The following is a 55,011-nucleotide window of genomic DNA, read 5'->3' as shown; positions in this document are numbered from 1 at the left end:
GATCGTCAACTTCGTACTTCGCGCGCGGGCTGGCAACGCAGGGCGCAACCCGGCGTGGACCAGCTACGAAAAACTGCGCTCGGTGATCGAGAAGAAGATGTTCTCCAACACCGAGGAGCTTCTGCCGGTGATCAGCTTCAACACCAAGAGCAGCGCCGACGAGCAGAAGAAGCACGAAGACTTCGTGACCCGCATGGTCGAGAAGGGCTATACGGCCAAGCAGGTCCGCCTGCTCTGCGAGTGGTACCTGCGGGTGCGCAAGAGTTCATAACGACGACCCTTCGTTCGTCCTCTTTTTGCAAGGAGCTCTGAAACCATCGTGGCCATCCTGCAGCAGATCATCGACCGCCGGCTATCGGGCAAGAACAAGTCCATTGGCAACCGCGAGCGCTTCCTCCGGCGCTACAAGGGGCAGATCCAGGAAGCGGTGAGGCGCGCCGTCAGCGGCCGCAACATCCGCGAACTGGAGCAAGGCGAAGATGTGACCCTGCCGCGCCACGACGTGTCCGAACCGGTGTTCGGGCATGCGCGCGGCGGCGACCGCGAATACGTGCATCCGGGCAACCAGGAGTACCTGAAGGGCGACCGCATCAAGCGCCCCGAAGGAGGAAGCAGCAGCGGCTCCGGCAGCGGCGAGGCCGGCGACAGCGGCGAAGGCGAGGACGACTTCGTCTTCCGCCTGACGCGCGAAGAGTTCATGCGCGTGTTCTTCGACGACCTCGCACTGCCGCACCTCATCCGCACGCAGATCGCCGACGTGCCCGAGTGGAAGAGCCACCGGGCCGGCTTCACGAGCGACGGCTCGCCCAACAACCTGCACGTGGTGCGCTCGATGCGCGGCGCGCTCGCCCGCCGCATCGCGCTGGGCGGCGAGCCTCGCAAGGAGCTCAAGCGCCTCGAAGCGCACCTCGAACACCTGAAGCAGCACCCGCAGGCCGACCAGGCGCTCATCCAGAAGGAAATACGCGAGACCGAAGAGCAGATTGCCGAACTGCGCCGCACCATGCGGCACGTGCCCTACATCGATCCCATCGACCTGCGCTACCGCAACCGCGTGAAGACGCCCGTGCCCAGCGCCAAGGCCGTGATGTTCTGCCTGATGGACGTGTCGGGCTCGATGGACGAGGCGCGCAAGGACATGGCCAAGCGCTTCTTCATGCTGCTCTACATGTTTCTCACGCGGCACTACGAGACCATCGACCTGGTGTTCCTGCGTCATCACACGCAGGCGCAAGAGGTGACGGAAGAAGAGTTCTTCCACGCCACGGAAACCGGCGGCACCGTGGTGTCGAGCGCACTGGTGCTGATGGACGAGATCATCAAGGCACGCTATCCGAGTGGCGAGTGGAACGTGTACGGCGCGCAGGCCAGCGACGGCGACAACTGGCACCAGGACAGCGGCCGCTGCCGCGAGCTGCTGGTCAACGACATCCTGCCCGTGGTGCGCTATTACGCCTACGTGCAGGTGGCCGAGACCGAGCAGAACCTGTGGCAGGAATACCAGCAGCTCGAGGGCGTCGAGCCCAACTTTGCGATGCGCAAGGTGTCGGACGCGCAAGACATCTACCCTGTGTTCCGCGACCTGTTCAAGAAGGAAGGGGTGGCATCATGATCACCGAACGAGCGCTCGACCGCCTGCCCAGCCCTTCCGACTGGACCTTCGAACTCATCGAGACCTACCACACCGAGATCGCCCTTACCGCCAAGGGCTACGGCCTCGACGTGTACCCGAACCAGCTCGAAGTCATCACCGCCGAGCAGATGATGGACGCCTACGCCAGCGTGGGCATGCCCATGATCTACCGCCACTGGTCGTACGGCAAACAGTTCATCTCGACCGAGAAGAACTACAAGCGCGGCCACATGGGGTTGGCCTACGAGATCGTCATCAACTCCGATCCGTGCATCGCCTACCTGATGGAAGAGAACACCATGGCCATGCAGGCCCTGGTGATCGCGCATGCGGCCTACGGCCACAACAGCTTCTTCAAGGGCAACTACCTGTTCCGGATGTGGACCGACGCCTCATCCATCATCGATTACCTGGTCTATGCGCGGCACTACATCGCCGAGTGCGAGGAGCGCCACGGTCTCGATGCGGTGGAAGAACTGCTCGACTCCTGCCATGCGCTGATGAACTACGGCGTCGACCGCTATCGCCGTCCGCAGAAGCGTTCGCTGGCGCAGGAAAGCATCCAGCGCGCCGACCGCGAACGCCACATGCAGCAGCAGGTGAACGACCTCTGGCGCACGCTGCCCCGGCGGGCCGAGCAAGCGGCCGAGTCCGATGCAGCGCGGCGCTTTCCGTCGGAGCCGCAGGAGAACCTGCTCTACTTCATCGAGAAGAACGCCGCGCTGCTCGAACCCTGGCAGCGCGAGGTGGTGCGCATCGTGCGCAAGATCGCACAGTACTTCTATCCGCAGCGCCAGACGCAGGTCATGAACGAAGGCTGGGCCACTTTCTGGCACTACACGCTGCTCAACACCATGTACGACCGCGGCCAGCTGGCGGACGGCTTCATGATGGAGTGGCTCAGCTCGCACACGGGCGTGATCTTCCAGCCGCCGGTGGGCCACCGCGCCTACAGCGGCATCAACCCCTATGCCCTCGGCTTCGCGATGATGACCGACCTGCGCCGCGTGTGCGAGAAGCCGACCGAGGAAGACCGCCGCTGGTTCCCCGATTTCGCGGGCACCGACTGGGTCAAGACGCTCGACTACGCGATGCGCAACTTCAAGGACGAGAGCTTCATCGGCCAGTTCCTGAGCCCGAAGACGATGCGCGACTTCCGCCTGTTCTCGATCCGCGACTACCAGAGCGAGGCCGAGCTCGAGGTGTCCGCCATCCACGACGACAGCGGCTACCACGCGTTGCGCGAATCGCTCTCACGCCAGTACGACATCAGCAGCCGCGAGCCCGACATCCAGGTGTGGAGCGTGGCCACGCGCGGCGACCGCTCGCTGACGCTGCGCCACACGCAGCGCAACAACCTGCCTCTGCACGACGGGGCGGAAGAAGTGCTGAAGCACGTCGCCCGGCTCTGGGGTTTCGACGTGCACCTGGAAAGCATCGACAGCGCCGGGCGCATCAGCCGCAGCTGGAAGGCCGCGGCGCCCAAGCAGCAGTATTGAGCCCCCCTTGCAGGGGGCAGCACCAGCGGCCCGGCAAAGCCGGTTCCGCGGTGTTCCGCGAAAACTCCCCTCAGGGAACCAAGGCCGCGATGGCAAGCGTGTAGCCCTTCACGCCCAGCCCCACGATGATCCCGCGCGCCGCAGGCGAGATGTACGACTTGTGGCGAAACTCCTCGCGCGCATGCACGTTCGAGATGTGCAGTTCGATCAGCGGCACGCTCGCGCCCTTGATCGCATCGTGCAGCGCGATCGAGGTGTGGGTGTAGGCACCGGGGTTCATCACCACGCCGAGCATGTTGCCGGCAGCAACTTCACGGCCGGCTTCCTGGATCCAGTCGACCAGCACGCCTTCGTGGTTCGACTGGCGGCATTCGATCTCGACGCCGAGCTTCGCGCCCGTGTCCTTGCACAGGCGCTCGACATCGGCCAGCGTGTCGCGTCCGTACTGTTCGGGCTCGCGAGTGCCGAGCAGGTTGAGATTGGGGCCGTTGAGGACGAGTATTTTCTTCATGATGGATGAGGCGTCAGGCGACCTCCATTATGGTCTCGCTACCGCCCGGGGCGGCCTGGCCGCGGACGAGCCGACGTAGTAGTTGTACGAATCGATGTCGACCACGCAGCGCGCCATGAGATCGACGAACGCCCGCAGCTTCTGTCCCATGTAGCGCTGCCGCTGGAAGGCGCAGTAGATGCGCCGCGGCTCCGGCTGCCATTGCGGCAGCACCGGCACCAGCACGCCCTGCGCCACTTCGGGCCGGGCGAAAAAGGCTGGCAGCAACGCGATGCCGAAGCCGTCGATGCAGAAGGTCTTCATCACCCAGTGGTCGTTGGTCTCGAAAGCCGGCTCCGGGCGAAACGCATAGCTGTCCGACGCGCCAGACACCAGCAGCACCTGCGACGGCCCCGAGCCCTCCTTCATCACGATCGACCGATGACGCAGCAGCTCGTCGGGCGCCTGTGGCATGCCTTGGCGCTCAAGATACTGCGGGCTTGCATAGAGGCCGTAGTTCAGGCGCCCAAGCAGCTTGGCAACAAGGTTCGGCACATCAGGCGGCTCCGAGCAGACATAGCAGTCCACCTCGCCGATCTGCGGCGCGTTCAGGCGACTCGCCACGTCGAGATGGCAGCGTACGTTGGGGTGCGATTCGAGGAACAGCTTCACCACATGGCAGACGAAGGAGGTGCTGAACTGGGTATCGGACAGCAGCGACAGGCTGCCCGAGACGCCGGCCGTGATCTCCTGGATTTCGGTGCACGCCGTTTCCAGCCGGCCCGTCACCTCGTCGAGCAGGCCTTCGCAGCGCGCGAAGAACGCGCGCCCCGCCTCGGTCGGCGTGACGCTGCGCGAACTGCGCATCAGCAGTTGCGCACCCAGCAGTTCCTCCAGCCGCGTGAGCTGCCGGCTCAGCGTGGCCTTGGACACACCCGACAGGCTCTCGGCCTTCGTCAGGCTGCCGCTCTGCACGACGAGCACGAAGGCTTCGATCAGCGCGAGATCGATGCGGCTCATGCGGGCCAGCGTTTCAGGAATGAAAAGTAGCGTCTCGGCATTTGGCTTTCATCAAGGGAACAGAAACGGTAGGTTCGGTGCTTGCTGGCGGCACACCGAATGCTATGCCATCCCCACCGAGCCCCGAGCTCCCACGACCGGAGAAAACCCCATGCGCAGCTCCACCCGACGTACCCTGCTTTCAACCGGGGCAGCATGACGAATCCACACGCTTTCACCTGGCATCCAGTGGCGCCCTCCGCCGGCGTGCGCCCCGGCGCCAACATCGTCGCCGGCTTCGCGGAGGGCCAGGAACTCGCGCTCTGGCGCTCGGCCGACGGCGCCGCCCAGGCGTGGGAAAACCGGTGCCCGCACCGAAGCGTGCGCTTCACGCTCGGCCAGGTGATCGAAAACCGCCTCTCCTGCGCTTACCACGGCTGGCAGTACGCCGCGGGCAGCGGACAGTGCACCCACATTCCGGCCCACCCGGCCATGCAGGCGCCGCGCAACGTCTGCGCCAAGGTGTTCGCCGCGGTGGATGCCGCGGGCATGCTGTGGGTCAACCTTGCGCAAGATATTTCCGCCGCACCGCCGTCGCTGGCCGGCGCCGTACCGGCCGGCTGGCACTTCTGCCGTACGCTGACCGTCCGCGCCGGCACGCAGGCCGCGCGCGAAGCCCTCGCACGGCAGGGCTTCGCAACCGACGCTGGGTCGGGTGCCTGGCAAGGCACGCTCAGCGAGGTGAAGACCGTCTCGCTGCTGCTCGAAGCGCAGCCCCGGCTCACCTTCGTCCACCTGTGGACGGAGGCCGCCCCCGGCTCCAGCGCGATGAAGACGCTGCACGCAGCCGCGCGGAATCTGCGCTCCGAGATCGAAGCACAACCACAAGGCTGAAGGAACCACCATGCCCTTCGTCACAGACGATTCCAACATGCTCGACGACTGGCTGGTCGTCGGGCCTGCCGCGCCCATGCCCCGGACGACCCGCCTGCTGGGCGAAACCGTGCAACTCCGCACTGATGCCGATGGCGCGCCTCACTGCTGCCTTGGCGACCGGCCGCTCGCCGTGCAGTCGCGCTACGGCTATCTCTGGGTCTGCCCGAGCGGCCGCCCCGCGCGTCCCCTCTTCGAGTTTCCGGAATACGCCGAGCCCGGCCGCCGCATCGTCGACTGCGGCGGCATCGGCGTGGCGGTGTCGGGCCTGCGCGTGATCGAGAACTTTCTCGACATGGCGCACTTTCCCTTCGTGCACGCCGACTACCTCGGCAAGGTGCCACACACCGAGGTGGCGCAATACGAGGTGCAGGTCGATCCCGGCAGCGGTGAGATCTGGGCCACCGACTGCCGCTTCTGGCAGCCGCGCGCCTCTGCCGCGCACGATTCGGGCAGCGAGGTGCTCTACAAGTACCGTGTGATGCAGCCCTTCTCGGCCATGCTCTACAAATCGAGCTTTCGCGCGGGCGAACTCGACGCCATCGGCCTCTTCCTGCAGCCCATCGACGACGAACACGTGATCGCCCACACCGTCCTCGCCTGCTACGACGAAGACTCCACCAATGCCGAGCTCATCGCCTTCCAGCACACCATCTTCGGCCAGGACAAGCCGATCCTCGAGAACCACGCCTTCAAGCGCATGCCGCTCGAAGGCCGCGCCGAGACACCGACGCGCGGCGACACCTCCTCCGTCACCTACCGGCGCTGGCTGCGCGAGCGCGGCATGCGCTTCGGCGTGAGGGCTGCGGCATGACGACAACGATCAAGCTCTACGACTACCCGCTGTCGGGCAACTGCTTCAAGGTGCGGCAGATGCTGGCTTGGCTGGGCATCGCGTACGACACGGTGCCAGTCGATTTCTTTCCGGGACGCGAGCACAAATCCGCCGCGTTCATTGCAAACGTCAACCCGCTCGGCCAGCTCCCGGTGCTCGATGACGACGGCTTCCTGCTGCGCGATGCGCAAGCCATCCTGGTGTACCTCGCAAGCTTCTACGACACGCAAGGCCGGTGGTATCCCGGCGACGCGAAGCTGCGCGGCCAGATCGCGATGTGGCTCGCCACCGCCGACGAGATCACGCGCACGGCATCGGCCGCGCGGCTGCACGATGCGCTCGGCTACCACAACCTCGACATCGAGGCCTGCCGCAGCGGCGCGCGCGCGGTGTTCCGCGTGCTCGACGACCATCTCGCCGAACAGGCGAGCGCCGGCCTGCACTGGCTGGCCTCGGCGCCCGGTCCGACCATTGCCGACCTTGCCTGCTTCCCGTATGTCGCGCTCGCTGGCGAGGGCGGCATTTCGCTCGACGAATTCCCCGCGCTGAGAGACTGGGTCTGGAATGTTCGCCACCTGCCCGGGTTTATCGGCATGTCGGGTATCTTCCCTGCCGGCCCTGCCTGAGTATCCTTAACGTTTTTTGCTTCTCCCCCGAAACCCGCCATGAAAACCAAAGCCGCCGTCGCCTGGAAATCCGCAGCCCCGCTCACCATCGAAACCGTGGACCTCGAGGGCCCGAAGTTCGGCGAGGTGCTGGTCGAGATCAAAGCCACCGGCATCTGCCACACCGACTACTACACGCTCTCGGGCGCCGACCCCGAAGGCATCTTCCCGGCCATCCTCGGCCATGAAGGCGCGGGCATCGTGGTCGACGTGGGCCCCGGCGTCACCACACTCAAAAAGGGTGACCACGTCATTCCGCTCTACACGCCCGAGTGCCGGCAGTGCAAGTTCTGCCTGAGCCGCAAGACCAATCTGTGCCAGCTGATCCGCGGCACGCAGGGCAAGGGCCTGATGCCCGATGCCACCTCGCGCTTCAGCCTCGACGGCGAGCCCATCTTCCACTACATGGGCACCTCGACCTTCAGCAACTACACGGTCGCGCCCGAGATCTCGCTGGCCAAGATCCGCGAGGATGCGCCCTTCGACAAGGTCTGCTACATCGGCTGCGGCGTCACCACCGGCATCGGCGCGGTGATCTTCACGGCCAAGGTGGAAGCCGGCGCGAACGTGGTGGTGTTCGGCCTCGGCGGCATCGGGCTGAACGTGATCCAGGGCGCGAAGATGGTGGGCGCCGACAAGATCATCGGCGTCGACCTGAACCCCGAGCGCGAGGCCATGGCGCGCAAGTTCGGCATGACGCACTTCATCAACCCGAAGGACACCGAGAACGTCGTCGACGCCATCGTGCAGCTGACCGACGGCGGCGCGGACTACAGCTTCGAATGCATCGGCAACACCAAGGTGATGCGCCAGGCGCTCGAGTGCACGCACAAGGGCTGGGGCCGCAGCATCATCATCGGCGTGGCCGAGGCGGGTGCGGAGATCAGCACGCGCCCGTTCCAGCTGGTCACCGGCCGCAAGTGGGAAGGCTCGGCCTTCGGCGGTGCACGCGGACGCACCGACGTGCCGAAGATCGTCGACTGGTACATGGAAGGCAAGATCGACATCGACAGCCTCATCACGCACACGATGCCGCTGGAAGACATCAACAAGGGCTTCGATCTGATGAAGCGCGGCGAGTCCATCCGCGGCGTCGTCCTTTACTAAGACCACTGCAGGCACCGGCCATGACCCGCATGGAGCCCCTGCACAAGATCGAGGCCGGTGTGCTCGAAGTTGCGTACTTCGAAGCCGGCCCCGCCGATGGCCCGCCAGTGCTGCTGATGCACGGCTTTCCGTACGACATCCACACGTATGCCGAAGTCGCGCCGATGCTGGCCGACCAGGGCTGCCGCGCGATCGTGCCGTACCTGCGCGGCTACGGCGCCACGCGCTTCCTGAGCGAGGCCACGCCGCGCTCGGGCGAGCAGGCCGCGCTGGGCGCCGACCTGCTCGCGCTGCTCGATGCGCTGAAGATCGAGCGCGCGGTGCTGGCTGGCTACGACTGGGGCGGCCGCGCCGCCTGCGTGGTCGCGGCGCTGTGGCCCGAACGCGTCGCGGGGCTGGTGTCCTTCAACAGCTACAACATCCAGGACATCGCCAAGGCGATGGAGCCGGACACGCCGGCCAACGAGCACAGCCTCTGGTACCAGTACTACTTCCACAGCGACCGCGGCTGCGCCGGCCTCGGGAAAGACCGCAAGGCGCTCACGAAGCTGCTGTGGAAGCTGTGGTCGCCCACGTGGAAATTCGACGACGCCACTTTCGAGCGCAGCGCCGCCGCCTTCGACCATCCCGACTTCGTGGACGTGGTGATCCAGTCGTACCGCCATCGCTTCGGCCTCGTGTCGGGCGACCCGGCCTATGCGTACATCGAACGCCGCCTGTCGGCCCAGCCCACGATCACAGTGCCCACCATCACCTTCGACGGCCTCGACGACGGCGTGCGCCCGCCCGCCGACGCATCGGCGCACGCGCACCGCTTCAGCGGGCCGCGTTCGCACCGCCTTGTGCCCGGCGTGGGCCACAACATGCCGCAGGAAGCGCCGCGCGTCTTTGCCGATGCCGTGCTCGAACTCGTACCCGCCCTGCGCAGCCAAAACCCGCAATGACCGACAACAGCCCCAAGACTCTTTCCGAACACCACGCCTTCGGCGGCGTGCAAAGCTTCCACGAGCACCGCTCGCATGAAATCGGCTTGCCGATGCGCTTCTCGGTGTACCTGCCGCCGCAGGTCGCGCACGAGCGCGTGCCCGCCCTGCTCTACCTCGCGGGCCTGACCTGCAACGAGGAAACCTTCGCGGTGAAGGCCGGCGCACAGCGCATGGCCACGAGCCTGGGCATCGCGCTGATCGCGCCCGACACCAGCCCGCGCGGCCCCGCCGCCGAGTGCGTGCCTGGCGCGAAGGACGACTGGGACTTCGGCATCGGCGCCGGCTTCTACCTCGACGCCACGCGCGAGCCGTGGGCCACGCACTGGCGCATGGAAAGCTGGATCGTGCACGAGCTGCTGCCGCTTGTGGCCCGGCACTTCGCCATCGACGGCGAGCGCATCGGCATCTCCGGCCACTCGATGGGCGGCCACGGTGCGCTGACGCTGGCGCTGCGGCATCCGGGGCGCTTCAAATCGCTCTCGGCCTTTGCGCCGATCTGCGCACCCACGCAGTGCCCATGGGGCGAGAAGGCGTTCGGCGGCTACCTGGGCCATCCCGGCGCCGACCGCGCGCAGTGGCTGGCGCACGACGCGAGCGCGCTCATGAAATCGCAGGTCGCGGCGCCCTACCCGCAAGGCATCCTCGTCGACCAGGGCCTGGCCGACAAGTTCCTCGCCGAGCAGTTGCACCCCGAGGCGTTCGAGGCCGCCTGCTTCGCAGCCGGCCAGCCGCTCACGCTGCGCCGCCACGCGGGCTACGACCACGGCTACTACTTCATCCAGAGCTTCATGGCCGACCACATTGCGCACCACGCGCAAACGCTGCGCGCGTAAAGTCTCATCGACCGCGGCGGCCTCGCGCCGTATCATGAAACACATGTCCGCCGCCCAAATTCCCGCCTTCCATCTGCGGTCGCGCGAAGGCACTGCCGAAGAGAACATGGTGCTGGCCGGCATCTGGCGCCGCGCGTGGATCGCGGCCAACCGGGGCCTCCCCCATATCGAGCCGATCGCTCACTGGCTGCGCCGCGTGCAGACCGAATTCGGGGCGCCTGCCGACGTGGTGCTGGCGGAGCGCGACGGGCAGGTGCTGGCGTTCATGGTGCTGCTGGAGCGGCGCGAGTACGTGGCGCAACTCTTCGTCGAGCCCCACCTGCGCAACCAGGGCTTGGGCAAGGCCCTGCTCGACGAGGCCTGCGTGCGCCTTCCGACCGGCTGGTGGCTGCACGTGGCCGCCACCAACACGCCGGCGCAGCGCTTCTACGAGCGCTATGGCCTCCAGCGCGGTGCGGTCGACCGCCATCCGACGAGCGGCCGCGAACGCATCGCCTACCATTGGTCGCCCGCGCGCCCGCCATGGCGCATCGGCTGAACCCGTTCCAATTTTTCCCCGCTCCATGCGCATCGACCACATCGCACTCTGGACCACCGATCTCGAGCGCTGCAAGCGCTTCTATGTCGACTATTTCGGCGCCACCGCCGGCGCGGGCTACGTCAATCCGGCCAAGGGCTTTGCCTCGTGCTTCCTGGGCCTTGGCGACGGCGCACGCATCGAGGCCATGACGACGAGCACGCTCTCTCCCGTGACGGCGGAGGCCGGCGCACAGCGCATGGGCTGGACGCACCTCGCGATCAGCGTGGGCTCCGACGCAGCAGTCGACGAACTCACGCAACGCCTGAAGGCCGACGGCCATCCGCTGCTCGACGGCCCGCGCCGCACCGGCGACGGCTACTACGAAAGCGTGGTGCTGGACCCGGACGGCAACCGCATCGAGATCACGGCATGAGCGATTTCGTCGATAGCCTGCACGAAACCTTCGAGCGCCTGGGCCGCATCCGCACGCGCCGCATGTTCGGCGGCCATGGCGTGTGGCACGAGGACCGCATGATCGCCCTCGTGGCCAACGACACGCTCTACCTCAAGTCGGATGCCGAGAGCGCGCCGTACTTCGACGCGCTCGACCTGCCGCCGTTCACCTACGTGCGCCAGGGCCAGTCGATGCCGATGTCGTACCGGCAAGCCCCGGCGGACCTGTTCGAGGACCGGCACGAAGCCGCACTCTGGGGCCGCCGGGCCTACGAGGCGGCGCTGCGCTCGGGCCAGCCGCCGAAGCCGAAGAAAACACCCGCCAAGAAAGCCGCAGTGAAGAAAAAGACAAGCAAGGCAGCCTCCCGGTGAGCGCCCACAACCCGACGCTCCCGCCCCTTCCCGAACGCGAACAGATCGCGCTGCTCGAACCCTTCGAAGGCCTCGGTCCCAAGGACATCGTCGTCGTCACCACGCTGCAGGAGGCCGAGCGCGCGGCCGCCACGCTGCTGGCAGCCGGCATCGCCGGCTTCGACACCGAATCGAAGCCCACCTTCGCGAAGAACGAGGTGTCGGGCGGCCCGCACGTGGTGCAGTTCTCGACGCGCGACACGGCGTGGCTGTTCCAGCTGCACCGCACCGAGTGCAACCCGGTGGTGGCCGCGCTGATCGCCTCGGCCGAGCTGCGCAAGGTCGGCTTCGGGCTCTCGGGCGATCTCACGCTGATCCGTCTGCGGCTCGGCATCGAGCCGAAGGCGGTGTTCGACATCGACACCGAATTCCGCAACCGCGGCTACCGCAAGTCGGTTGGCGTGAAGGCGGCCGTGGCACTGGTGTTCAACCGCCGCTTCATCAAGTCGCGCAAGGCGACCACGTCAAACTGGGCCAACCGGCAGCTCACCGAGGCGCAGATCCGCTACGCGGCCAACGACGCCTATGCATCCATCCGCGTGTACGACGCGCTCTTCGGCGGCAGCTGACCGGTCAGTCCCGCCCCGCCTCCAGGATCGCCTGCGCGAGCCGCCCGGGGTTCGAGAAGAACATCTCGTGGCTGCCGGGGCACTCCACCAGGCGGAACAGGCCCAGCCGCTCCGACAGGCGCGGATGCCACGGCATGCCGTGCGGCATCGCGGTGTCCTGCTGGCAGTTGACGTACGACTTGCCCAGCGCCAGCGCGGCCAGCGGCTGCCGCAGCCTGATCTTGTCGGTGAAGGTGCGGTACGGATGCGGGTTGAGCTTTTCGTAGGCCGCCTGCGCGGTCGCCAGGTCGGCGTCGTTGATGAAGGCTTCGCGCCAGATCTCGAAAGGCAGGGTCACCGCGTTGGCGTTGGCCGCCGCCACGGCGTCGAACATCGCGACGTATGGCGGCGGCACCATGTCGTTGAGCGACTCGCCATCGAGCGGCACGAAGGCGTTGATGTACACCAGCCGCTTCAGGCGTGGCGCGATGCGGTCCGCCACGCCCGAGATCACCATGCCGCCGTAGCTGTGGCCCGCGAGGCGGACCTCGGTGAGATTCTTCTCCTCGATGTAGCGCACGGCCGAGGCGATCGCGTCCTCCAGCGTGGTGCTGGCGCGGTCGTCGCCGGGGTTGTTGCCGGCAAGCGTGGGGCAGTACGCAGTGTGGCCGGCTGCGCGCAGGCCGTCGGCCACGGCTTCGATCTCGGCGCCGGTATGCCACGCGCCGTGGACTAGAACGTAGGTGTCGGACATGGGGGCTTGTCTCCTTCGTTGTGAGGGGAATGACTGTAGGGGCAATGGTGTACTGCGGGTGGCCGTTGTGCGCCAGCGCGATGACCGGCCCGTGCCGGATCGACGCTGCTATGATTCAATAATTCAACGATATTTGAAATATGAAAGAAGATGACGTCGTCCACGCCCTGGCCGCACTGGCGCAGCCCGTTCGCCTGCGGGTGTTCCGTGCGCTGGTGGAGGCAGGCCCGGCCGGCCTCACGCCCGGCGCGCTGACCGAAGCGCTCGAGGTGCCGGCAACGGGGCTGTCGTTCCACCTCAAGGAACTCATGCATTCGGGGCTCGTCTCCCAGGAGCGGCAGGGCCGCAACCTCATCTACCGTGCGGCGTTCGACCGGATGAACGGCCTGCTTGCCTACCTCACGCAGAACTGCTGCCAGGGCGAACCCTGCACCACCGGGTGCCCGCCGGCATGCTGAGCGCCGTCGCAATCTTCATCTTCACGCTCGTGCTTGTGATCTGGCAGCCGCGCGGGCTGGGCATCGGCTGGAGCGCTTCGCTCGGGGCGGCGGTCGCGCTGTTGCTCGGCGTGGTCCAGCTGTCCGACATCCCCGTCGTCTGGGGCATCGTATGGAACGCGACCGGCACTTTCATTGCCGTGATCGTCATCAGCCTGCTGCTCGACGAAGCGGGCTTCTTCGAATGGGCCGCGCTGCACGTGGCGCGCTGGGGCGGCGGACGCGGGCGGCTGCTGTTCGCGTTCATCGTGCTGCTGGGCGCCGCCGTGTCCGCGCTGTTCGCCAACGACGGCGCGGCACTGATCCTCACGCCCATCGTGATGGCGATGCTCGTCGCGCTGGGTTTCTCGCCGGCGGCCACGCTCGCCTTCGTGATGGCGGCGGGCTTCATCGCCGATACGGCCAGCCTGCCGCTGATCGTGTCGAACCTGGTGAACATCGTCTCGGCGGACTTCTTCAAGATCGGCTTCGGCGAATACGCCTCGGTCATGATTCCCGTGAACATCGCGGCGGTGCTCGCGAGCCTGCTGGTGCTGCTGCTTCGCTTTGGACGCGGCGTTCCGACAAGCTACGACGTCGGCCAACTCCAGCCGCCGGCCGCTGCGATCCGCGACCCCGCGACCTTCCGCGCGGGCTGGGTCGTGCTGTTGCTGCTGCTCGTAGGCTTCTTCGGACTGGAGCCCCTGGGTGTGCCGGTCAGCGCGGTGGCGGCCTTTAGCGCGGTCGTGCTGCTGGCGGTCGCGGGACGCGGCCCGGTGATCAGCATCAGGAAGGTGCTGCATGGCGCGCCCTGGCAGATCGTGGTCTTCTCGCTGGGCATGTACCTCGTGGTCTACGGGCTGCGCAACGCGGGGCTGACGGGCCACATCGCCGCACTGCTGAATGTCTTTGTGCAAGGCGGCGTCTGGGGCGCGGCGATGGGCACGGGCTTTCTCGCGGCGGGGCTCTCGTCGGTCATGAACAACATGCCGACGGTGCTGGTGGGCGCGCTGTCCATCGACGCATCGAACGCGAGCGGCGCGGTGAAGGAAGCGATGGTCTACGCCAACGTGATCGGCTGCGACCTCGGCCCCAAGATCACGCCCATCGGCAGCCTTGCCACCCTGCTCTGGCTGCACGTGCTCGCCAGGAAGGGCACGGCCATCGGCTGGGGGTATTACTTCAAGATCGGCATCGTGCTGACGCTGCCTGTGCTGTTCGTGACCCTTGCGGCATTGGCACTTCGATTGAGCATTCCACTTCCATGAACGACATCACGATCTATCACAACCCCGCCTGCGGCACGTCCCGCAACGTGCTCGCGCTGATCCGCAACACGGGCGACGAGCCCAGGGTCATCGAGTACCTCCAGCACCCGCCCGACCGCGCCACGCTGAAGCAGCTCATTGCCGCGATGGGCATTCCGGTGCGCGAGGTGCTGCGCCGCAAGGGCACGCCGTACGACGAACTCGGCCTCGACGACCCGAAGTGGACCGACGAACAGCTGATCGACTTCATGCTGCAGCACCCGATCCTCATCAACCGGCCGATAGTGACGACGCCGCTCGGCACGCGGCTGTGCCGGCCTTCGGAAGCTGTGCTCGACATCCTGCCGCATCCGCAGCAAGGCGCTTTCCTGAAGGAAGACGGCGAGGTGGTCATCGACGCGAAGGGCCAGCGCGCCGCCAAGCCCTGAGCTGCCCAGGCTCGACGCGGGGCACTTCGCAGACCGCGCCCACACCCCAAGCCATGCCCGCTTGCCAAGCGGGAATAAAACGCGCCCATCTCTGTCCCAGGCCCGACACCGGCAAAATGTTCCGCGAATCAAACCGGTGCGCTGGCATTCCGGCGCACGCACATGAAAGAACAGGCCATGAGCAACAAAAGCGATTTCGGATTGATCGGCCTGGCCGTGATGGGCCAGAACCTCGTGCTGAACGTGGAAAGCCGCGGCTTCCAGGTCAGCGTGTACAACCGCACCGAGGCGACCACCGAAGCCTTCATCGCGGCCAACCCCGGCAAGAAGCTGGTCGGCGCGAAGACGCTCGAGGAGTTCGTTCAGAGCCTGGCCAGGCCCCGCAAGATCCAGATCATGGTGAAGGCCGGCGCGCCGGTCGACCAGGTGATCGAACAGCTCATCCCGCTGCTCGACAAGGACGACATCGTCATCGACGGCGGCAACAGCCTCTACACCGACACCGAGCGCCGCGACGCCTACCTTGCAGCCAAGGGCCTGCGTTTCATCGGCGCGGGCGTGTCGGGCGGCGAGGAAGGCGCGCGCAAGGGCCCGTCGATCATGCCGGGCGGCCCGCTTTCCACCTGGGAGGTGATGAAGCCTATCTTCGAGAGCATCGCGGCCAAGGTGGACGGCGAGCCCTGCGTGATCCATATCGGCCCCGGCGGAGCCGGCCACTACGTGAAGATGGTGCACAACGGCATCGAGTACGGCGACATGCAGCTGATCTGCGAGGCCTACAGCCTGTTCAAGGCGGCCGGTTTCAGCACGGACGAGATGGCAGCGATCTTCAACGAATGGAACAACGGCGAGCTGCAGAGCTATCTGATCCAGATCACCGCCAAGGCGCTCGAACAGAAGGACCCGGAAACGGGCAAGCCCATCGTCGACCTCATCCTCGACAAGGCGGGCCAGAAAGGCACGGGCCAATGGACGCTGATCAACGCGGCCGAGAACGCGGTGGTCATCAGCACCATCAACGCCGCGGTCGAGGCGCGTGTGCTGTCGTCGCAGAAGAAGGCGCGCGTGGCGGCGAGCAAGGTGCTGCAGGGCCCGAAGATCGAACTCTCGCTCGAGAAGAAGGCGCTGGTGGCCAAGGTGCACGACGCGCTGTATGCCTCCAAGGTGATCAGCTACACACAGGGCTTCGACCTCATCAAGACGATGGGCGACAAGAAGCAATGGAGGCTCGACCTCGGCGGCATCGCCTCCATCTGGCGCGGCGGCTGCATCATCCGCGCGCGTTTCCTGAACCGCATCACCGACGCCTTCCGCACCGACCCGGCGCTGGGCAACCTGATGCTCGATCCGTTCTTCAAGGACCTGCTGAACCGCACGCAGCAGAACTGGCGCGAGGTGGTGGCGCTGGCGGTGAGCAACGGCATTCCGGTGCCGGCGTTCAGCGCCTCGCTGGCCTACTACGACAGCTACCGCACAGAGCGCCTGCCGGCGAACCTGCTGCAGGCGCAGCGCGACTTCTTCGGCGCGCACACGTATGAGCGCACCGACAAGCCCGAAGGACAGTTCTTCCATACGGACTGGCCTGAAGTCATTGGGTGACTTGGCTCTCCCTCGAAGTGATCACCGCGCAGCCATCGCCAACACGGTGGCGCGGCGGGACCGGACCTCCCTCAGAAGTTCCTTCATCCTTCCTTCAGCATGAAGTTCGCAGGCCCAGCCGGCGGCGGATGCCGTTGATGAGACCTGGCCCGAAGTCGCGCCGCACTGCCCCGTCGCTGCGCGGCGCGTGGGAGAGCACAGCCGGCCCCACATGCAGTTCAAGCACACCGGCCGTTTGCAGCGAATGCAGGAATAAAACGCACTGGGAAAACGGAAGCTGGCTGATGTCGGCCAGTTCGCCCGCGTTCAATGCACGCCGTGCCAGCAGGCTCGCCATGCGGATGTTGTCGAGGTCGTTGCGCAACAGCAGGGCTGGCGGCCGGCGGCGGAGCATGAAGCGCACCGAATCGGAAACCTCGATCTCCATGGCGGCTGCGTCGTCCAGCGTCGACCGCGCGGGCGTCGCCTCGCGCAGCGCGTGCTCGGTGGTCTTGAGCCATTGCTGCAGCCTGTCGGCACGTATCGGCCGCTCCAGCGTGTCGGGCTTTCCGCCCGAATGCATGCGCGTGAGCCTGAGCACGGCAGCGGCCATGCCGGCCACCTGCGGGCTGCCCTCTTCCACGGCGGCACCATCGACCAGCAGCGCGTCGTACGGCGGCGCATTGACCAGCTGCCACGGGAACGCGGCGTCGCTCGCATACAGCCGCACGATCGTCTGGATCACGACGACTTCGGCAAGCGGCAGCTTGTAGACGCCGAGCCTCAGCAATGGGCGTGTCCTGCTTGCGGCGCTCATGTCAGTTCACCGCCGGCACTTCGCGCCAATTCGATCAATTTGCATCCGCTATCTCCTTGCCGAATAAAGTTCGATCCATCTTGAAAAAGATGAAAATGGATGAATTGGCCCGTACTGAAAGATGCGTTCAATTCGAAGCAGTCCGCAAGGACATTCCGCATGAAACGAATCAGCGCACGCGACAATTTTTTACTACTTTATGACTCGTTACTGGCGCCGCAAGTGGGGGTCAGCCACTCAGTTTTGAGGCAATGGGCATGACACATTGCATGTCATGCACCAAGAAAAATTTCAATTCCCCAATATGGGTCGCGCCAATTGAGGCCACCCACCCTCGTTCACACAGGCTCCGCGCTGGACAGCGGCCTCCATTCCTGCAGGCAGAGTTTTTCCACCGCCATGTCGACGAATGCCGAAACCGCCAGGGGGCGCTGTTGGCGGCTGGGATACACCACGCTCATCCCGCGTCCCGCTCGCATGTACAGCGGCAGCACGGGCACCAGCTGGCCCGTGGCCACTTCCGATGCCGTCAGGACCGCCGGCAACGCGACGATGCCGAGCCCGGCGCAGGCGGCCCTGCGCAGCGCCACCTGCACGTTGCTGGTGAAGCGCCCTCTCACTCGCACTTCTTCCTCTGTGCCGTCGGGCCCCTGCAGGCGCCAGGTGGCGTGGCTGCCGGTTTCCGGTGGCTGCGTCAGGCATTCGTGCTCGCTCAGCTCTTGCAGCGTGGCGGGTACACCGTGCGCCGCCAGGTAGGCGGGGCTGGCCAGGAGGCCAGCGTCGCTCGCGAAAATCCTTCGGGAAACGTAGCTCGAATCGGCCAGCGGGCCGATGCGAAATGCCACGTCGATGCGATCGGCAATGAGATCCGCCGGGACATCGCTGAGAACGAAGTCGAGTTGGACCAACGGATGCGCATCGAGAAACGCCGTCACCCATTCCATCTCGAAGTATTCGAAGAAGCTGGCCGATGCAGCCACCCGTACCGGGCCGCACGGCTCCTGGCTGCCGGAGACGTGCGATTGCCCTGCTTCGATCAGCTCCTCGACCGCGGGGCCGCATCGTTCACGAAAGGTTTCTCCCGCGCTGGTCAGCGTCAGTTTGCGGGTCGAGCGCTGCATCAGCCGGGTGCCCAGGCGCGCCTCGAGCTGCTGGATGCGGCGGCTCACCGTTGCCGAGGGCATGCGCAGTTGCCGCGCCGCTTCGGCAAAACTGCCGAAGCGCGCGACTTGGACGAACATTGCGACTTCATTCAGGTCGAGCACGAGATTCTTTCTGTCAATAGGTGATTTCAAATTCGCTTGCGCGCTTCGATTTATCAATTCCGTTTTTGCTATCGATCAATCACCGCTTTGCAATCGATCAAAATCCATCAGGTGCGGATACAATTCCAAAAATCCTGAGCACCAGCTGACCAATTATCATCGACGGGCGCCTTTACAAATAAGTTTCGAAATAGACCTTCGCTGCGGAGCTATTCCGCGCGGCTGCCATTTATATGGAAATAGCAGATAGTTGATCTAATCCACTATCTCCGCCAAGACGTTTTTTCCGCAATTGGCCCTTTGCCGATTCATATATGAATCTTTGCTTATTCCAGCCTGCACAGCTAGAACAAGCTGCCCTGCCCCACCGCGCTCGGCGGCCGGAACGCGGTGATGTCCAGCGGAATGCGCTCGCGGTTGAAGCCGAGGCGGTTCGCAGCCTTCTCGAAACGCTGATGGATCAGGTCGGCCCACAGGCCTGAGCCTTTCATACGTGTGGCGAAGTCGGCGTCGTAGTCCTTGCCGCCGCGCATCTCGTGAATGCGCGCCATGATGCGGTCGGCGCGCTGCGGATAGTGCAGCGCAAGCCATTCCTTGAAGAGCGGCGCGACCTCCCAAGGCAGCCGCACCACCGTGTAGAAGGCGCTGCGCGCACCGGCTTCCCACGCGGCCTCGAGCACCAGTTCCATGTCTTCGGTCACGAAGGGAATCTGCGGCGCTACGCTCACACCCACCGGCACGCCGGCCGCGGCCAGCGTGCGGATGGCTCGCAGCCGTCGATGCGGCGCTGCGGCGCGCGGCTCCAGCTTGCGGGCGAGGTCGCCGTCGAGCGTGGTCACGGTGACGTACACGGCCGCAAGGCGGTCGGCCGCCATGGGCGCGATCAGGTCGAAGTCACGCTCGATGGCGCTCGACTTGGTGACCAGCGCGAACGGATGCCTCGTTTCCTTCAGCAGTTCGATGATCGAGCGCGTGAGCCGCAATTCGCGCTCGATGGGCTGGTAGCAGTCCGTGGCGGTTCCGATGGCGATGTAGCTGGGCCGATAGCTCCTGCGCCCAAGTTCGGCGCGCAGCACCTCGACGATGTTGCGCTTGGCGATGAGCTTGGTCTCGAAGTCGAGGCCCGGAGAGAGATTCAGGTAGCTGTGCGTGGGCCGGGCAAAGCAATAAATGCAGCCATGCTCGCAGCCGCGGTACGGATTGATAGAACGGTCGAAGGGGACGTCGGGCGAGTCGTTCTCGTTGAGCACCGACTTCACGTCCTCGAAGCGGATCTCGGTGGCAATGGGCTGCAGCTCGTCGGCCTCGGCCACGCCTTCCTCGAGCGTGCCCCAGCCGTCGTCGAAGGCGCTGCGCTCGTCCTTCGAGAAACGGTGCGCGAGTTGCGTGGCCGCACCGCGGCCCTTGATGGCGTGAACGGGGATCCGTGCAGTTGGCATGGCAGCTCCTTGGGCTTAAGTACTGTGTATTCATACAGTATTTCACCGATTCACATTCGTCGCCAATTTTTCTATTTCTCTATTGACAGAAATTTCGTAAATCCTAAACTCGACGCCATGGAACTCACCGACATTCAACGCAAGTTCGTGCTGCACTGGGGTGAAATGGGCTCGATGTGGGGCGTCAACCGCACCGTCTCGCAGATCCACGCGCTGCTCTTCGCGCACGGCAAGCCGATGAACGCGGAGGAACTGAGCGAAACGCTCGGCGTGGCCCGCTCCAACATCAGCAACAGCCTCAAGGAACTGCAGGCCTGGAACCTCGTGCGCGTGACCCACACGCTGGGTGACCGCCGCGATTATTTCGAGACCAGCGTCGACGTGTGGGAGCTGTTCCGCACCGTCGTGCGCGAGCGCAAGGAACGCGAATTCGACCCGACCGTGCGCGTGCTGCGCGAGCTGGTTTCCAGCCCCGACTTCCAGAAGGAGCCCGCCGATGCGCAGGACCGCATCCGCTCCACCATGGAACTCATGGACAAGCTCGCCACCTGGGCCGACGAAATGCTGCGGCTGTCGCCCGGCACGCTCGACAAGGTGATGACGCTGGGCGCCAGCGTGCAGAAGTTCGTTCGCGGCGAATCGGCGTCGCCCGGCAAGGGCGATGACCCCGACGCGCACCACGCCAGCCTGCCGATGATCTGAGGTCTCTTTTTTGCCCATTTATTTCTGTTTTGACAGAAATATCGATAACAAAGAACGCCATGAGCCGCCCCACCCTTCCCGCCTACCCGCTCACGATCTACTTCGACGCCAGCTGCGCGATCTGCTCTGCCGAAATGGGCAGCCTCAAGGCGCGCGACGCGGAAGCCCGGCTGCAACTGGTCGACTGCTCGCCAGTGGCGTTCAGCAGCGGTCCGGCCCCGCGCAGCGCGCTGATGGCGGCCATCCACGTATCGGACGCCGAAGGCCGGGTCTTCGTCGGCGTGCCGGCGATCCGCATCTGCCGCACGGCGGTCGGCCTGTCCAGCGGCAGCTTCCTGCTCGACCTGCCTCTGGTCGCACCGCTGGCCGACCGCGCCTATGCGCTGCTGGCGCGCAACCGCTACCGCATTCCGCGCTGGCTGGCCGCAAGGCTGGCGGGGCGCGTCGCGCCCTCCTGCGACGACGGCAACTGCCGCCTCTGAGAACCAACGAACAACCATCTGAGGGAATCGCCATGTCCACTGTTTTCCGGCCCGACTTCCGCACGCCCCACGACACGCCCCTGCGTATCCCGGCGAGCCACGCAAGCGCGCCCATCACGGCCGAGGACACGCAGGACTACTTCACCGAAGTCGCAGTCGACTACAGCGCGTGGAGTCCCAGCTACAACATGCACTTCGGCTTCTGGCGCGCGGGCCTGAACCCGCTGCGGCGCGAAGGCATGCTGGTGGAAATGAATCGCGTGGTCGGCCGCGCGCTGCAGCTCGGCCAGGCACGGCCCGGCAGCGCGGCGCAACGCCGCTGCGTGATCGACCTGGGCTGCGGCGCCGGCGCCACCGCGCGCACGCTGGTTGGCGACCACGAGTCGCTCTACGCCATCACCGTGACCAACGTCGCCGTGCAGAACCGCATCGCCGCGAAGCTCGACGCCGCCGCGGGCGTGACCGACCGCATGGCGCACATCGAGGCCGACTACACCCGCACCGGCCTGCCCGCAGCACAGGCCGATGGCGCGTGGGCCGTGGAAAGCGCCTGCTATGCCGGCGGCACCAGCAAGGCCGACTTCATCCGTGAAGCCGCGCGGCTGCTGAGGCCAGGCGCGCGCCTCGCGGTGGTCGACGGTTTCCTGCTTCGCCGCAGCCCCGGTCGCCTCGCGGGCTGGCTGCACCGCCTGTGGGCCGACAGCTGGGCCGTGCCCACACTGGCCGTGCGCGAAGACTTCATCGCTGCACTGCATGAGCACGGCTTCGACGACGTGGAAGTGAAGTCGCTGCGCTGGCGCGTCGCGCCCAGCGCGCTGCACATCCCGGTACTGGCCACCCGCTTCACGCTGGCCGAACTCTGGAAGGCGCGCGGCAGGCTCAGCCCATGGCGGCGCAAGCACATCGTGGCCAGCTACTGCGCATTGGCGCTGGGCACGTTCTGGCGCGACTTCGACTACTGCATGGTCACCGCCAGGCGCCGCGCCGACTGAGCGCAACACGAATACAAACAGACAGAGGAGAAGAGGCTTTTCATGCAAAACGATCCCGAAGAAAGCAGGTTCGCCGGGCGGCCCCCCGTCGAGCCGCAGCCCGCGATGAGCGAAGAAGCACAGCCCAAGCCCGTTCGCGGCATGCCCTTCGGCTGGTTCTGGCCGATGGCCATCGGCGCCGCGGTCGCGCTCGTGCTGCGCCTCTTTTTCAGCAGCGCCCCCGGCAAGCCCTACTCGGCCATGCTGGCTTCCTTCGTCTACTTCGTGCCCGCGGTATGCGGCGCGGTCACGGTGTACATGGCCGAGCGCATCGAGCGCCGCAGCTGGGGGTACTACATCTGGGCGCCGTGGGTGGCGACCTCGCTCTTCGTCGGCGGAACGCTGCTGGTGTTCATCGAAGGCCTGATCTGCGCCATCGTCATCGTGCCGCTGTTCGCCACCATGGGCAGCGTGGGCGGGCTGGCGATGGGCATCGTGTGCCGCGTCACCAACTGGCCCAAGCAGGCCATCTACAGCTTCGCGATGCTGCCGCTGGTGCTCGGCGCCATCGAGCCCCAACTGTCCAACCCCGACCGCTTCTCCAACACCTCGCGCGCGCTCTTCATCGCAGCGCCGCCCGAGCGGGTGTGGCACGAGCTCAATGCCGCGAGCGACATCCGCCCCGCCGAGGTCGGCGACGCATGGGCCTACCGCATCGGCGTGCCGATGCCGGTGTCGGGCGTGACGGTCGACGCGCCCGAGGGCCGCGTGCGCCAGGTGCAGTGGCAGAAGAACGTGCATTTCGAAGAGGTCATCACCGAGTGGGAGCCCAACCGCCTGCTGAAGTGGCGCTTCCGCTTCTCGCCCGATTCCTTCCCGGCCGGCGCGCTCGACGACCACGTGATGATCGGCGGCCAATACTTCGACCTGCGCGACGCCACCTACACGCTGACACCACGCGACGGCGGCACCGAGCTTCGCGTGGCGGTGTCGTGGCGGCTGAGCACCAGCTTCAACTGGTATGCCGACCGTGTCATGCATCTGCTGCTGGACGACGCCTCGGAGAACATCCTGCGCTTCTACAAGGCGCGCAGCGAAGCCACGGCAATGCCGCCCACCGCCGGATGACGACGGTGCAGCCCGTCTTCCAGCAAGCGCTGGGCCCCGCCTGGGACTGACATGGGCTATGTCTGGCGCATCGCGGGGTTGCGCATTCCGCTGCCGCTCTGCCTCTTTCTCGGCACCGCCTACGTCGAAGAACGGCCCGACCCGGCCGATGCCGACCGCTTCACGATCAAGATGCTGCTGCGCCACCGCTGGCTCGGCGACGTGTTCCGATACAGCGGGCGCTTTCACCTCGGCCCGCGAACGGGATCACAATGAGCGCACCATGCCGCGCCGCCCAGAGAACCTCTACGCCCAGTATCACGCCCACGTCTATTTCGGGCCCGACACGCTCGCGCAGGCCAAGGCCCTTTGCGAGCGCGCGGGCCGCGAGCTGATGGTGGTGGTCGGCCGCGTGCACGAGCGGCTGGTGGGGCCGCATCCGCACTGGAGCTGCCAGATCGCCTTCGACGCCGCCGAGTTCGACCAGGTCATCGGCTGGCTCGAAGCCAACCGCGACGGGCTCGACGTGTTCGTGCACGGCGTGACGGGCGACGACCTTGCCGACCACACGGCGCATGCCATGTGGCTCGGCGAAGAAAGCGCACTCGACCTGCGGATGTTCCGGCACTGACTAGGCCTTCTCTTCCGAGCCGGCACCGTGCACCTTGAAGAAGGTCGCGCCCTCGACCTTCTGGCCGATGGCCTGTTCGTAGGCTGCGCGCACGTCGTCGGGCTGGCCGGCCTGCCCGAAGAAGTCCTTCAGGTACGGGCCCAGCAGCGGATGCGCGGCCAGTTCGGCACGCGGCAGGCCGCTCAGCATCTCGTCGCGGCAGGCCGAGGGCAGGAACACATCGCGGTTCTTCTCCGCGTCGCGGATCAGCCCTTTGGGCTCGTGCGCCGGATCGGCCTGCATCGCCTCGATCTCCTCGAAGAAGCGGCGGCGCATCATCACGATGCCCTTGTCGCTCTGGCCCAGCTTCTCGCGCGTGCGGTCGGTGACGGTGCCCTGCCCCACCCACACCACGAAGTCCTGGTTGGCGACGTGGCTGGTGATCCAGCGGCCGGTGGCCGGGTCCTTGATGGGCCCGTACCACGAGGGGATGCGCTCCTGCACATAGGGCTCCTGCTCGGTCGGCACGCGGCTCAGCACCCACAGCACGCTGAGCGTATGGTGGTCGTCGATGGGCACACGCCATTCGAAGTGATGGCCCAGGAAGAAGCCGTTGGGCCACAGCGTGACGCGGCCGGTGGTCCACATCACGTTGTCTTCGCGCTCGCCGCCGCGCAGGCGCTTGTAGACGAAACCGTGCTCGAACTCCTCGAAGGCCAGCTTCAGATGCGTGGGCACGTACGGCCCTTCCTCGCCCTGCAGGCGCGTGGTCCAGTTGTTGTGGGTCCACTCGAAGTGCACGGGGTCGATGGAGTTTTCCTGGCACTGGAACCAGTTGCACGGAATCTCCGCGAACACCGCCTGCGCGAAGCCGTTCTTGTAGTTGAACAGCTCCCAGTCAGGCAGCAGCGGCGCGGGCAGCGGGCCCATGTAGGCCCAGAGCAGGCCGGCCTTCTCCTGCACCGGGTAGGCCTTGATCTTTGTGTTCCTGCGCATGCGCGCACCGGGGTCCAGCGTTTCCTCGAAGGGCTGGTGAATGCACTGGCCGCCCTGGTCGTATTGCCAGCCGTGGTAGCTGCAGCGCAGGCCGCATTTCTCGACGTAGCCGTAGGACATGTCGGCATTGCGGTGCGGGCAGCGGCGGTCGACCAGTCCGTAGTTGCCGCTCAGGTCCTTGTAGAGCACGAGGTCTTCGCCGAGGATGCGCAGCGGCTTCACGGCCTTGCCGTCGAACTCGCTGGCGCCGGCGATCGGGTGCCAGTAGCGGCGCAGGTAGTCGCCCATCGGCTTGCCGGGGCCCACTTCGGTCAGCAGGCGGTTTTTTTCTTCGCTCAACATGCTTGTCGTCTCCCCGTCCTTCAATCGGCGCGGATGCCGAACTCGCGCACCAGCTTTCCGAAGCGCTGGTCGTCATCCAGGATCTGGCGCGCCAGCACGGCGGGCGCGCCACCGACGGGCTCGATGCCGAGCGCGGCCATCTTGGCCTGCACGTCGGGCATCTTCAGGATTTCGTTGAAGTGCTGGTTGAGCGCCTGCACGACATCGGCGGGCATGGCCTTCGGGCCGAGCAGGCCCATCCATGCGCTCACGTCCACGTCCCGGTAGCCCAGTTCGATGAAGGTGGGCACGTTGGGCATCAGCTTCGTGCGCTGGCGCTCGGCGACCGCGAGCGGGATCAGCTTGCCGGCGGCGATGTGGCCCGACACGGCACCGGGCGTGATCCAGCCCACGCTGACGTGGCCGCCGAGCGTGTCGTTGACCACGGGGGCTACGCCGCGGTATGGCGCATGCGTCGCGGCAATGCCCGCGTCCTTGTTGAGCAGCTCGCCCGCGATGTGCATCGGCGAGCCCGCGCCCGGCGTGCCGTAGGTGAAGGCCTTGCCGGCCTTCGCGCCGGCCACGAGCTGCGCCACGCTCTGGATGCCGGTCGCAGGCGCGGTGACCAGCAGCAACGGGATGTTGCCGGTCTTCACGATGGGCGTGAAGTCCTTCACCACGTCATGCGCCACGCCGGGACCGGTCTTCAGCACATGCTGCGCGATCGGAAAGGTACTGGGCGTGAACAGCAGCGTGTAGCCGTCGGCCTGCGCCTTGGCGACCCACACGTTGCCGATCATGCCGCTCGCGCCGGGCCGGTTGTCGACAAGCACCGGCTGGCCGACGCGCTGCGACAGCTTCTCGGCATAGGTCCGCGCGATGGCGTCGGTGTCGCCGCCCGCCGGATAGGCCACGACGATGGTGATGGGCTTCGTGGGCCATGCCTGCGCCATGGCCGCGGTGGCGGCACATAGCGAAAGAACGGCTGCAGCAGCGGCATGGGCCGCGTTTCGGTGGTGAAACAACATGCTCTTTTCCTTCTCGGTGGGACGACGTTGGGGTCGAACGCACTGTAGGAACGAGGCCGCGCGGCCAGAAGATATAGTTTCACTCAGTGAACCTTTTTTCTGGAGGCCGGCATGTCCGACACCATGGGCGCGCAGAGTGTGAAGTCGATCGACGCGCTGCGCCGCGGGCTCGACGTGATGCTGGCCATCCAGCGCTCCTCGGCCGTCACGCTGCAGGAGCTGCACCGGCAGACCGGCGTGTCGAAAGCCACGCTGCTGCGCATCCTCAAGACGCTGCAGCAGGCGGGCTGGGTCGAGCGCAGCGAGCACGACAAGCGCTACGTGCCCGCGTCGGCGACCGGCCAGTCGGGGCCCCTGGCGGCATGGCGCACGCGGCTTTCGGCGCTTGCTGCGCCTGCACGCGCCACGCTGCAGCGGCTGGTGCCATGGCCCATCGACCTGGGCGTGCGCGACGGCACGGCCATGCTCATCCTCGACACCGACCGGCCGCGCAACGGCCTGGCGGTCAACTACCGCGCGCTGGGCTTCCGGCCGCCGATGCTGCTGTCGTCGCTGGGCCGCTGCTACCTGTCGTTCTGCCCCGAGGACGAGCGGCGCGAGATCCTCGCCGCGCTGGCGCGCTCGCCGAACGACTTCGACCGCGCCGCACGGCGCCCCGAGAACGTCCGCCGCATGGTGGCGCACGCGCGCGACCTGGGCTATGTGGCGCGCGACCCGACCTCGACCAGCATGGATTCGCCCGACCGCTTCGGCGCGGTGTCGGTGCCGCTGCGCCACGAAGACAGGGTGGTTGGCTGTCTCAGCTGCGCGTGGCTGCCGGCGGTGAAAAGCGAGCGCGAGATCGTGTCCGCGCACCTCGCCGACATGCAGCAGGCCGCGCAGAACATCGAGCGCAAGCTGGCGCAGGGCGGCTTCGAGCCGCCGCCCGCCAATGAATGAAGTGCGAGGCAGGGCCGCAGTTCAGAACTCCGCATCCAGCTCGTCGATCTCGTCGGGTTCCTGCTTCGCCGCAGCCACCCATTCCTTCATGGCCGGCAGTTCCATCACCCGCTTGCAGTAGGCCGCGCACACGCTGTCCAGCGCCACGTCGTAGCTCAGGAAACGCGTGACCACCGGCGCATACATCGCGTCGGCCATGCCCGGCTGGCTGCCGAAGAGGAACGGGCCGCCGTAGGCCTTGAGGCACTCGCGCCAAATGGCAACGATGCGGTCAATGTCGGCCTGCGCGCGCGACCACACCTTGAAGTTCTTGAAATGGGCCTTGATGTTCATCGGCAGCGCGCCGCGCATCGAGGCGAAGCCCGAATGCATCTCGCCGCAGATGGCGCGGCAGTGGGCGCGGGCCGCCACGTCGGCGGGCAACAGGCCGGCCTTGGGCTTGATCTCGTTGAGGTACTCGCCGATGGCCAGCGTGTCCCACACCTTCACGCCGCCGTGCTGCAGCGAGGGGACCAGCATCGAGGACGACAGCAGCAGCATCTCGGCTTTCATGGCCGGGTCGTCGGGCGGGATGACCTTCTCGCTGAACTCCAGCCCGGCCAGCCTGCACATCAGCCAGCCGCGCAGCGCCCACGCGCCGTAGTTCTTGCTGCTGATGGTGAGAACGGGTTTGGCCATCTCGAAGCTCTCCTTGGGCGTGGCGCCCTTTCGTCCAGTCTGCGTGCAAGCCGCATGCCAAGCGGCTGGCCCGCAACTTGCCTGCGCGAAGTCCATGCTGTACCGGGCCTACCAGAACCAAGCCGACCTGCTCTCCCCGGCGCGGCTCGCGGCGCAATACATGGCCAGGGCGCTGTGGAAGGACGGCACCGAACGCACCATATTGCGGCGCATGGCGGCCCAATTCGAGGTGTTCTCGCGCATGCGGCTGACCCACACCCGGCCCGACTACGGCATCCACAGCGTGGTTTCCGACGGCGCCGAGGTGGCCGTGCACGAGGAGAAAACCCTCGTCTCGCCCTTCGGCACCCTGTTGCACTTCCGCAAGAACACCGATGCGGTGCATCCGCCAGTGCTGCTGGCCGCGCCACTGTCGGGCCATTTCGCCACGCTGCTGCGCGAAACGGTGCGCACCCTGCTGCGCGACCACGACGTGTACCTGACCGACTGGCACAACGCGCGCGACGTGCCGCTGTGGCATGGCGGCTTCGGGCTGGACGACTACACGCTGCAGCTCATCGGCTTCCTGGAGGCCGTGGGCCCGGGCGTGCACATGGTGGCGGTGTGCCAGCCCTGCGTGGCCGCACTGGCCGCGACCGCGCTGATGGCCGAGGACGACAACCCCGCCACGCCGCGCAGCCTGACGTTGATGGCCGGCCCGGTCGATTGCCGCATCAACCCCACGGCGGTGAACAAGCTCGCGACCGACCGGCCCATCGACTGGTTCAGGCGCAACCTCATCAGCCATGTGCCGTGGCCGCACGCCGGCATGATGCGGCGCGTGTACCCGGGCTTCCTGCAGCTCTCGGCCTTCATGAGCATGAACCCCGAGCGGCACAAGAAGCAGTTCCAGGACATGTACAGCCACCTTGTCGAAGGCAACGTCGAGAAGGCCCGCACCATCGGCGCCTTCTACGACGAATACCTGGCGGTGAACGACCTGCCCGCCGAGTTCTACCTGGAGACAGTGGAGCGCGTGTTCCAGACCTACGACCTGCCGCTGGGCAAGCTCACCGTGGGCGAGCGCACCGTGAACCCGGCCGCCATCCGCCGCACCGCGCTGCTCACGGTGGAAGGCGAGCGTGACGACATCTGCTCCGTGGGGCAGACGGTGGCGGCGCAAGACCTCTGCACGGGCATCCGGCCCTACCTCAAGGCACACCACCTGCAGGCCGGCGTCGGGCACTACGGCGTGTTCAGCGGCAGCAAGTGGAACGCGCAGATCTATCCGCGCGTGCGCGAGACGATCCACGCCGCGGCCGAGCTGGGCTGAATTGACTACGGTTGGCGCCGCGCCCGCGCGCCCTTGCCGCTCACGCGCCGCACCGTCGCCTCGCCGGCCTGCGGCAGGCGCTCGCGCAGGAAGGCAATGAGTTCCTGCGCCACCACGTTGCGCATCGGCCCCGGCAGGTAGGCCAGCACCACGCGGCGCTCGATGCGCGGCTTCAGCAGCGGCACCACGGCCAGTTCGGGGTCGCGCAGCGACGAGGTGTACAGACGCGGCATCAGCCCCAGCGCCTGTCCGCTGCGCACCAGCGCATAGAGCGTCTCGGAATAGCTCACCCGGTACGGCTGCGCACCCTGCGCGAACTGCGCGCGCGCCGGGTTGCCCAGCGCCGGCATGCTGCCGCTCTCGAACAGCACCAGCCGCTCGCTGCCGATGGCCTCCCAGTTCGCGCCGCCGGCCGCGGCCAGTGCGTGGTCGCGCCGCACCACCAGCACCAGCGGGTCACGGAACAGGTCGATGCAGGTCAAGCCGCCCGGCGGCTCGGTGATCGCGGCCACCGCCATGTCGATCTGGCCGCTGCGCAGTTCGGCCAGCAGCGCGTTCGACGGCGCGTCGCGCCAGGCCAGTTCCACCTCGCGCTCGCCGCCACTCTTGAGGAATTCGCTGGCCGCCGCCGCCACGCGCGCGCTGGCCGAGGGAATCACGCCGATGCGCACGAAGGCGCGGCCGCGCTGCACTGTGCTCTCGATGTCGCGCAGCGCCACCTCGAAGGTGTTGACGAGAAAGTCGGTGCGCGCCAGCACTTCGGCGCCCACGGGCGTGAGTTCGAGCCGGTGGGTGGAACGCGACAGCAGTTCGGCGCCGAGCAGCTTTTCCATCTGCTTGATGGCATTGCTCAAAGCCGGCTGCGTGATGGCCAGCCTGCGGGCCGCGCGGCCGAACTGACCTTCTTCCACCAGCACCGAGAAGAACTGCAGCTGGCGCAGCGTGAGCGCACGCAGGGGCAAGGCGGCCATGGGCACTTCCGGTTATTGATTCAGCGAATCAAATTATAGAAATTCAAAATTTTCCTTATGAGACCTCCATTACTAGACTGGCCCGCATGACCAGCCCCACCCCTGCCCTGCTCACGCTGGAATCGATGCTCCGCGCCATCCCCAAGGCCGAGCTGCATTGCCACCTGTTCGGCACGGTGCGCCACGAAACCTTCAAGCAGCTCAACCAGCGCGCGGGCTCGCCGCTGGCGGCCGACGAGATCGAGGGCTTCTACACGCGCGGCGAAAAACCGGTCGGCGTGCTGCGCGTGCTGCGCGCGCTCGACGCCCAGCTGGTGCGCAGCGCCGGCGACCTCTACCAGCTCACGCTCGAATACCTGCAGGACGCGGCCGCCCACAACGTGCGCTACGCCGAGTTCTTCTGGAACCCGACCGGCACGGTGCACGGCTCGGGCATTGCCTATCCGCACGCACAAGGCGCCATCGTTCGCGCCATCCACGATGCGCAGCAGGAGTTCGGCATCGTCGGCCGCCTCATCGCAGCCATCGACCGCGAAGCCAGCCCCGAGGCCGCCGTGGAGATGGTCGAATGGGTCAAGGTGCACCGCTGCGAGGAGGTGATCGGCATCGGCATCGACTACCGCGAGGTCGACCGCCCGCCGGAGCTCTTCACGCAGGCCTATGCCAATGCGAAGAAGGCCGGCCTCAAGACCACCGCGCACGCGGGCGAGTTCGGCATGCCCTGGACCAACGTGCGCACCGCGCTCGACGTGCTGCAGGTCGACCGTATCGACCACGGCTACACGGTGGTCGACCAGCCCGATTTCGCGCGCCGGTGCGCCGAGCGCGGCGTGACCTTCACCGTGGTGCCCACCAACTCGTACTACCTGCGCACGCTGGCGCCCGAGCGCTGGGCGCTGGACCATCCGATCCGCCGCATGCCCGGCCTGGGCCTGCGCATCCACCCCAACACCGACGACCCGACGCTGCACAAGGTCACGCCCACGCAGGCCTGGCTGATGATGGTGCGCGACTTCGGCTTCGGCCTGGACGATCTGCGCTGCTTCATGCACAACGGCCTCGACGGCGCGTGGATCGACGGCACGCAGCGCCGCGCATGGCGCACGCAGTGGAGCGATGAATTCGATTCGCTGCGCGCCCGCCTCGACACAGAACCCACTCCCTCCTCCCACGGATGACCCACGCCATGAACACGCCCCGTCGCCTGCTACTCGCCGCCGCGCTCTGCGCCGCCCTGCCCACCGTGGCCCTCGCGCAGGCGTGGCCCTCGGCCAAGCCCATCACGCTGATCGTGCCCTTCACGGCCGGTGGCAGCGTGGACGTGAACGCGCGCCTCGTGGCCCAGCGCCTCGGCGAGCGGCTCAAGCAGTCGGTGGTGGTGGAAAACGTGGCCGGCGCGGGTGGCGCCATCGGCGTGGCCAAGGCCGTGAACGCGGCGCCCGACGGCTACACGCTGGTGGCAGGGCCCGACAGCGCCATCGCCATCGGCAAGCTGGTGAACCCCTCGGCCTTCCGCTTCGATCCGCTGAAAGACCTGGCGCCGGTGGGCCTGCTCAACACCGCGCCGATGGTGCTGGTGGCGCGGCCCGGCCTGGAGGCCCAGACTTTCTCCGACTTCGTGAAGCTCGCGAAGGCCAAGCCCGGCAAGTACAACTACGCGACCTCGGGCGTGGGCACGGTGCTGCAGCTCGCCATGGAGCTGCTGAAGGAACGCAGCGGCATCTTCGTCACGCACGTGCCCTACCGCGGCGGCGCACAGATCGCCACCGACGTGATCGGCGATCAGGTCGACCTGGCGATGCTGGTCAGCACCAGCGCCATCCCGCACGTGAACGGCAAGCGCCTGAAGGCGCTCGGCATCACCGGCAGCAAGCGGCTGGCCGCGCTGCCCAACGTGCCCACATTCGACGAGATGCCCGGCCTCAAGGGCTTCGACATGGTGAGCTGGACCGGCATCTTCGCGCCCGCGAAGACGCCGCCGGCGGTGGTCGCGCAGATCAACCGCGAGCTCAACGCGGTGCTGCAGGAAGAAGGCGTGCGCAGCAAGCTCTTGGAGCAAGGCGCGCTGCCGGGCAACAGCACGGCCGAGTCGTTCGGGAAGTTCGTGCAGGCCGAGTACGCCCGCAACCAGAAGATCGTGCAAACCGCCAACATCAAGGAGTGAGCGCGCCATGACCTCGCCGCTGCTGTCCCGCCGTGCGCTCCTCGGCGCGTCCGCCGCCGGCCTTGCCGGCATGGCCTTCGCGCAGAGCCCCGGCCCCGCCGAGCTGGCGCAGGCGCTGGCCGGCACGCCGCTTGCACAACTGCCGCCCGCGAGCGGCAAGCGCCAGGTCATCATCGACACCGACCCCGGCCAGGACGACGCCGTCGCGCTGCTGATGGCCATGGCCGCCACCGACCGGCTCGACATCAAGGCGCTGACGGTGAGCGTGGGCAACCTGCCGCTGGCCGTGACCGCGAAGAACGCGCGCATCGTGCGCGACTGGGCCGCCCGGCCCGACATCCCGGTCTATGCCGGCTATCCGCGCCCGCTGGTGCGCGAGCCCATCTTCGCCGACGACGTGCACGGCAAGACCGGCATGGAAGGCCCGACGCTGCACGAGCCGCACGGCCCGCTGATGCCCACCCACGCGGTGCAGTACATCGTCGAGACGCTGCGCGCCGCGCCGCCGAAGAGCATCACGCTCGTGGGCCTGGGGCCGCTCACCAACTTCGCGGCCGCGCTCAACTCGGCGCCCGACATCAAACCCGCCATTGCAGAGATCGTGGTGATGGACGGCTCCTGGGGCGTGGGCGGCAACATCACGCCCGCCGCCACCTTCAACGTGTATGCAGACCCGGAGGCGGCCTCGATCGTGTTCCGCAGCGGCGTGCCGGTGACTGCCATGTCGCACGACGCGGCCCGCCGTGTGCTGGTGACGCCCGAGCGTATCGCGCCCTTTCGCGCCATGGGCAACAACGCCGGCAAGGTGGTGGCGGACATCTTCGATTCGATGATGGCGTACGGCGTGCGCCGGCGCGGCGTGGCCGTGGGGCCGGTGTACGACCCCTGCGTGATCGCGTACCTGCTGCGGCCCGAGCTGTTCAAGGGCGCCAAGGTGAGCGTGGACGTGGAGACCAAGGGGGAGTTCACGACCGGCGCGACGGTGGTCGATTTTCGCGGCTACAACCGCCGCGCGCCCAATGCGCTGTGGATCGGCGAGGCCGATGCCGAAGGCTTCCACGCGCTGCTGCACGCGGAGATCACGCGGCTGCCCTGACCGGGGGACGCCGCGCGGGCCGGCCGGTCAGCCGGCCTTCTCGTCCTCCGCAGGCCAATCGCGGATGTAGGCCTTGAGCATCTTGTTCTCGAAGTTCTGGCTGTCCACCACGGCCTTGGCCACGTCGTAGAAGCTGATCACGCCCATCAGCATGCGCTTGTCCATCACGGGCATGTAGCGCGCGTGGCGCTCCAGCATGATGCGGCGGATTTCGTCGAGGTCGGTTTCCAGGGTGCAGGTGACCGGCGCGTCGTCCATGGCCTTGCGCACGAGCGTGGTGCCGATCTGGCCGCCGTTCTTGACGACGGCAACGATCACTTCGCGAAAGGTGAGCATGCCGACCAGGTCGCCATGCTCCATGACCACCAGCGAACCGATGTCCTTTTCCGCCATGGTGTTGGCGGCTTCTGCCAGCAGGTCGTCTGGCGTGATGGTGAAGAGCGTATTGCCCTTGACGCGAAGGATGTCGCTGACTTTCATCGTTTGCTCCTCTCGGACTTCTATCTCGGCGGCGTGCCGATTTGAATATAGCCCACAATCGACGCCGACCTGAGCGCCCATGTCGCGGACGCATGAATTGCAGACGTAACGGGGCATTGCCAGGAGACAACGCTCAGCCACAGAAAGGCCCTCATGCCCGGTTATTCCGACCCCGGTTTCGACACCCTCGCGCTGCACGCCGGCGCCGCGCCCGACCCCACGACCGGCGCGCGGGCGGTGCCGATCCACCTGACCACCTCCTTCGTCTTCGAGTCGAGCGACCACGCGGCCGCCCTGTTCAACCTGGAGCGCGCGGGCCACGTGTACTCGCGCATCAGCAACCCGACCAACGCGGTGCTCGAGCAGCGCGTGTCGGCGCTCGAGGGCGGCATCGGCGCGATCGCCACCGCCAGCGGGCAGGCGGCACTGCACCTGTCGGTGGCCACGCTGATGGGCGCCGGCTCGCACATCGTGGCCAGCACGGCCCTGTACGGCGGCTCGCAGAACCTGCTGCACTACACGATGCGCCGCTTCGGCATCGAGACCACCTTCGTGAAGCCCGGCGACCTCGACGGCTGGCGCGCCGCGGTGCGGCCCGAGACCAAGCTCTTCTTCGGCGAGACGGTGGGCAACCCCGGGCTGGACGTGCTCGACATCCCGGCCGTGGCCGACATCGCGCACGAGGCCGGCGTGCCGCTGCTGGTCGACTCCACGCTCACCTCGCCCTACCTCATCAAGCCCTTCGACTGGGGCGCCGACCTGATCTACCACTCGGCCACCAAGTTCCTCTCGGGCCACGGCACCGTCATCGGCGGTGTGGTGGTCGACGGCGGCAGCTTCGACTGGGAAAAGTCTGGCAAATTCGCCGAGCTGACCCAGGCCTACGACGGCTTCCACAACATGGTGTTCAGCGAGGAAAGCACCGTCGGCGCCTTCCTGCTGCGCGCCCGCCGCGAGGGCCTGCGCGACTTCGGCGCCTCGATGAGCCCGCACACGGCCTGGCTGATCCTGCAGGGCATCGAGACGCTGCCCCTGCGCATGGAGCGGCACATCGACAACACGCAGAAGGTGGTCGAGTTCCTCGCGAGCCACCCGTTCGTGTCGCGCGTGGGACATCCGCTGATCGAATCGCACCCGAGCCACGTGCTCGCGCAGAAGCTGCTTCGCCATGGCGCGCGCGGCGCGGGCGCGGTGTTCAGCTTCGACATCAAGGGCAGCCGCGCGCAGGGCAAGGCCTTCATCGAAGCGCTGAAGCTCTTCAGCCACCTGGCCAACGTGGGCGACTGCCGCAGCCTGGTGATCCACCCCGCGAGCACCACGCACTTCCGCATGACCGACGAGGCGCTGGCCGGTGCAGGCATCTCGCAGGGCACGATCCGCCTGTCGATCGGCCTGGAAGACCCCGCCGACCTGATCGACGACCTGAAGCGCGCCCTGAAGGCCGCGGAAAAGGCGGGTGCCTGACATGAACTACACCGTCAACGGCCACACCGCGTACTGCTACACCGGCGGCAAGCCCTTCGATGCGGCCAGGCCCACCGTCGTCTTCATCCACGGCGTGCTGAACGACCACAGCGTGTGGATCCTGCAGAGCCGCTGGTTCGCCAACCACGGCTGGAACGTGCTCGCGGTCGACCTGCCCGGCCACTGCAAGAGCGAAGGCCCGCCGCCGGCCAGCGTGGAAGAGGCGGCGCAGTTCGTGATCGCGCTGCTCGACGCGGCCGGCGTGCAGAAGGCCGCGCTGGTCGGCCACAGTTTCGGCTCGCTGATCGCGCTGGAGGCGGCCTCGCGCGCGCCGGAGCGCATCACGCAACTCGCGATGGTGGGCACGGCCTACCCGATGGTGGTGTCGCCCGCGCTGCTCGAAAGCTCGGTGAGCGACCCGCAGCGCGCCATCGCCATGGTCAACACCTTCTCGCACTCGCTGCTGGCGCCGCCGCCCTCCTCGCTCGGCCCGGGCACCTGGCTCTACGGCAGCTCGCGCGCGCTGATGCGCCGCGTGCTCGCGAGCAACCGCGAAGCCAACGTGTTCCACATCGGCTTCAAGGCCTGCAACGACTACGCGAACGGCGAGGCCGCCATCGAGAAAGTGCAGTGCCCGGTGCTGTTCCTGCTCGGGGACGCCGACCAGATGACGCCGCCGCGCGCCACCAAGGCGCTGGTGGGCAAGGCGCGCAACGCGAAGGTGGTGACGGTGCACGCGGGCCACTCGCTGATGAGCGAGGCGCCCGACGCGGTGCTGTTCGCGCTGCGCGACTTCCTGAGCGCCTGAGCGCCGGGCGCGCGAGCGCTTATTCCGCCGCGATGCCCGCCCGGTGGGCGAGCGCGCGGTAGCGCGAGATCTCGCCTTCCATCTGCGCGCGGAATGCGGCCGCGCCGATGGCCACTGGCTCCATGCCCTGCGCGCGCAGCTGCGCCTGCAGCGCCGGGTGGCCCATGGTCGCGACCACCGTGCGAGCGAGCTTGTCGATCACGGGCGCCGGCGTGCGCGCCGGGGCGGCAAAGCCGTACCAGGCGTCGAAGGTGGCTTCGGGCAGGCCCTGCTCGGCCAGCGTGCGCACCTCGGGCAGCATGCTGGAGCGCGTCGCGCCCACGATGCCCAGCGCACGCAGCTTGCCCGCGCGCACGTGCGGTGCCACGGCTGCGACGGTATCGATGGCGATCTCGACCTCGCCGCCGATCACCGCCAGCGAACTCTGGCTGCTGCCCTTGTACGGAATGTCCTGCAGCTGGATGCCCGCGGCCAGCGCGAACAGCTCGCCCGACAGGTGCGGCCCCGAGCCCGAGCCAAAGGTGGCGTAGCGGATGCTCTTCGGTTTGGCCTTGGCCGCCGCGATGAGTTCGGGCAGCGATTGCCAGGGCTGGCCCTTGCCCACCACCAGCACCAGCGGCGTGCGCGCCACGATGGCGATGGGCGCCAGGTCGCGCACCGTGTCATAGGGCAGCTTGGCGCGCAGGGCCGGGTTCACGCTGAAGCTGGTCGAGCCCGACAGCAGCAGCGTGTAGCCGTCGGGCGCGGCCTTGGCGACCGCATCGGTGCCGATGATGGTGGAGGCGCCGGGCTTGTTGTCGATCACGACGGGCTGGCCGAGCTGCTCCGACAGCGTCTGCCCCATGGCGCGTGCGACCAGGTCGGTGCCGCCGCCCGGCGGGAAGGGCACGACCAGCCTGATCGGGCGTTCGGGCCAGGCCCCCTGGGCGAAGACGGGCGAATGCGTGCCCAGCAAGGCGGAAGCGGAGAGCAGCAGGCCGAAGCGGCGACGGGAGATGGCGTTGTCCATGGTGCGTGTCAGGAGAGAGTGGAAGCGGATTGCGCAAGCCGGCCGGCGGCCCATGGCGCGAGGCCCGGCTCGCCCAGGTCCCAGTACAGGCCGGCCATGATCTGCAGGCCCTCGCGCGCCAGCGGCGCGAGCAGGTGCTCGTTGGGCGCGTGCTGCGCGCAGGCCGGGTACGAATGCGGCACCCACAGCGTCGGCAGCCCCAGCAGGTCGGCGAAGACGTCGTTGGGCAGCGAGCCGGCGAGGTTGGGCAGCAGGTCGAGCCGCCGGCCGCTGCTTTCCTCGATGGACTTGCGCGCCCAACCCACCCAGGGGTTCTCCACGTCGAGCCGCGTCGCCGCGCCGGTCAGCGTGACCTCCACCTCGACCTGGCCGAAGCCGTGCGCATCGAGGTGCGCGCGAACGATCTTCTGCAGGTCCTGCCACGGCGTGCCGACCACGAAGCGCAGCTGGCAGTGCGCCACGGCCTCGGAGGGAATCGCGTTGACGGGCCGCTGCGGCGAACCCGCGCCGAGCGCCAGCACCTCGATGGTGTTCCAGGCCACCAGCCGCTCCGCCGGGCTCAGGCCGGGTTCGCCCCAGCCCTCGTCGACCTCGGGATCGTCCGCGCCGCCACCGATGGCGATGCTGGCCAGCGCGTCGCGCACCGCCTGCGTCACGGGCGGCGGGCGCAGCGCCTCGACCAGAATGCGGCCGCGCGCATCCACCAGCGAGGCCACCGCATGGCTGATGACCGTGCCGGGATTGACCAGCACGCCGCCCCAGTTGCCCGAGTGGTAGCCGCGCGGCCGGGCGCGCAGCCGCAGGCTGAAGTTGACCGCGCCCCGCGAACCGAGGAAGAGCGTCGGCCGCGTCGCGCTCACGCGCGGGCCGTCGCTGGCGATGAACAGGTCGGCGCGCAGCTTGTCGCGCTGCTGCTCGCACACCGCATGCAGGCCGGGCGAAGCGGCCTCCTCGCCCATCTCGACCAGCCAGATCACGTTGTAGCCCAGGCGGCCGCCGCGGGCCTCCAGCGCTGCAGCCAGGCCACCGAGGTTGATGCTGTGCTGGCCCTTGTTGTCGGCCGTGCCGCGCCCGTACCAGCGCTCGCCGCGCACCGTGAGCGCCCACGGCGCCAGGCCTTCTTCCCACTGCGCGTCCTGCCCGCTGACCACATCGCCGTGGCCATAGGTCATCACCGTGGGCAGGGCCGGGTCCTCGATACGGCGCGCGATGAGGAAGGGCCCGCCGCCGGGCACCGGATTGGCGATCACCTCGCAGGCGAAGCCCAGCGCCGCAAGCGGCGGCACCAGTTCCTCGCGCAGGTAGGCCTCCAGCGCGGGCGTGGCGGCGCCGGTGTCGCTTTCGGTGCGGAAGGCGATGCGGCGCTGGAGGTCGGCGAAGAAGCCGCCCGCGTCGAAGTAGGCGGCGGCAGCGGCCAGGCTGTCTGTGCGTTGCATGAAGGGGTTCCTTGTCTGTCCATCGGATGCAGCAAGTACAAGGCCTGCGGGCCAATGCTTCCAGCATCGTTTTGGCAAGCTACCATTGCCTTGAAGGCAATATTCCACACGCCGCCATGACGCTCCCGCTTCTCAGCATCCCGATGCGCCACTTCCTCGAAGTGGCGCGCAGCGGCTCGGTCAATCAGGCCGCAGCGCGGCTTTTCGTTGCATCGTCGGCGGTGAGCCGGCAGATCACCAAGCTCGAAGACAGCCTGGGCACACCGCTGTTCGAGCGGCATGCGCGCGGCATGGCACTGACCGCCGCCGGCGAGCGGCTGGCGGCGCACCTGCGCAATGCGCAGCTCGACATCGAGCAGGTCGTCGAACAGGTGCGCGACCTGGGCGGGCAAGGCGCGCGGCGCATCCGCATGGCCTGCACGGAAGGCTTCGCGGGACACTTCATGCCGCTGGTGATGCGCAGCTTCGAAACCGCGCATCCAGGCTGCCAGCTCGAGCTGCACGTGGGCTCGCCCGACGGCGTGAGCGCGCTGCTGGCGCGCGGCGAGACCGACATCGCGCTCAAATACGTAGTCGCCCCGGAGCCGGGCCTGAAGATCGAGCACTCGGCCACCGCGCCCGTGTATGCCGTGCTGCGGCCCGACCATCCGCTCGCGCGGCAGCGCGTGGTGTCGGTGGCCGACGCGGTGCGCTACCCGCTGGCCGTGGGCGACAAGGGCGTGACCGCACGCCAGCTGTTCGACCAGGCCTGCAGCCTGCAGGGGCTGCAGTACCACGCGATCTTCGTGAGCAATTTTTCCTCGGTGCTGCTGCCCCTGCTGCGCACGCCCGACGTGATGCTTTCGGGCCATCTCACGGTGATGCACCTGATCGACGCGGGCACCGTGGTAGCCCGGCCCTTCGCGGAAGCGCCGCTACAGCAGCGGCAATTGCAGGTGCTGGCGCTCGAAGGCCGCACGCTGCCGACGCTGGCGCAGGACTTCGTCGAGCACCTGGTAGGCGCGATCACCAGCGCGGGCCGGCGCAAGCTCGGCCGCGCGCGGGCCGCCGCCTGAAGAAGAAGCTCAACGGAGCGCGTTGATGTCCGCCGGGTCGAGCAGCACCTTCGGTGCGCCGTTGCGCGCCACGGCCAGCATCGCGCGGCCGACCTTCTCGGTGGTCGTCACCCGGTTCGGCCACAGGCGATAGGCCAGCCCGAGCACGGGCTTGAGCACGAAGATGGCGGCATCGTAGAGCGGCGTCTTGGAGCGCACGCCATGCATCGGCTGGATCATGCCGGGGCGGAACATGTAGGCCGCCTTGAACGGCAGGCGCAGCAGCGCGTTCTCGGTCGCGCCCTTCACGCGCGCCCACATGCTGCTGCCGCGCTCGCTGCTGTCGGTGCCCGCGCCCGTCACGTAGGTGAAGGTCATGCCCGGGTTGAGCCGCGCGAGCACGGTGGCTGCCGCCAGCGTCAGGTCATAGGTGATGCGCTTGTACTCGGGCTCCTTCATGCCGACCGACGACACGCCGAGGCAGAAGAAGCAGGCATCGAAGCCCTGCAGCTGCGGCTCGATGTCGCCGTAGTCGTACATGTCCTTGTGGACCAGGTCGCGCAGCTTCGGGTTCTGCTGCCCCGTGGGGTTGCGGCCGACCGCGACGACGCTTTCCACGTCCGCCGCGAGCAGGCACTCGCGCAGCACGCCCTGCCCCACCATGCCGGTGGCGCCGAAGATCAGGACTTTCATGGCAGGCTCCGGTCAGACCGAGAAGACGGCCGGCTTCTTGTTCAGCACGGCGAGCAGCAGGTCGACGTCGAGGCTCGAGGGCTTCGGCGGCTGCAGCGCGGAGAGCATGCGCGACAGCGTCTCGGCATGCGGCAGCAGCGGGCCGAGAAAGCGCGTGCCGTCGGCACCCGCGACCAGCAGGGTCGGGAAGGTCTCGACGTCGAAGGCATCGGCGATGTCGGCGTGGTCCTCGATGTCGACCCACGCAAAGCGGAACTGCGGATGCGCGCGCGCCACCTGTTCGAGCAGCGGCCGATAGTCGCGGCAGGTGCCGCACCATTCGGCGCACAGGCACACGACCCACGGCGCATCGCTGGCCGGCTCGGCGGATTCGGGGTTGCTTGGAAGGGCGCTCAAGGCTGATGCGTCGGTGGTGTGATCGGAAGGCCGGGCTGGTACGGCCGGGAGGTCGTGGCTATTATGGACAAAGCCCTCGCCCACGGGACTCGCCGGGGTTCGGGGGCACAGGAGAGTCGCATGATGAACACCTCGGCTGCCACCGGATCTGCCGTCGATCCGCGCCAATTCAAGAGCTTTGCGGAGTTCTATCCCTTCTACCTGAGCGAGCACGCCAACCTCACCTGCCGGCGGCTGCATTTCGCGGGCTCGACCTTGTCGCTGCTGTGCCTGGTGGCGCTGGTGGTCACGCTCAACCCGCTGTGGCTGCTGGCCGGGCTCGTGGCGGGCTATGGCTTCGCCTGGGTCGGGCACTTCGGGTTCGAGAAGAACAAGCCGGCCTCGTTCAAGCGGCCGCTCTATTCGTTCATGGGCGACTGGGCCATGTACCGGGACATCTGGCTGGGGCGGGTAAAAATTATCTAACCCCCTTGCAGGGAGCAAAGCCGGTTCCGCGGTGTTCCCGGATCGATCCGGAACGCCACTAGATCAACAGCACGTCGCCCAGCCTCAGGGAGCGCAGCGGACCTTTCTGCCAGAGGTCTTCAAGCGGCTCGGCCTGCGGCATCAGCAGTTCCTTCAGCAGCGGCTCGACCGGCGTCGAGGGGTCCGCGAGCAGCACGTAGCGCGGGTCTTCGTTGGCGGGCTCTTCGGCGAGCGGCGCGATCCAGTCGAGCGCCACCAGTGTTTCGAGCACCGGCGCCAGTTGCAGCGCATCGACGCGCATGCGCGTGACCAGTTCGCTCGCGCCCATGCCCTTGGCCGGCATGGCCTGCGCACGCGCAAGGTGCTGCAGCGTTTCCATGGCCAGCTGCAGCGGCCAGCCCGCGGCGCCGCCGCGCCGCGCCACGCCGGTCAGCAGGCTCGGCAGGTAGGCCGCGATGACCGCCCCGAGCAGCACGATCACCCAGGCCACGTAGATCCACACGAGCAGGATCGGCACCGTGGCGAAGGCCCCGTACAGCACCGAATAAGTGGGCACGAGGCTCAGGTAGTAGCCCAGCACGCGCTTGGCGATCTCGATGGCGGCCGCCACAAAGATGCCGCCGGCCCATGCATGCGACCAGCGCACGTTGGTGTTGGGCACGTAGTGGTACAGCGAGGCCATGCCGACCGCCAGTAGCATGAATTCGAAGGTGTCGAAGAACAGCTTGACCATACCGCGCCCCACCACGCCGCTGGTGGCCGAGACCACGTACGAGGTGGTCGACAGGCTCACTGCGAGGATGATCGGCCCCAGCGTGATGGCCGCCCAGTAGATGAGCACCCGCTGCGCGAACGGCCGCGGCGAGCGCACGCGCCAGATGTTGTTGAGTGTCTTGTCGATCGTGAGGATCAGCGCGATGGCGGTGATCAGCAGCACGACCAGGCCCGCGATGCCCAGGCCGCCGGCCTTGCTCGAGAACTGGTTCAGGTAGCCCAGCACCTGCCGCGCGATGTTGTCGGGAATCAGGCTCTCGATGAGCCAGCGCTGCAGCCGGCCCTGCATCTTCGCGAACATCGGGAAGACGGTGAACAGCGCCAGCGCCACCGTGAAGAACGGCACCATCGCGATGGTGGTCGTGAAGGTCAGGCTGCTGGCCGTGAGGCCGAGCCGGTCTTCGCGAAAACGCTCGCCCAGCACCGCTGCGGTGTTGCCCCACGGAAAGCGCGAAAGATCCCTCCAGAGTTGCCTGCGATTCATGGCGGCTATCATAGGAGTTGAACTCTCCCCCAGTCTCCGCGCACTTCGTGTCGCTGCGCCAACCCCCTCACCGGGGGCGATACCAGCGGCCCGGCAAAGCCGGTTCCGCGGTATCCCGCTCATGAATGCCAAACCGCCGCCGCTCCCGCCCTCCTCCGTTCGCGCCACCCGCTGGGCCGCCGTGGGCAGCCTCGTCGGCCTCATCGTGCTGGGCCTCGCATGGGAGCTGTGGCTGGCGCCGCTGCGCCCAGGCGGCTCGCTGCTGGCGCTGAAGGTGCTGCCGCTCGTCATTCCGCTCGCAGGCCTGTGGAAGAACCGCATGTACACCTACCGCTGGGTCAGCCTGATGGTCTGGCTCTATTTCACCGAGGGCGTGGTGCGCGCCTGGAGCGACATCAACGGCGTGGGGCAAGTGCTCGCGCTGGTCGAGGTGCTGCTGTGCCTCGTGCTCTTCGCGGCCTGCGCCTGGCATGTGCGGCTGCGCTTGCGCCACGCCAAAGCTGCTGCTGCCCGTCCACTGGAGACCTCCGCCCAATGACCACTGCCACGCCTCTCATCGAGCAACTGCGCGCCATCGTCGGCGCACCCCACGTGCTGAACGAGGGCGACCTCACCGCCTACGAGCAGGACTGGCGCAAGCGCGCGCGCGGCAAGTCGCTGGCCGTGGTGCGGCCGGCCAATGCACAGCAGGTGGCCGACGTGGTGAAGGCCTGCGCCGCGGCCGGCACGGCGGTCATTCCACAGGGCGGCAACACCGGCCTCGCGGTCGGCTCCATTCCGGACGAGAGCGGCACGCAGGTGGTGCTGAGCCTGCAGCGGCTGAACACGATCCGCGCCATCGACGCGGCCAACCTTACGATGACCGTCGAAGCCGGCTGCATCCTGCAGACGCTGCAGGAAACCGCCGAAAAGCAGGGCTACCTGTTCCCGCTGAGCCTGGCGGCCGAAGGCAGCTGCACCATCGGCGGCAACCTCGCGACCAATGCAGGCGGCACGCAGGTGGTTCGCTACGGCAACACGCGCGAGCTGTGCCTGGGCCTCGAAGTGGTCACGCCGCAGGGCGAGATCTGGGAAGGCACCAGCGGCCTGCGCAAGGACAACACCGGCTACGACCTTCGCGACCTCTTCATCGGCAGCGAAGGCACGCTCGGCATCATCACCGCCGCGACCATGAAGCTCTACCCGCTGCCTGCCGCGCAGCTCACGGCCTGGGCCGCGGTGCCCTCGCTCGATCACGCGGTCACCTTGCTGGGCCTCGCGCACAAGCACCTGGGCCCGGGCCTCACGGGCTTCGAGGTGATGGGCAAGTTTGCGCTGAGCCTGGTCGACAAGCACATGCCGCAGCTGCGCGTGCCGTTCATCAAGGACGATGCCGTGCCGTACTGCGTGCTGCTGGAAAACTCCGACAGCGAATCCGAGGACCACGCACGCGCCCGCTTCGAAGCGCTGCTCGAAACCGCGTTCGAAGACGGCTGCGTGACCGACGCGGTAGTGGCCGAGAACCTCACGCAAGCGCACCAGCTCTGGCACATCCGCGAGAGCATTCCGCTCGCACAGGCCGAGGAAGGCCTGAACATCAAGCACGACATTTCCATTCCCGTGTCACGCATCCCCGCGTTCGTGGCAGAGACCGATGCGCTGCTGGCGCGCGAGATCGCCGGCGTGCGGCTGGTGAACTTCGGCCACCTGGGCGACGGCAACCTGCACTACAACGTGCAGGCGCCGGAGAACATCGACACCAAGGCCTTCCTGAAGAACGAGGAAGAGCGCATCAACACGCTGGTGTACGACGCGGTCGAGAAGTTCGGCGGCTCGTTCTCGGCCGAGCATGGCGTGGGCTCGCTCAAGGTCGACAAGCTGGAAAAGCACAAGTCGCCGGTGGCGCTGGAGATGATGCGGGCGATCAAGCGCGGGCTCGATCCCAAGAACATCCTGAACCCGGGGCGGGTGATCCGGGTCTAGTTCGCGAGGCCGAAGCCGGCAACTCGGTGATACACTCAATAAGAATAATTCTTATTAACTCCCTCCCCCGGGATCACCGAAGCGCAGTACCGGCATCGCCAGTTCGTCGTTCCTTGCAGGAGGCGGCGATCTTGCGGGCATGACCAGCGGCCGGTTCCGGGGCCATTGTCGATGCTTGCGAGAAGGCGGCCGGATGCGCGACCTCGTCCAGGAACTTGTAGCTCACTATGCGGACCTGCGCCGACAGCTCACTCGCGACCTGAGAGACCCTCACTACGCGGCCGACATCGCGCAGTCGAGTTTCGAGCGGGTGTACGCACAGGCCACGAAGTCGCGCGGAGTCGCCCGCATCGATGCGGCGCCGGACGACATCAAGGACAACGGTGGCATCGAATCGCCCCGCGCCCTGCTCTTTCGCGTGGCGCGCAACCTGTGCGTCGATGACGCGCGGCGTCGCAAGGTGGCGCAGGACTGGGCCGGTTCGCATGCAGACGCCGGCATGCACCGGACAGTGCAGTCCAGCGAATACGTCGTCGCCCAGCAACGGGTGCTGACGCGGGTGGTCGAAACCATGGAAAAGCTGCCGCCGCGCCGCCGCGAGGTGTTCCTGCTCTTTCGCGCCTACGGCCACACGCGCGCCGAGATCGCGCAGCGGCTCAACATCACCGAGATGGCCGTGGCCAAGCACCTGTTGCGCGCCACCATCGACTGCTCGCGCGTGTTCGCAGAACTGCGCTCCGAGCTGATCGAACCCCAGGTCTTGATGAACCGCCCCGGCTTCGACGCCGCATTGGCCGAAGACTTCTCGTGAACGGCATCGTTGCGGCGAGCGCTCCGCGCGAAAGGCTGATCGAGCGCGCGCTGGCGCTGATCGTGGAAGGCGAAATGGCGCCCGGCGAGGCCGCCGGCAGCGCCCGCCTGGCACTCCATCAATGGCGCGGCAAATCGGCGGAGCATGCCGCGGCCGTCCAGGAAGCGCGCCAGCGCTGGGACGCACTCGGCGGCATGGCGAACGGCCTGCGCGCGCATTTCGAAGAGCCCGGCGGCACGTTGATGGCCCATGCGGGAGCCGCGGCGAAGTCACCGCACCGCCAGCAACGCCGCAAGATGCTGCTCTCGGTGGCGGCCCTGCTGGGCACCGGCCTCGTCGCGGGGCGCGGCGTGCAGTGGTACTGGCAGCAGCCGGTGTCCCTCGCCACCTACCGGACAGCCACCGCGCAGATGCTGAAGGTGACGCTCGCGGACGGCATCCGCGGCGTGCCGGGCAGCCGGCTCGACCTCGCGCCGCAGAGCTCCGTCGAGGTCACCCTGTACCGCAACCGCCGCCTCGTCGACATGGCTCGCGGCGAGGTGCGCTTCGAGGTCGCGCCCGACAAGGACCGCCCACTGCACGTGCAAACGCGCGCCGCCGTCATCGAGGTGGTCGGCACCGCGTTCACCGTACGCGACCGCGGCGGGCCGATCACCATAGGCGTGGAGCACGGCCACGTGCGCGTAGGTGTCGCGCCGCACCCCGGGTTCGCCGGGACCGAAGGCGCGGCGATCGACCTGTATGCGGGCGACCGCGTCGAGATCGCCGACGGCCAGGCCGGCCGCGTGCAGCAGGCCGACACGGCCGCGCTGTCCGCGTGGCGCGATGGCTGGCTGGTGTTCGAGAACACGCCGCTTGGCGATGCCCTGGCCGCGGTCAACAGCTACCGCACGCGGCCCATCGTCAGCGACAGTCCGCGCATCGATGCGATGCGGCTGTCCGGCCGCTTCCGCGTCAACGACTCCGAAGGGCTGATGGCCGCGCTGCCGACGATCCTGCCGCTCACGGTCGCGCCCCTCCCCGACGGGAGCGTGGCGCTGCTGGCGCGCTGACGAAAAGCCAACGCCCACCGGCCCACGCCCCGGGCACCGCCGAGCGCTTTGCCCACGGGAGCTCATGCGGCAAGGCTCTCCAGGTGGACGCAAGGCCGGTCGTCCGTGATGCGGCCCGCGCGCATGGTGATCACGCGGTCGGCCAGGTGGAAGTAGCGATCGTCGTGCGAGATCACGACCAGCAGGTGCCCCTTGGCGCGCAGCTCGGGCAGCAGCTCGGTATAGAACAGGTGGCGGAAGGTCGGGTCCTGGTCGGCGGCCCATTCGTCGAACACCAGCACCGGCCGCCCTTCCAGGTAGGCGTGCACCAGCGCGAGCCGCTTGCGCTGGCCGGTCGACAGGTCGGTGGTGGTGAAGGCGCCGTCCTTCAGGCTCACCTTGTGGGCGATCTCCAGGCGCTCCAGGTAGGGCAACGCGCGCTGCGGCAGCACCTGCATGCTGGCTTCGCCGTGCGCCTCGCCCTCGCCGGCGGCCAGGTCCTCGAACAAGTAGAAGTCGGAGAACACGGTGGTGAAGAGCTGGCGGTAGTCGTCGCGGCGCTCGGCGTCCACCGCGGCACCGTCGATCGCCACGTGGCCCTCGTGCGGCGCGTACAGGCCCAGCAGCAGCTTGACGAGCGTGGTCTTGCCGGAGCCGTTGTCGCCCACCACGAACACCATCTCGCCGCGGCAAAGCCGCAGGTCGATCGGACCCAGCGCGAAGGCCTCGCCGCCCTCGGGCGCATCGAACGCGTAGCGCACGCCGCGCAGCGCGATCTCGTGTTCGAATTTCAGCTCGCTGCCGGTGCGGCCGACGTGCAGGTGCGGCTCCGGCGTGGCAAAGCGCGCCGACAGGTCGGCAATGCGCCGGAACGCGACCCGCGCGCGCCCCACGGCAGGCAGCGCGCCCGCGATCTGGTCCATCGGCCCCTTGAGGAACAGCAGCACCAGCACGAAGCCGCTGAGCACCGCGGGCTCGGTCGGCCGGAATGAGGCCCAGCCCAGGATCAGCGCAATCAGCAGGAAGAACAGGCCCGAGCCGAATGCGGTGGCCATGACGAAGGTGTTGATCGCGCGCCCGTTGACCGCGCGGATGTTGTCGACGATGCGCTCGATCTGCCCGCCGAACATGCGCTGGCGGCGCGCGCGGTGCATGCGCAGCTCCTTGGCGCCCTCGCTGATCGCGCGATAGGCCTTGTGCAGCTGGTCTTCATGCTCGCGCGCCTTCCAGAAGCCGTTCACGCCGCGGATCTGCGCCATGGCCTGCACCATCGCACCGATCGCCAGCGCCACCACCAGCACGCCGAACAGCGGCAGCGACAGGTAGGCCAGGTAAGCCAGGCAGCCAAGTGCCGTGACGCAGGCGATCAGCGTGGCGGCAAGCGCGAACGCCACGTCGCTGACCATGTCCACGTCCTGCGACAGCACCGGCATCAGCCGGTGGGTGCGGTAGCGCTCCAGGGCATCGATGGGCGCCGAGAGAATCTTCTGCGCCAGGCTCTTGCGGACCAGCGCGACCACCCGCTGGCCGACGAAGTTGGTCGAGACATCGGACACCATGCGCCCGAACAGCGCCGCCGCGCACAGCCCGATGAAGGTCAGCAGCAGGCCGCCAGAGAGGCCGCCCTGCCGGTTGAGCACCTGGTTGATGGTGCCCAGCAGCGCGACCGTGGCCGCGCCCGCGCCGATGCCGGTGACCGCCGACAGCAGCATCCACGGCAGGAACTGCTTGAGCAGGCGTGCGAACTCGCCGTCGGAACCAGGGGCTGTTGTCATGCAAGAACTCTTTCCGCCCTCGGGCGACTGGGGCCCGGCGGCGCGGACAAGCCTTGCCGCCGGACGCGAACGTAATGGCGGCCCGCCGCGCCGGCAGAGCTGCGGACGGCAGCGGACTGCCTGTACCCCACTTGACGGGCGGCCCGCGCAAATGTTCACGCAGCAGTTCGAACACGGTGCGCATGAACACCTGCGCCGCCCAACCGTCCTAGCTTCATGCGCCCTGCAAAACGCCGCACCGCCGGTGCCCCCTCCTGCCCGACGGCCCCATGATCGCCCTGCTGGAGCCCTTGTTCCAGGGCGACCTGGCGCCGCACGGCGAGGCATTGCAGTGCGCGCCGCAGCCGCCCGCGGGCGCGCTGCACGTCGTCGATCTGGTGCGCTCGCACGGGCTGCTGGGCCACGTGCTGCGCCTGCACGCATCGCACCTCGGGGTCGAAGGCCAAGACCTGCGCGCCGTGGCGTCGTCCTGGAGCATGGCCTATCTCGGCATGCTGCTGCCACCGGTCGCGGCTGCCGCCAGCGTGCTGCAGCATGGCTTTCCCGTGGCCGGGGAGCAGGTATGGGTGCGCCTCGGCCCGCACGCCCGGCCGCTGAGCTTCCACATCCGCGAACTGGGCCGGTCGCAGCGCGGCGCGACCACCGAGGAACGCTACTCGGCGCTGCTGTGGCAGCACCTGGAGCCGCTGTTCTCGGCGCTGTGCCACCTGACAGGCATTCCGTCCAAGATCCTGTGGGGCAACGCGGCACGCAACCTCGAGCCGGTGCTCGAGCAGGCGCTTGCGCTGACCGGCGGATCGCCGCCGATCGCCCGCGACAGGCAACGGCTGCTGCACGACGCCGCCTGGCCGGCATGGACCAATCCCCTGCCCGGCCCGCAGCGCGAAGTCCGCGTGCGCCTCGAAGGCCGCGACCGGACAGTGAAGCTGCACCGCCAGTGCTGCCTTTTTCACCTGCTGCCCCGCGAAGGCCATTGCGGCGCCTGCCCGCTGTCGCCTGCGCACCGCTGACATCCCGCCCCCACTTCTTCCACCCACTACCGAGCGCATCACCATGTCCAAGGCAAGACTCGTCTACATCATGTCCCTGAGGAATGCGGCAGCCGACCAGGCCGGCCAGTACATCGACTACAAGGGCGGGCAGCGCTACATGAAGTCGCCGCTGGAGTACCTGGCCGGGGCACTCGACCGCACGCCGCTGGGCGATGCCTACTCGCTGGAGGCCGTGCTGTTCGACGACGACGAGGGCTCGCCGCGCGACCGCGAGGCGCTGCAGGCGTACGGCTTCGGCTTCGATCCCGCCCGCCGCTGGATCCACCCGGGCGAGCTGCAGGTGCAGGGCCGCCGCGTCAACGACATGTTCCACAACGTGCCCTCGACCTACCGGCGACTGCCGCTGGACGCGGCCGCCGAACGCGCCACCGGCAAGAAGGAGTTCGAGCAGCGCCTGCTCGAGCGGCTGCACGCGCTGGAGGCCGACCTCGTGGTGCTCGACGGCCTGCTGGTGATCCTCGACCGGCTGGCCCGGCCGGAAAGCCCGTTCTTCCGCCGGATCGTGAACATCCACCCGGGCATCACGCGGCTGGAGTCGCCCTTCGAGCGCCGCGGCGCCCGGGCCACGCTCGACGCGCTGTATGGCGCCCGCGGCCAGCGGGTGGTCGACTGGCAAACGCGCGAGACGGTCGCGGTCGAGCCGGTGCGCAAGACCGGCGCCTCCTTCCATTACGTGGACACCGGCATCGACTCGGGCGAAGTCATCTTCGACGTGCTGGGCACCGACATCGACCCCGAGGACACCATCCTCGAGCTGCGCTGGAACAACTTCAACCACAGCCTCTTTCCCGCGCTCCACCAGGGCCTGGCCCTGATGGCCGAGACGGTGGACGCGTGAACATCGCGCGCCCGCCGAGCGTCCTGTCTTCTTTCACACCGCCCTCCACCACAGGAGTTGATTTCAATGCCACACGTCCATGATCTGGTCGGGATCGGGTTCGGCCCGTCCAACGTCGCCCTGGCCATCGCACTCGAGGAAAAGCGCCACGCCGGCCGGCCGTTCGACACGCTCTTCATCGAGAAGCAGCTGAGCTTCGCCTGGCATCCGCACATGCTGCTGGACCAGGCGCACATGCAGATCTCGTTCATGAAGGACCTGGCGACGCTGCGCAACCCGACCAGCCGCTTCACCTTCATCAACTACCTGCACGAGAAAGGCCGGCTGACCGACTTCGTCAACCTGAAGAGCTTCTTCCCCAGCCGGCACGAGTTCAACGACTACCTCTCGTGGGCCGCCGAACAGTTCGAGGACGCCTGCGCCTACGGCGAGGAAGTGTTCGAGGTGCTGCCCGAGGAAAGGGGCGGCGAGGTGGCGCTGCTGCGCGTGCGCTCGCGCAACCACGCGGGCAAGCTGGTCGAGCGGCTCGCGCGCAACCTCGTGGTCGGCATCGGCGGCGCGGCGAACATCCCCGACGGCTTCCGCGCGCTGCGCAGCGACCCGCGCGTCTTCCATTCGAGCAGCTACCTGCAGGACATCGCGCAGCTGCCGGATGCGCGCCGCATCGCCGTGGTAGGCGCGGGACAGAGCGCGGCCGAGATCTTCATGGACCTGCAGGGCCGCCCCGGCGCGCCGCAGGTCGACCTCATCACGCGTGCCCGCTCGATCCGCCCGGCGGACGACAGCCCCTTCGTGAACGAGATCTTCAACGCCGAGTTCACCGACTACACCTTCAGCCGCTCGGAGGAAGAGCGCGCCGCGCTGCTCGACGAGTTCTGGCACACCAACTACGCGGTGGCCGACCTGGAGTTGATCCAGCAGATCTACAAGGCCTTCTACCAGCAGCGAGTGACCGGTGGCAACCGCCTGCGCTTCCTGCGCCGGCACGACATCCGCAGCGCCACGGCCGACGGCCAGGGCGTGCACCTCGTGCTGTGGGACCAGAACGCCCAGCGCGAGCACACGGTGCGCTACGACGCCGTGGTGCTCGCCACCGGCTATGTGCGCGAGCACCACAAGGCGCTGCTCGCGCCGCTGGCGGGCTACCTCGGCGACTACACGGTCGACCGCCACTACCGCGTGCAGGCCGCGCCCGGCTTCCGTCCGGCCATCTACCTGCAAGGCGCCTGCGAGGACTCGCACGGCCTGAGCGACACCCTGCTGTCGGTCACCTCGGTGCGTACCGGCGAAATCGGCAGCGCCCTGCTGGCCGCGCCGGCCGGCACGCCGCTCCACCTGAGGCCGGAACCCGAGGCGGTCCAGACCTGAATCTCGGGGTCGCCGGACCGCGACGGCGAAAAAAGTCTTAGGACATGGTGTCTCTGTTTGATGAGTTCGAACGTCTTACTCATAGATGCGCCAGAGACCGGAAATCGGGCCGGCCCCCGCACCTGAATGTGAATGCGTCGTAATTCAAAAAACTGGAGTTGTTCTGCCATGCGTCCCCTGCCTCGCCAACATCTGCTGAACGCCGCGCTTGCCGCGGCGTTCGGTTCCGTTCTCACCGTCTGGGCCCCTGTCGCTTCAGCACAGGCTTCCGGCCAGGCCGCGGCACAGGTGTTCGAGGTGAAGGTGCCATCGCAGGCGCTCGGCGCGGCGCTCAACGAGTTCTCGCGCCAGACCGGCGTGCAGGTATTCGCCGCCGGCGAAGTGGTCGCAGGTACCAGCTCGCACGCCGTGGAAGGCAAGCTCACGGTCGACCAGGCCCTGCGCCAGATGCTCGCGGGCACTTCACTGGAAGCCACGCGCACCGCCAGCGGCGGCCTCGCGATCCGCCGCGCCGCCGACGCTCCCAGCTCGCAGGGCACCCTGCCTGCGGTGCAGGTGGTGGCCAACGCCGAGGAATCGCCCATCGGCCCGGTTTCCGGCTATGCGGCCCGCCGCAGCAGCACGGCCACCAAGACCGACACACCGCTCATCGAGGTGCCGCAGTCGATCTCCGTCATCGGCCGCGAGGAAATGGATGCGCGCGGCGTACAGGACGTCATGGAGGCCATCCGCTACACGCCGGGCGTCACGACGAACACCTACGGCCCCGACAACCGCGGCTGGGAATACATCCTGCTGCGGGGCTTCAGCACCTCTTCCAACGGTGTCTACAGGGACGGGCTCGCGCAGCCGGCGTTCGGCCCCACCTACTACCTGACCGAGCCCTACGCGCTGGAGCGCGTGGAGGTATTGCGCGGCCCTTCGTCGATGGTGTTCGGCCAGGGAGACGCCGGCGGCATCGTCAACCGCGTGAGCAAGCAGCCGACCGGCGAGCGGATCCGCGAGATCGAACTGCAGTACGGCAGCTACCAGCGCAAGCAACTGGCATTCGACCTCGGCGACAGGATCGGCAACACCGACCTGAGCTATCGCGTGGTCGGGGTGGGCCTCGACAGCAACGACCAGGACAAGTATCCCGACGGCCACAAGCTGAACCACACGCGCAGCTACATTGCGCCGTCCGTGCGCTGGCAACCCAATTCGACGACCTCGCTGACCGTCTTCGGGGAGTTTCTCAAGAACAACACGGCCGAAGACCCGTACTACCTCACCCAGGACTACGTTCTCTATCCGGTGAAGGTAGGTGACTACAGCTTCGGCCAGCTCAAGCAGTCGCAGAGCGCCATCGGCTACCGTTTCGAAACGGCCCTGAACGACACCTGGACGCTGCGCCAGAACTTCCGCTACAGCCAGATCGCCCTGGACAGGCGAGCAGTCTGGGCCGGTTCGCTTCGCAACGACGGACACACGCTCACCCGCGTTGCCAGGACCTGGAACGACCCCGTGGACCTGGCCACGCTGGACACCAGCGTGCAGGGCAAGCTGCAGTACGGCTCCGTCCAGCACACGGTGCTGCTGGGCGTCGACTACAGCGACCAGAAAGGCAAGCAGCGGCGCTTCCGCGGCGCGGCGCCGACCCTGGACATCTGGGCGCCCGTCTACGGCCAGGCCGTGGCGATGCCCACCATCCCGATGACCGACGTGGCCCAATCGACGCGCCAGACCGGCTTCTACGCCCAGGACCAGATCAAGTTTGGCGACAACTGGATCGTCACGCTCGGGGGCCGCCACGACGAAGTGCGCCAGCTCACCGACAACTACCTGGCCAGGAGCCATACCCGGCGATCGGACAGTGCGTTCAGTGGCCGGGCAGGCATCAGCTACCTGTTCGGCAACGGCTGGGCTCCCTACATGAGCTACACCACGTCCTTCCTGCCCAACAGCGGCGTCGACGCGAACAACCAACCCTTCAAGCCCAGCAGCGGCAAGCAGGTCGAGGTCGGCGTCAAGTTCCAGCCCGCGGGCTCGCGCACCTCGTATACCGCGGCAGTCTTCGACCTGCGCAAGACCAACGTGGTCACCTACGACCCGACGACCTCCGAGGGGCGCCAGATCGGCAAGCAGCGCTCCCGCGGCCTCGAGCTGGAAGCCAAGGGCGAGCTCGCACCGGGCCTGAACATCTCCGCCGCCTACACCTGGCTGGACATGAAGGTGCTCAACAGCGCCGATGCGGGCGAAATCGGCAAGATCCCGCCGCTCGTGCCCAAGCAGACCGCCTCGGTGTGGCTCGACTACACCATGGGCAACGGCCTGGGGTTCGGCGGTGGCGTGCGCTACATCGGCAAGCGCCAGAACGACGAGCACAACACCACGTACGAACGCGGCGTGACGCTCCTCGATGCGGCCGCGCACTACGAACGCGGCCCGTGGCGCTTCGCGCTCAACATCTCCAACCTGGCGAACAAGCAGTACAACTCGATCTGCTACCACGGACAGTGCTACCAGGGCACTCTCCGCACGGCGACCCTGACCGCCCGGTACAAGTTCTGATCCGATGCCTCTCCCCCGCGTGAATGCGGGGGAGGCTTCGTCACCTTTCGCTCGCCATCATCGACGCGCGTCTGCCTTCTCCCTGGCCTGCTGCGCATCGCACATGGCCGCATGCAGATGGCTCAGCAGCGCAGCGTTGCGCACGATGCCCTGATGGTCGGCATTCACCTCGAGCGAAACCTGCGCCTTGCCGCCGAACTGCGACAAGAGCGCGTTCTTCTGCACGATCGCCCGGCCCTTCTTCCACCAGAGATGCGGCGCCACTTTCACGCGCGGGAATGCGGCGATCTTTTGCGTGATCGCGTTCATGCGCCGGGTGGCGACGATCCCCTGGAAGATGTCGCCCGGTTTCATGCCCATGCCGGCCGCCGCCACGATTTCCTCGACGGCGTCGCGCACGGTCTCGTCGGAGCCCGAGCGGATCGGCTCGAAGCTGTCGAGCATCGCGTTGACGGCCTCGTGGCCCATGCCGCCGCTCGCGGTGTCCAGCACGAAATCCCGGAAGTCCTGGTACCAGCCGTGCGGATCGAAGCTCTCGTCCAGCAGAAAGCTGTCAACCATGCCGAGGAAGGCGACGTCCACGCCCTGCTGTTCCAGCAGGCTGGCGACATGCACCGCGACAACTGCGCCCAATGACCAGCCGACGATGCCCACGGGCCCCTGCGGCTGCGTCCTGCGGATGACATCGGCGTAGTACCGGGCCATCTGCTCGATGGAATCCAGCCCGGCGACGTCATCCGCATAGCTCAGGCCGTAGACGGCACGCGAGTCTTCCAGGTGGCGCGCCATCGGCCGGTAGTCGATCGGATGGCGCAGCGCGGGCGGCACGCAGAACAGCGGCATCGCATCCGCCGGCCCAGCATACGCGTTCAGCAACTGGACAGGCTGCGGCGGCGCGCCCATGTCCAGCTGCGCGACCAACCTGGCGATCGTCTGCTTCTCGAGCAGATCCTGCAGGGAGATCTGCACGCTCAGCACACGGGACTTGTTGATCCTGGCCAGCAGCCTGAGCGCGACGAGTGAATCGCCGCCCAGCTCGAAGAAGTTGTCGTTGCGCCCCACGCGCGGCACACCCAGCACCTGAGCCCATATCGCCGCCAGTGCCGCTTCGAGCACGCCCTGCGCGCCCTCCTGAGGCTGCTCGTCGCACGTCGGTGCACGGCCGAACTCCGGCGCCGGCAGGGCCTTGCGGTCCACCTTGCCGTTGGCGTTCAGCGGCAGTGCGTCGAGCACCACCAGCGCGGCGGGCACCATGTAGTCGGGCAGC

The 55,011-nt window shown here is 67.5% G+C and carries 58 protein-coding genes (1 of these 58 only partly in view); 40 read left to right on the top strand and 18 right to left on the bottom strand.

The features are described from left to right. The 3 genes in view from PMI12_RS17660 to PMI12_RS17650 are tightly spaced (at most 48 nt apart) and all read left to right on the top strand, a layout consistent with a single transcriptional unit that may run on beyond the window. On the top strand, positions 1-271 hold the final stretch of the coding sequence (locus PMI12_RS17660) for a PrkA family serine protein kinase (protein ID WP_007835134.1). Its footprint begins 1,652 nt before the window's first position; the window shows 271 of its 1,923 coding nt (coding positions 1,653-1,923); its start codon lies off the left edge, out of view; it ends in the stop codon at positions 269-271. Positions 272-319: 48 nt separating this feature from the next. After that, the gene (locus PMI12_RS17655) at positions 320-1,612 is read left to right on the top strand and encodes a YeaH/YhbH family protein (RefSeq protein WP_007835132.1); all 1,293 of its coding nucleotides are present in this window, start codon (positions 320-322) and stop codon (positions 1,610-1,612) included. Continuing rightward, on the top strand, positions 1,609-3,132 hold the full coding sequence (locus PMI12_RS17650) for a SpoVR family protein (protein ID WP_007835130.1): 1,524 nt from the start codon (positions 1,609-1,611) through the stop codon (positions 3,130-3,132). Before PMI12_RS17655 ends, PMI12_RS17650 begins: the two co-directional genes overlap by 4 nt. A 70-nt stretch (positions 3,133-3,202) precedes the next feature. On the opposite strand, the gene aroQ is transcribed toward PMI12_RS17650, so the two are convergent. Then, positions 3,203-3,643, bottom strand: coding sequence for a type II 3-dehydroquinate dehydratase (gene aroQ, locus PMI12_RS17645; protein ID WP_007835124.1), 441 nt, complete (start codon positions 3,641-3,643; stop codon positions 3,203-3,205). Between the two features lie 27 nt (positions 3,644-3,670). After that, positions 3,671-4,642 carry a LysR family transcriptional regulator gene (locus PMI12_RS17640; RefSeq protein ID WP_007835122.1) on the bottom strand — a complete coding sequence of 324 codons (972 nt, stop codon included), beginning with the start codon at positions 4,640-4,642 and terminating at the stop codon, positions 3,671-3,673. A gap of 195 nt (positions 4,643-4,837) precedes the next feature. On the opposite strand from PMI12_RS17640, the gene PMI12_RS27845 reads away from it, so the two are divergent. Genes PMI12_RS27845 through PMI12_RS17590 form a run of 10 tightly spaced genes read left to right on the top strand, consistent with a single transcriptional unit; the run spans position 4,838 to position 11,933 of the window. Continuing rightward, entirely contained in the window at positions 4,838-5,515 is a 678-nt protein-coding gene (locus PMI12_RS27845) for a Rieske 2Fe-2S domain-containing protein (RefSeq protein WP_007835121.1), read from the top strand. 10 nt (positions 5,516-5,525) lie between these two features. Continuing rightward, a complete protein-coding gene (locus tag PMI12_RS17630) occupies positions 5,526-6,368 on the top strand; it encodes an aromatic ring-hydroxylating oxygenase subunit alpha (RefSeq protein WP_007835119.1) in 843 nt (280 codons plus the stop codon). After that, positions 6,365-7,015 carry a glutathione S-transferase family protein gene (locus tag PMI12_RS17625; protein WP_007835118.1) on the top strand — a complete coding sequence of 217 codons (651 nt, stop codon included), beginning with the start codon at positions 6,365-6,367 and terminating at the stop codon, positions 7,013-7,015. Before PMI12_RS17630 ends, PMI12_RS17625 begins: the two co-directional genes overlap by 4 nt. 39 nt (positions 7,016-7,054) lie before the next feature. After that, entirely contained in the window at positions 7,055-8,161 is a 1,107-nt protein-coding gene (locus tag PMI12_RS17620; RefSeq protein ID WP_007835116.1) for an S-(hydroxymethyl)glutathione dehydrogenase/class III alcohol dehydrogenase, read from the top strand. Between the two features lie 20 nt (positions 8,162-8,181). Then, on the top strand, positions 8,182-9,105 hold the full coding sequence (locus PMI12_RS17615) for an alpha/beta fold hydrolase (RefSeq protein WP_007835115.1): 924 nt from the start codon (positions 8,182-8,184) through the stop codon (positions 9,103-9,105). Further along, positions 9,102-9,980: an S-formylglutathione hydrolase gene (fghA, locus tag PMI12_RS17610; RefSeq protein ID WP_007835114.1), complete on the top strand. Its 879-nt coding sequence runs from the start codon at positions 9,102-9,104 to the stop codon at positions 9,978-9,980. Before PMI12_RS17615 ends, fghA begins: the two co-directional genes overlap by 4 nt. Positions 9,981-10,023: 43 nt before the next feature. Next, positions 10,024-10,518: a GNAT family N-acetyltransferase gene (locus tag PMI12_RS17605; protein ID WP_237726109.1), complete on the top strand. Its 495-nt coding sequence runs from the start codon at positions 10,024-10,026 to the stop codon at positions 10,516-10,518. A gap of 25 nt (positions 10,519-10,543) precedes the next feature. After that, positions 10,544-10,933 (top strand): VOC family protein, encoded by a 390-nt coding sequence (locus PMI12_RS17600; protein ID WP_007835112.1) that lies wholly within the window; start codon positions 10,544-10,546, stop codon positions 10,931-10,933. Then, positions 10,930-11,325, top strand: coding sequence for a TfoX/Sxy family protein (locus PMI12_RS17595; RefSeq protein ID WP_007835110.1), 396 nt, complete (start codon positions 10,930-10,932; stop codon positions 11,323-11,325). Before PMI12_RS17600 ends, PMI12_RS17595 begins: the two co-directional genes overlap by 4 nt. Next, a complete protein-coding gene (locus PMI12_RS17590) occupies positions 11,322-11,933 on the top strand; it encodes a 3'-5' exonuclease (RefSeq protein ID WP_007835109.1) in 612 nt (203 codons plus the stop codon). Before PMI12_RS17595 ends, PMI12_RS17590 begins: the two co-directional genes overlap by 4 nt. Before the next feature lie 4 nt (positions 11,934-11,937). Here PMI12_RS17590 and PMI12_RS17585 read toward each other — a convergent pair whose 3' ends face one another. Beyond that, positions 11,938-12,666, bottom strand: coding sequence for an alpha/beta fold hydrolase (locus tag PMI12_RS17585; RefSeq protein WP_007835108.1), 729 nt, complete (start codon positions 12,664-12,666; stop codon positions 11,938-11,940). Between the two features lie 140 nt (positions 12,667-12,806). Between PMI12_RS17585 and PMI12_RS17580 the strand changes: the two genes are divergently transcribed. From PMI12_RS17580 to gnd, 4 genes are all read left to right on the top strand, one after another. Then, a complete protein-coding gene (locus tag PMI12_RS17580) occupies positions 12,807-13,124 on the top strand; it encodes an ArsR/SmtB family transcription factor (RefSeq protein WP_007835104.1) in 318 nt (105 codons plus the stop codon). Then, complete coding sequence (locus PMI12_RS17575) at positions 13,118-14,410, top strand: arsenic transporter (RefSeq protein ID WP_007835102.1); 1,293 nt, start codon at positions 13,118-13,120, stop codon at positions 14,408-14,410. The genes PMI12_RS17580 and PMI12_RS17575 overlap by 7 nt, the downstream gene beginning before the upstream one ends. Next, positions 14,407-14,838, top strand: a complete 432-nt coding sequence (gene arsC / locus PMI12_RS17570; RefSeq protein ID WP_007835100.1) for an arsenate reductase (glutaredoxin) — start codon at positions 14,407-14,409, stop codon at positions 14,836-14,838. The genes PMI12_RS17575 and arsC overlap by 4 nt, the downstream gene beginning before the upstream one ends. Before the next feature lie 177 nt (positions 14,839-15,015). Then, on the top strand, positions 15,016-16,437 hold the full coding sequence (gene gnd / locus PMI12_RS17565) for a decarboxylating NADP(+)-dependent phosphogluconate dehydrogenase (RefSeq protein WP_042673648.1): 1,422 nt from the start codon (positions 15,016-15,018) through the stop codon (positions 16,435-16,437). A 94-nt stretch (positions 16,438-16,531) separates the two neighbouring features. Here gnd and PMI12_RS17560 read toward each other — a convergent pair whose 3' ends face one another. From PMI12_RS17560 to PMI12_RS17550, 3 genes are all read right to left on the bottom strand, one after another. Further along, complete coding sequence (locus tag PMI12_RS17560; protein ID WP_007835095.1) at positions 16,532-17,206, bottom strand: hypothetical protein; 675 nt, start codon at positions 17,204-17,206, stop codon at positions 16,532-16,534. Between the two features lie 365 nt (positions 17,207-17,571). Beyond that, the gene (locus PMI12_RS17555) at positions 17,572-18,498 is read right to left on the bottom strand and encodes a LysR family transcriptional regulator (protein ID WP_042673638.1); all 927 of its coding nucleotides are present in this window, start codon (positions 18,496-18,498) and stop codon (positions 17,572-17,574) included. A 344-nt stretch (positions 18,499-18,842) separates the two neighbouring features. Continuing rightward, positions 18,843-19,937 carry a PA0069 family radical SAM protein gene (locus PMI12_RS17550; RefSeq protein WP_007835093.1) on the bottom strand — a complete coding sequence of 365 codons (1,095 nt, stop codon included), beginning with the start codon at positions 19,935-19,937 and terminating at the stop codon, positions 18,843-18,845. 117 nt (positions 19,938-20,054) lie between these two features. On the opposite strand from PMI12_RS17550, the gene PMI12_RS17545 reads away from it, so the two are divergent. Genes PMI12_RS17545 through PMI12_RS17520 form a run of 6 tightly spaced genes read left to right on the top strand, consistent with a single transcriptional unit; the run spans position 20,055 to position 23,830 of the window. Beyond that, positions 20,055-20,639, top strand: a complete 585-nt coding sequence (locus tag PMI12_RS17545; RefSeq protein WP_007835089.1) for a GbsR/MarR family transcriptional regulator — start codon at positions 20,055-20,057, stop codon at positions 20,637-20,639. A 59-nt stretch (positions 20,640-20,698) separates the two neighbouring features. Beyond that, positions 20,699-21,121: a thiol-disulfide oxidoreductase DCC family protein gene (locus PMI12_RS17540; RefSeq protein WP_007835087.1), complete on the top strand. Its 423-nt coding sequence runs from the start codon at positions 20,699-20,701 to the stop codon at positions 21,119-21,121. A 32-nt stretch (positions 21,122-21,153) separates the two neighbouring features. Beyond that, positions 21,154-22,113: an SAM-dependent methyltransferase gene (locus PMI12_RS17535; RefSeq protein WP_007835085.1), complete on the top strand. Its 960-nt coding sequence runs from the start codon at positions 21,154-21,156 to the stop codon at positions 22,111-22,113. A gap of 42 nt (positions 22,114-22,155) precedes the next feature. Further along, complete coding sequence (locus PMI12_RS17530; protein WP_007835083.1) at positions 22,156-23,220, top strand: SRPBCC family protein; 1,065 nt, start codon at positions 22,156-22,158, stop codon at positions 23,218-23,220. Positions 23,221-23,271: 51 nt separating this feature from the next. Next, complete coding sequence (locus tag PMI12_RS17525) at positions 23,272-23,475, top strand: DUF4166 domain-containing protein (protein WP_007835082.1); 204 nt, start codon at positions 23,272-23,274, stop codon at positions 23,473-23,475. 7 nt (positions 23,476-23,482) lie between these two features. Further along, positions 23,483-23,830: a DOPA 4,5-dioxygenase family protein gene (locus PMI12_RS17520; RefSeq protein WP_007835080.1), complete on the top strand. Its 348-nt coding sequence runs from the start codon at positions 23,483-23,485 to the stop codon at positions 23,828-23,830. Here PMI12_RS17520 and PMI12_RS17515 read toward each other — a convergent pair whose 3' ends face one another. Together PMI12_RS17515 and PMI12_RS17510 are read right to left on the bottom strand one after the other, a co-directional pair. Beyond that, complete coding sequence (locus PMI12_RS17515) at positions 23,831-25,147, bottom strand: aromatic ring-hydroxylating dioxygenase subunit alpha (protein ID WP_007835079.1); 1,317 nt, start codon at positions 25,145-25,147, stop codon at positions 23,831-23,833. It lies immediately after the preceding gene. Between the two features lie 20 nt (positions 25,148-25,167). After that, positions 25,168-26,154, bottom strand: coding sequence for a tripartite tricarboxylate transporter substrate binding protein (locus tag PMI12_RS17510; protein WP_007835077.1), 987 nt, complete (start codon positions 26,152-26,154; stop codon positions 25,168-25,170). A gap of 111 nt (positions 26,155-26,265) precedes the next feature. Between PMI12_RS17510 and PMI12_RS17505 the strand changes: the two genes are divergently transcribed. After that, positions 26,266-27,093 (top strand): helix-turn-helix domain-containing protein, encoded by an 828-nt coding sequence (locus PMI12_RS17505; RefSeq protein WP_007835073.1) that lies wholly within the window; start codon positions 26,266-26,268, stop codon positions 27,091-27,093. A 21-nt stretch (positions 27,094-27,114) separates the two neighbouring features. Here PMI12_RS17505 and PMI12_RS17500 read toward each other — a convergent pair whose 3' ends face one another. After that, complete coding sequence (locus tag PMI12_RS17500) at positions 27,115-27,771, bottom strand: glutathione S-transferase (RefSeq protein WP_007835071.1); 657 nt, start codon at positions 27,769-27,771, stop codon at positions 27,115-27,117. A 94-nt stretch (positions 27,772-27,865) separates the two neighbouring features. Between PMI12_RS17500 and PMI12_RS17495 the strand changes: the two genes are divergently transcribed. Next, on the top strand, positions 27,866-29,083 hold the full coding sequence (locus PMI12_RS17495; RefSeq protein WP_007835070.1) for a polyhydroxyalkanoate depolymerase: 1,218 nt from the start codon (positions 27,866-27,868) through the stop codon (positions 29,081-29,083). 5 nt (positions 29,084-29,088) lie between these two features. Here the strand turns inward: PMI12_RS17495 and PMI12_RS17490 are convergent, their stop codons facing one another. Continuing rightward, positions 29,089-30,054 (bottom strand): LysR family transcriptional regulator, encoded by a 966-nt coding sequence (locus PMI12_RS17490; protein ID WP_007835067.1) that lies wholly within the window; start codon positions 30,052-30,054, stop codon positions 29,089-29,091. 86 nt (positions 30,055-30,140) lie between these two features. On the opposite strand from PMI12_RS17490, the gene PMI12_RS17485 reads away from it, so the two are divergent. From PMI12_RS17485 to PMI12_RS17475, 3 genes are read left to right on the top strand one after another with little or no spacing between them, the layout of a single operon-like run. Then, the gene (locus tag PMI12_RS17485; RefSeq protein WP_007835059.1) at positions 30,141-31,232 is read left to right on the top strand and encodes an adenosine deaminase family protein; all 1,092 of its coding nucleotides are present in this window, start codon (positions 30,141-30,143) and stop codon (positions 31,230-31,232) included. An 8-nt stretch (positions 31,233-31,240) separates the two neighbouring features. Beyond that, positions 31,241-32,218, top strand: a complete 978-nt coding sequence (locus PMI12_RS17480) for a Bug family tripartite tricarboxylate transporter substrate binding protein (protein WP_007835057.1) — start codon at positions 31,241-31,243, stop codon at positions 32,216-32,218. 7 nt (positions 32,219-32,225) lie between these two features. Next, complete coding sequence (locus PMI12_RS17475) at positions 32,226-33,314, top strand: nucleoside hydrolase (RefSeq protein WP_007835055.1); 1,089 nt, start codon at positions 32,226-32,228, stop codon at positions 33,312-33,314. A 27-nt stretch (positions 33,315-33,341) separates the two neighbouring features. Here the strand turns inward: PMI12_RS17475 and PMI12_RS17470 are convergent, their stop codons facing one another. Continuing rightward, complete coding sequence (locus tag PMI12_RS17470; RefSeq protein WP_007835053.1) at positions 33,342-33,794, bottom strand: CBS domain-containing protein; 453 nt, start codon at positions 33,792-33,794, stop codon at positions 33,342-33,344. A 153-nt stretch (positions 33,795-33,947) separates the two neighbouring features. Here PMI12_RS17470 and PMI12_RS17465 point away from each other — a divergent pair, with 153 nt between their 5' ends. Both PMI12_RS17465 and PMI12_RS17460 read left to right on the top strand, forming a co-directional pair. Beyond that, positions 33,948-35,258 carry an O-acetylhomoserine aminocarboxypropyltransferase gene (locus PMI12_RS17465; protein ID WP_007835051.1) on the top strand — a complete coding sequence of 437 codons (1,311 nt, stop codon included), beginning with the start codon at positions 33,948-33,950 and terminating at the stop codon, positions 35,256-35,258. Position 35,259: 1 nt separating this feature from the next. Then, positions 35,260-36,066 (top strand): alpha/beta fold hydrolase, encoded by an 807-nt coding sequence (locus PMI12_RS17460; protein WP_007835049.1) that lies wholly within the window; start codon positions 35,260-35,262, stop codon positions 36,064-36,066. 19 nt (positions 36,067-36,085) lie between these two features. Here PMI12_RS17460 and PMI12_RS17455 read toward each other — a convergent pair whose 3' ends face one another. Beyond that, positions 36,086-37,075 (bottom strand): Bug family tripartite tricarboxylate transporter substrate binding protein, encoded by a 990-nt coding sequence (locus tag PMI12_RS17455; protein ID WP_007835048.1) that lies wholly within the window; start codon positions 37,073-37,075, stop codon positions 36,086-36,088. Positions 37,076-37,083: 8 nt separating this feature from the next. Continuing rightward, positions 37,084-38,511, bottom strand: coding sequence for a M20 family metallopeptidase (locus PMI12_RS17450; protein WP_007835046.1), 1,428 nt, complete (start codon positions 38,509-38,511; stop codon positions 37,084-37,086). Positions 38,512-38,627: 116 nt separating this feature from the next. On the opposite strand from PMI12_RS17450, the gene PMI12_RS17445 reads away from it, so the two are divergent. Beyond that, entirely contained in the window at positions 38,628-39,566 is a 939-nt protein-coding gene (locus PMI12_RS17445; RefSeq protein ID WP_007835045.1) for a LysR family transcriptional regulator, read from the top strand. A gap of 9 nt (positions 39,567-39,575) precedes the next feature. On the opposite strand, the gene PMI12_RS17440 is transcribed toward PMI12_RS17445, so the two are convergent. Then, positions 39,576-40,238 carry an NAD-dependent epimerase/dehydratase family protein gene (locus PMI12_RS17440; RefSeq protein WP_007835044.1) on the bottom strand — a complete coding sequence of 221 codons (663 nt, stop codon included), beginning with the start codon at positions 40,236-40,238 and terminating at the stop codon, positions 39,576-39,578. 12 nt (positions 40,239-40,250) lie between these two features. Beyond that, positions 40,251-40,634, bottom strand: a complete 384-nt coding sequence (locus tag PMI12_RS17435; protein ID WP_007835043.1) for a thioredoxin family protein — start codon at positions 40,632-40,634, stop codon at positions 40,251-40,253. Positions 40,635-40,757: 123 nt separating this feature from the next. Here PMI12_RS17435 and PMI12_RS17430 point away from each other — a divergent pair, with 123 nt between their 5' ends. Next, on the top strand, positions 40,758-41,099 hold the full coding sequence (locus PMI12_RS17430; protein ID WP_042673646.1) for an Mpo1-like protein: 342 nt from the start codon (positions 40,758-40,760) through the stop codon (positions 41,097-41,099). Between the two features lie 58 nt (positions 41,100-41,157). Here PMI12_RS17430 and PMI12_RS17425 read toward each other — a convergent pair whose 3' ends face one another. Next, positions 41,158-42,369 (bottom strand): YihY family inner membrane protein, encoded by a 1,212-nt coding sequence (locus tag PMI12_RS17425; RefSeq protein WP_007835041.1) that lies wholly within the window; start codon positions 42,367-42,369, stop codon positions 41,158-41,160. A gap of 109 nt (positions 42,370-42,478) precedes the next feature. Here PMI12_RS17425 and PMI12_RS17420 point away from each other — a divergent pair, with 109 nt between their 5' ends. From PMI12_RS17420 to PMI12_RS17405, 4 genes are all read left to right on the top strand, one after another. Then, the gene (locus PMI12_RS17420; protein WP_007835040.1) at positions 42,479-42,895 is read left to right on the top strand and encodes a DUF2069 domain-containing protein; all 417 of its coding nucleotides are present in this window, start codon (positions 42,479-42,481) and stop codon (positions 42,893-42,895) included. After that, positions 42,892-44,319: an FAD-binding oxidoreductase gene (locus PMI12_RS17415; RefSeq protein WP_007835039.1), complete on the top strand. Its 1,428-nt coding sequence runs from the start codon at positions 42,892-42,894 to the stop codon at positions 44,317-44,319. Before PMI12_RS17420 ends, PMI12_RS17415 begins: the two co-directional genes overlap by 4 nt. 193 nt (positions 44,320-44,512) lie before the next feature. Then, positions 44,513-45,130: an RNA polymerase sigma factor gene (locus PMI12_RS17410; protein ID WP_007835037.1), complete on the top strand. Its 618-nt coding sequence runs from the start codon at positions 44,513-44,515 to the stop codon at positions 45,128-45,130. Next, positions 45,127-46,182: a FecR family protein gene (locus PMI12_RS17405; RefSeq protein ID WP_007835035.1), complete on the top strand. Its 1,056-nt coding sequence runs from the start codon at positions 45,127-45,129 to the stop codon at positions 46,180-46,182. The genes PMI12_RS17410 and PMI12_RS17405 overlap by 4 nt, the downstream gene beginning before the upstream one ends. A gap of 62 nt (positions 46,183-46,244) precedes the next feature. Here the strand turns inward: PMI12_RS17405 and PMI12_RS17400 are convergent, their stop codons facing one another. Further along, positions 46,245-47,936, bottom strand: a complete 1,692-nt coding sequence (locus PMI12_RS17400) for a cyclic peptide export ABC transporter (protein ID WP_007835033.1) — start codon at positions 47,934-47,936, stop codon at positions 46,245-46,247. Positions 47,937-48,205: 269 nt separating this feature from the next. Here PMI12_RS17400 and fhuF point away from each other — a divergent pair, with 269 nt between their 5' ends. From fhuF to PMI12_RS17380, 4 genes are all read left to right on the top strand, one after another. Further along, positions 48,206-48,946: a siderophore-iron reductase FhuF gene (gene fhuF / locus PMI12_RS17395; protein ID WP_007835031.1), complete on the top strand. Its 741-nt coding sequence runs from the start codon at positions 48,206-48,208 to the stop codon at positions 48,944-48,946. A gap of 43 nt (positions 48,947-48,989) precedes the next feature. Further along, positions 48,990-49,826 (top strand): formyltransferase family protein, encoded by an 837-nt coding sequence (locus PMI12_RS17390; protein WP_007835029.1) that lies wholly within the window; start codon positions 48,990-48,992, stop codon positions 49,824-49,826. 66 nt (positions 49,827-49,892) lie between these two features. Next, positions 49,893-51,194, top strand: coding sequence for a lysine N(6)-hydroxylase/L-ornithine N(5)-oxygenase family protein (locus PMI12_RS17385; protein WP_007835028.1), 1,302 nt, complete (start codon positions 49,893-49,895; stop codon positions 51,192-51,194). Positions 51,195-51,362: 168 nt separating this feature from the next. Beyond that, positions 51,363-53,744 (top strand): TonB-dependent siderophore receptor, encoded by a 2,382-nt coding sequence (locus tag PMI12_RS17380; RefSeq protein ID WP_007835027.1) that lies wholly within the window; start codon positions 51,363-51,365, stop codon positions 53,742-53,744. Between the two features lie 57 nt (positions 53,745-53,801). Here PMI12_RS17380 and PMI12_RS17375 read toward each other — a convergent pair. After that, a partial coding sequence (locus PMI12_RS17375; RefSeq protein ID WP_042673631.1) for a thioesterase domain-containing protein occupies positions 53,802-55,011 on the bottom strand: 1,210 nt, incomplete at its 5' end.

It is taken from the genome of Variovorax sp. CF313 (assembly GCF_000282635.1).
In the GTDB taxonomy this organism is placed as follows: Bacteria; Pseudomonadota; Gammaproteobacteria; order Burkholderiales; family Burkholderiaceae_C; genus Variovorax.
The sequence above is the reverse complement of the archived record's forward strand: the minus strand, read 5'-3'. Positions and strand labels throughout refer to the sequence as shown.

Coding starts and splice junctions, on each gene's coding strand:
- PMI12_RS17650 (WP_007835130.1), top strand. CDS start 1,609: ATGATCACCGAACGAGCGCTCGACCGCCTGCCCAGCCCTTCCGACTGG.
- aroQ (WP_007835124.1), bottom strand. CDS start 3,643: ATGAAGAAAATACTCGTCCTCAACGGCCCCAATCTCAACCTGCTCGGC.
- PMI12_RS17640 (WP_007835122.1), bottom strand. CDS start 4,642: ATGAGCCGCATCGATCTCGCGCTGATCGAAGCCTTCGTGCTCGTCGTG.
- PMI12_RS27845 (WP_007835121.1), top strand. CDS start 4,838: ATGACGAATCCACACGCTTTCACCTGGCATCCAGTGGCGCCCTCCGCC.
- PMI12_RS17630 (WP_007835119.1), top strand. CDS start 5,526: ATGCCCTTCGTCACAGACGATTCCAACATGCTCGACGACTGGCTGGTC.
- PMI12_RS17625 (WP_007835118.1), top strand. CDS start 6,365: ATGACGACAACGATCAAGCTCTACGACTACCCGCTGTCGGGCAACTGC.
- PMI12_RS17620 (WP_007835116.1), top strand. CDS start 7,055: ATGAAAACCAAAGCCGCCGTCGCCTGGAAATCCGCAGCCCCGCTCACC.
- PMI12_RS17615 (WP_007835115.1), top strand. CDS start 8,182: ATGACCCGCATGGAGCCCCTGCACAAGATCGAGGCCGGTGTGCTCGAA.
- fghA (WP_007835114.1), top strand. CDS start 9,102: ATGACCGACAACAGCCCCAAGACTCTTTCCGAACACCACGCCTTCGGC.
- PMI12_RS17605 (WP_237726109.1), top strand. CDS start 10,024: ATGTCCGCCGCCCAAATTCCCGCCTTCCATCTGCGGTCGCGCGAAGGC.
- PMI12_RS17600 (WP_007835112.1), top strand. CDS start 10,544: ATGCGCATCGACCACATCGCACTCTGGACCACCGATCTCGAGCGCTGC.
- PMI12_RS17595 (WP_007835110.1), top strand. CDS start 10,930: ATGAGCGATTTCGTCGATAGCCTGCACGAAACCTTCGAGCGCCTGGGC.
- PMI12_RS17585 (WP_007835108.1), bottom strand. CDS start 12,666: ATGTCCGACACCTACGTTCTAGTCCACGGCGCGTGGCATACCGGCGCC.
- PMI12_RS17580 (WP_007835104.1), top strand. CDS start 12,807: ATGAAAGAAGATGACGTCGTCCACGCCCTGGCCGCACTGGCGCAGCCC.
- PMI12_RS17575 (WP_007835102.1), top strand. CDS start 13,118: ATGCTGAGCGCCGTCGCAATCTTCATCTTCACGCTCGTGCTTGTGATC.
- arsC (WP_007835100.1), top strand. CDS start 14,407: ATGAACGACATCACGATCTATCACAACCCCGCCTGCGGCACGTCCCGC.
- gnd (WP_042673648.1), top strand. CDS start 15,016: ATGAGCAACAAAAGCGATTTCGGATTGATCGGCCTGGCCGTGATGGGC.
- PMI12_RS17550 (WP_007835093.1), bottom strand. CDS start 19,937: ATGCCAACTGCACGGATCCCCGTTCACGCCATCAAGGGCCGCGGTGCG.
- PMI12_RS17545 (WP_007835089.1), top strand. CDS start 20,055: ATGGAACTCACCGACATTCAACGCAAGTTCGTGCTGCACTGGGGTGAA.
- PMI12_RS17540 (WP_007835087.1), top strand. CDS start 20,699: ATGAGCCGCCCCACCCTTCCCGCCTACCCGCTCACGATCTACTTCGAC.
- PMI12_RS17535 (WP_007835085.1), top strand. CDS start 21,154: ATGTCCACTGTTTTCCGGCCCGACTTCCGCACGCCCCACGACACGCCC.
- PMI12_RS17530 (WP_007835083.1), top strand. CDS start 22,156: ATGCAAAACGATCCCGAAGAAAGCAGGTTCGCCGGGCGGCCCCCCGTC.
- PMI12_RS17525 (WP_007835082.1), top strand. CDS start 23,272: ATGGGCTATGTCTGGCGCATCGCGGGGTTGCGCATTCCGCTGCCGCTC.
- PMI12_RS17520 (WP_007835080.1), top strand. CDS start 23,483: ATGCCGCGCCGCCCAGAGAACCTCTACGCCCAGTATCACGCCCACGTC.
- PMI12_RS17515 (WP_007835079.1), bottom strand. CDS start 25,147: ATGTTGAGCGAAGAAAAAAACCGCCTGCTGACCGAAGTGGGCCCCGGC.
- PMI12_RS17510 (WP_007835077.1), bottom strand. CDS start 26,154: ATGTTGTTTCACCACCGAAACGCGGCCCATGCCGCTGCTGCAGCCGTT.
- PMI12_RS17505 (WP_007835073.1), top strand. CDS start 26,266: ATGTCCGACACCATGGGCGCGCAGAGTGTGAAGTCGATCGACGCGCTG.
- PMI12_RS17500 (WP_007835071.1), bottom strand. CDS start 27,771: ATGGCCAAACCCGTTCTCACCATCAGCAGCAAGAACTACGGCGCGTGG.
- PMI12_RS17495 (WP_007835070.1), top strand. CDS start 27,866: ATGCTGTACCGGGCCTACCAGAACCAAGCCGACCTGCTCTCCCCGGCG.
- PMI12_RS17490 (WP_007835067.1), bottom strand. CDS start 30,054: ATGGCCGCCTTGCCCCTGCGTGCGCTCACGCTGCGCCAGCTGCAGTTC.
- PMI12_RS17485 (WP_007835059.1), top strand. CDS start 30,141: ATGACCAGCCCCACCCCTGCCCTGCTCACGCTGGAATCGATGCTCCGC.
- PMI12_RS17480 (WP_007835057.1), top strand. CDS start 31,241: ATGAACACGCCCCGTCGCCTGCTACTCGCCGCCGCGCTCTGCGCCGCC.
- PMI12_RS17475 (WP_007835055.1), top strand. CDS start 32,226: ATGACCTCGCCGCTGCTGTCCCGCCGTGCGCTCCTCGGCGCGTCCGCC.
- PMI12_RS17470 (WP_007835053.1), bottom strand. CDS start 33,794: ATGAAAGTCAGCGACATCCTTCGCGTCAAGGGCAATACGCTCTTCACC.
- PMI12_RS17465 (WP_007835051.1), top strand. CDS start 33,948: ATGCCCGGTTATTCCGACCCCGGTTTCGACACCCTCGCGCTGCACGCC.
- PMI12_RS17460 (WP_007835049.1), top strand. CDS start 35,260: ATGAACTACACCGTCAACGGCCACACCGCGTACTGCTACACCGGCGGC.
- PMI12_RS17455 (WP_007835048.1), bottom strand. CDS start 37,075: ATGGACAACGCCATCTCCCGTCGCCGCTTCGGCCTGCTGCTCTCCGCT.
- PMI12_RS17450 (WP_007835046.1), bottom strand. CDS start 38,511: ATGCAACGCACAGACAGCCTGGCCGCTGCCGCCGCCTACTTCGACGCG.
- PMI12_RS17445 (WP_007835045.1), top strand. CDS start 38,628: ATGACGCTCCCGCTTCTCAGCATCCCGATGCGCCACTTCCTCGAAGTG.
- PMI12_RS17440 (WP_007835044.1), bottom strand. CDS start 40,238: ATGAAAGTCCTGATCTTCGGCGCCACCGGCATGGTGGGGCAGGGCGTG.
- PMI12_RS17430 (WP_042673646.1), top strand. CDS start 40,758: ATGAACACCTCGGCTGCCACCGGATCTGCCGTCGATCCGCGCCAATTC.
- PMI12_RS17425 (WP_007835041.1), bottom strand. CDS start 42,369: ATGATAGCCGCCATGAATCGCAGGCAACTCTGGAGGGATCTTTCGCGC.
- PMI12_RS17420 (WP_007835040.1), top strand. CDS start 42,479: ATGAATGCCAAACCGCCGCCGCTCCCGCCCTCCTCCGTTCGCGCCACC.
- PMI12_RS17415 (WP_007835039.1), top strand. CDS start 42,892: ATGACCACTGCCACGCCTCTCATCGAGCAACTGCGCGCCATCGTCGGC.
- PMI12_RS17410 (WP_007835037.1), top strand. CDS start 44,513: ATGCGCGACCTCGTCCAGGAACTTGTAGCTCACTATGCGGACCTGCGC.
- PMI12_RS17400 (WP_007835033.1), bottom strand. CDS start 47,936: ATGACAACAGCCCCTGGTTCCGACGGCGAGTTCGCACGCCTGCTCAAG.
- fhuF (WP_007835031.1), top strand. CDS start 48,206: ATGATCGCCCTGCTGGAGCCCTTGTTCCAGGGCGACCTGGCGCCGCAC.
- PMI12_RS17390 (WP_007835029.1), top strand. CDS start 48,990: ATGTCCAAGGCAAGACTCGTCTACATCATGTCCCTGAGGAATGCGGCA.
- PMI12_RS17385 (WP_007835028.1), top strand. CDS start 49,893: ATGCCACACGTCCATGATCTGGTCGGGATCGGGTTCGGCCCGTCCAAC.
- PMI12_RS17380 (WP_007835027.1), top strand. CDS start 51,363: ATGCGTCCCCTGCCTCGCCAACATCTGCTGAACGCCGCGCTTGCCGCG.